Source organism: Amycolatopsis sp. NPDC049253, assembly GCF_040678995.1.
Lineage (GTDB): Bacteria > Actinomycetota > Actinomycetes > Mycobacteriales > Pseudonocardiaceae > Amycolatopsis.
Map to the genome: position 1 here is coordinate 1 of NZ_JBFAQX010000001.1, position 55,469 is coordinate 55,469.

General features: G+C 70.9%; 57 protein-coding genes, 2 tRNA genes and 1 pseudogene (1 of these 60 running past the window's edge). 39 read left to right on the plus strand and 21 right to left on the minus strand.

The window, feature by feature from the left end:
• Positions 1 to 316: 316 nt before the first annotated feature.
• The 4 genes from AB0K15_RS00005 to AB0K15_RS00020 all read left to right on the plus strand — a co-directional run bounded on the left by AB0K15_RS00005 (position 317) and on the right by AB0K15_RS00020 (position 3,209).
• Positions 317 to 1,264 carry a hypothetical protein gene (locus AB0K15_RS00005; protein WP_364043372.1) on the plus strand — a complete coding sequence of 316 codons (948 nt, stop codon included), beginning with the start codon at positions 317 to 319 and terminating at the stop codon, positions 1,262 to 1,264.
• A gap of 501 nt (positions 1,265 to 1,765) precedes the next feature.
• A complete protein-coding gene (locus AB0K15_RS00010; protein ID WP_220245417.1) occupies positions 1,766 to 1,939 on the plus strand; it encodes a DLW-39 family protein in 174 nt (57 codons plus the stop codon).
• A gap of 35 nt (positions 1,940 to 1,974) precedes the next feature.
• Positions 1,975 to 2,047: transfer RNA gene (locus tag AB0K15_RS00015), tRNA-Ala, on the plus strand.
• A 499-nt stretch (positions 2,048 to 2,546) separates the two neighbouring features.
• A complete protein-coding gene (locus AB0K15_RS00020) occupies positions 2,547 to 3,209 on the plus strand; it encodes a class I SAM-dependent methyltransferase (RefSeq protein WP_364043375.1) in 663 nt (220 codons plus the stop codon).
• A gap of 102 nt (positions 3,210 to 3,311) precedes the next feature.
• Here the strand turns inward: AB0K15_RS00020 and AB0K15_RS00025 are convergent, their stop codons facing one another.
• Positions 3,312 to 4,295: a methyltransferase gene (locus AB0K15_RS00025; protein ID WP_364043378.1), complete on the minus strand. Its 984-nt coding sequence runs from the start codon at positions 4,293 to 4,295 to the stop codon at positions 3,312 to 3,314.
• 44 nt (positions 4,296 to 4,339) lie between these two features.
• On the opposite strand from AB0K15_RS00025, the gene AB0K15_RS00030 reads away from it, so the two are divergent.
• Positions 4,340 to 4,582: a dihydrofolate reductase family protein gene (locus AB0K15_RS00030; RefSeq protein ID WP_364043381.1), complete on the plus strand. Its 243-nt coding sequence runs from the start codon at positions 4,340 to 4,342 to the stop codon at positions 4,580 to 4,582.
• Positions 4,583 to 4,584: 2 nt separating this feature from the next.
• Positions 4,585 to 5,001 (plus strand): dihydrofolate reductase family protein, encoded by a 417-nt coding sequence (locus tag AB0K15_RS00035; RefSeq protein ID WP_364043384.1) that lies wholly within the window; start codon positions 4,585 to 4,587, stop codon positions 4,999 to 5,001.
• Here the strand turns inward: AB0K15_RS00035 and AB0K15_RS00040 are convergent.
• Positions 4,980 to 6,389 (minus strand): FAD-dependent monooxygenase, encoded by a 1,410-nt coding sequence (locus tag AB0K15_RS00040; protein WP_364043387.1) that lies wholly within the window; start codon positions 6,387 to 6,389, stop codon positions 4,980 to 4,982. The two genes, AB0K15_RS00035 and AB0K15_RS00040, sit on opposite strands and share 22 nt — an antisense overlap.
• A gap of 73 nt (positions 6,390 to 6,462) precedes the next feature.
• Between AB0K15_RS00040 and AB0K15_RS00045 the strand changes: the two genes are divergently transcribed.
• On the plus strand, positions 6,463 to 7,095 hold the full coding sequence (locus tag AB0K15_RS00045) for a TetR family transcriptional regulator (protein WP_364043390.1): 633 nt from the start codon (positions 6,463 to 6,465) through the stop codon (positions 7,093 to 7,095).
• On the opposite strand, the pseudogene AB0K15_RS00050 reads toward AB0K15_RS00045, so the two are convergent.
• The 5 genes and pseudogenes from AB0K15_RS00050 to AB0K15_RS00070 all read right to left on the minus strand — a co-directional run bounded on the left by AB0K15_RS00050 (position 7,092) and on the right by AB0K15_RS00070 (position 11,378).
• A pseudogene (locus tag AB0K15_RS00050) lies at positions 7,092 to 7,928 on the minus strand (PHP domain-containing protein). The gene AB0K15_RS00045 and the pseudogene AB0K15_RS00050 sit on opposite strands and share 4 nt — an antisense overlap.
• 9 nt (positions 7,929 to 7,937) lie before the next feature.
• Positions 7,938 to 8,816 carry a hypothetical protein gene (locus tag AB0K15_RS00055; protein WP_364043393.1) on the minus strand — a complete coding sequence of 293 codons (879 nt, stop codon included), beginning with the start codon at positions 8,814 to 8,816 and terminating at the stop codon, positions 7,938 to 7,940.
• 673 nt (positions 8,817 to 9,489) lie between these two features.
• On the minus strand, positions 9,490 to 10,128 hold the full coding sequence (locus AB0K15_RS00060) for a pyridoxal 5'-phosphate synthase (RefSeq protein ID WP_364043396.1): 639 nt from the start codon (positions 10,126 to 10,128) through the stop codon (positions 9,490 to 9,492).
• A gap of 1 nt (position 10,129) precedes the next feature.
• Positions 10,130 to 10,888, minus strand: a complete 759-nt coding sequence (locus AB0K15_RS00065) for a hypothetical protein (protein WP_364043399.1) — start codon at positions 10,886 to 10,888, stop codon at positions 10,130 to 10,132.
• 67 nt (positions 10,889 to 10,955) lie between these two features.
• Positions 10,956 to 11,378 carry a DoxX family protein gene (locus AB0K15_RS00070; protein ID WP_364043402.1) on the minus strand — a complete coding sequence of 141 codons (423 nt, stop codon included), beginning with the start codon at positions 11,376 to 11,378 and terminating at the stop codon, positions 10,956 to 10,958.
• Positions 11,379 to 11,537: 159 nt separating this feature from the next.
• On the opposite strand from AB0K15_RS00070, the gene AB0K15_RS00075 reads away from it, so the two are divergent.
• Together AB0K15_RS00075 and AB0K15_RS00080 are read left to right on the plus strand one after the other, a co-directional pair.
• Positions 11,538 to 12,074, plus strand: a complete 537-nt coding sequence (locus tag AB0K15_RS00075; RefSeq protein WP_364043405.1) for a DUF2020 domain-containing protein — start codon at positions 11,538 to 11,540, stop codon at positions 12,072 to 12,074.
• Positions 12,075 to 12,213: 139 nt separating this feature from the next.
• A complete protein-coding gene (locus AB0K15_RS00080; protein WP_364043409.1) occupies positions 12,214 to 12,666 on the plus strand; it encodes a hypothetical protein in 453 nt (150 codons plus the stop codon).
• Between the two features lie 65 nt (positions 12,667 to 12,731).
• Here AB0K15_RS00080 and AB0K15_RS00085 read toward each other — a convergent pair whose 3' ends face one another.
• Positions 12,732 to 13,355, minus strand: coding sequence for a hypothetical protein (locus tag AB0K15_RS00085; protein WP_364043412.1), 624 nt, complete (start codon positions 13,353 to 13,355; stop codon positions 12,732 to 12,734).
• Between the two features lie 206 nt (positions 13,356 to 13,561).
• On the opposite strand from AB0K15_RS00085, the gene AB0K15_RS00090 reads away from it, so the two are divergent.
• Positions 13,562 to 14,086, plus strand: coding sequence for a peptidylprolyl isomerase (locus AB0K15_RS00090; protein WP_285971318.1), 525 nt, complete (start codon positions 13,562 to 13,564; stop codon positions 14,084 to 14,086).
• Between the two features lie 202 nt (positions 14,087 to 14,288).
• Positions 14,289 to 15,041: a rhomboid family intramembrane serine protease gene (locus AB0K15_RS00095; RefSeq protein ID WP_364043415.1), complete on the plus strand. Its 753-nt coding sequence runs from the start codon at positions 14,289 to 14,291 to the stop codon at positions 15,039 to 15,041.
• On the opposite strand, the gene AB0K15_RS00100 is transcribed toward AB0K15_RS00095, so the two are convergent.
• Positions 15,038 to 15,457, minus strand: a complete 420-nt coding sequence (locus tag AB0K15_RS00100) for a PH domain-containing protein (protein WP_364043418.1) — start codon at positions 15,455 to 15,457, stop codon at positions 15,038 to 15,040. The two genes, AB0K15_RS00095 and AB0K15_RS00100, sit on opposite strands and share 4 nt — an antisense overlap.
• A gap of 70 nt (positions 15,458 to 15,527) precedes the next feature.
• Entirely contained in the window at positions 15,528 to 15,794 is a 267-nt protein-coding gene (gene crgA, locus AB0K15_RS00105; protein ID WP_220245435.1) for a cell division protein CrgA, read from the minus strand.
• Between the two features lie 922 nt (positions 15,795 to 16,716).
• Here crgA and AB0K15_RS00110 point away from each other — a divergent pair.
• Genes AB0K15_RS00110 through AB0K15_RS00120 form a run of 3 tightly spaced genes read left to right on the plus strand, consistent with a single transcriptional unit; the run spans position 16,717 to position 18,883 of the window.
• The gene (locus AB0K15_RS00110; protein WP_364045305.1) at positions 16,717 to 17,700 is read left to right on the plus strand and encodes a class E sortase; all 984 of its coding nucleotides are present in this window, start codon (positions 16,717 to 16,719) and stop codon (positions 17,698 to 17,700) included.
• Entirely contained in the window at positions 17,700 to 17,858 is a 159-nt protein-coding gene (locus AB0K15_RS00115) for a hypothetical protein (protein WP_364043422.1), read from the plus strand. Before AB0K15_RS00110 ends, AB0K15_RS00115 begins: the two co-directional genes overlap by 1 nt.
• Complete coding sequence (locus tag AB0K15_RS00120; protein ID WP_364045307.1) at positions 17,855 to 18,883, plus strand: LLM class flavin-dependent oxidoreductase; 1,029 nt, start codon at positions 17,855 to 17,857, stop codon at positions 18,881 to 18,883. The genes AB0K15_RS00115 and AB0K15_RS00120 overlap by 4 nt, the downstream gene beginning before the upstream one ends.
• On the opposite strand, the gene AB0K15_RS00125 is transcribed toward AB0K15_RS00120, so the two are convergent.
• The 3 genes from AB0K15_RS00125 to AB0K15_RS00135 form a co-directional block, all read right to left on the minus strand.
• Positions 18,852 to 19,244, minus strand: a complete 393-nt coding sequence (locus tag AB0K15_RS00125) for an SCO5389 family protein (RefSeq protein WP_360598601.1) — start codon at positions 19,242 to 19,244, stop codon at positions 18,852 to 18,854. The genes AB0K15_RS00120 and AB0K15_RS00125 overlap by 32 nt on opposite strands.
• A gap of 93 nt (positions 19,245 to 19,337) precedes the next feature.
• Entirely contained in the window at positions 19,338 to 20,072 is a 735-nt protein-coding gene (locus AB0K15_RS00130; RefSeq protein ID WP_364045309.1) for an ABC transporter permease, read from the minus strand.
• 5 nt (positions 20,073 to 20,077) lie between these two features.
• Entirely contained in the window at positions 20,078 to 20,788 is a 711-nt protein-coding gene (locus tag AB0K15_RS00135; protein ID WP_364043425.1) for an ABC transporter ATP-binding protein, read from the minus strand.
• Positions 20,789 to 20,956: 168 nt separating this feature from the next.
• Between AB0K15_RS00135 and AB0K15_RS00140 the strand changes: the two genes are divergently transcribed.
• Together AB0K15_RS00140 and AB0K15_RS00145 are read left to right on the plus strand one after the other, a co-directional pair.
• Entirely contained in the window at positions 20,957 to 22,804 is a 1,848-nt protein-coding gene (locus AB0K15_RS00140) for a histidine kinase (RefSeq protein WP_364043428.1), read from the plus strand.
• Entirely contained in the window at positions 22,801 to 23,400 is a 600-nt protein-coding gene (locus AB0K15_RS00145; RefSeq protein WP_364045311.1) for a response regulator transcription factor, read from the plus strand. Before AB0K15_RS00140 ends, AB0K15_RS00145 begins: the two co-directional genes overlap by 4 nt.
• 12 nt (positions 23,401 to 23,412) lie before the next feature.
• Here the strand turns inward: AB0K15_RS00145 and AB0K15_RS00150 are convergent, their stop codons facing one another.
• Entirely contained in the window at positions 23,413 to 24,732 is a 1,320-nt protein-coding gene (locus AB0K15_RS00150) for an FAD-dependent oxidoreductase (protein ID WP_364045313.1), read from the minus strand.
• A 111-nt stretch (positions 24,733 to 24,843) separates the two neighbouring features.
• Between AB0K15_RS00150 and AB0K15_RS00155 the strand changes: the two genes are divergently transcribed.
• The 4 genes from AB0K15_RS00155 to AB0K15_RS00170 all read left to right on the plus strand — a co-directional run bounded on the left by AB0K15_RS00155 (position 24,844) and on the right by AB0K15_RS00170 (position 27,664).
• Complete coding sequence (locus AB0K15_RS00155; protein WP_364043431.1) at positions 24,844 to 25,488, plus strand: aminodeoxychorismate/anthranilate synthase component II; 645 nt, start codon at positions 24,844 to 24,846, stop codon at positions 25,486 to 25,488.
• Between the two features lie 8 nt (positions 25,489 to 25,496).
• Entirely contained in the window at positions 25,497 to 26,300 is an 804-nt protein-coding gene (locus AB0K15_RS00160; protein ID WP_364045315.1) for an ABC transporter ATP-binding protein, read from the plus strand.
• Positions 26,288 to 26,932: a hypothetical protein gene (locus tag AB0K15_RS00165; protein WP_364043434.1), complete on the plus strand. Its 645-nt coding sequence runs from the start codon at positions 26,288 to 26,290 to the stop codon at positions 26,930 to 26,932. The genes AB0K15_RS00160 and AB0K15_RS00165 overlap by 13 nt, the downstream gene beginning before the upstream one ends.
• Before the next feature lie 381 nt (positions 26,933 to 27,313).
• Positions 27,314 to 27,664 carry a hypothetical protein gene (locus AB0K15_RS00170; protein ID WP_364043437.1) on the plus strand — a complete coding sequence of 117 codons (351 nt, stop codon included), beginning with the start codon at positions 27,314 to 27,316 and terminating at the stop codon, positions 27,662 to 27,664.
• A 65-nt stretch (positions 27,665 to 27,729) separates the two neighbouring features.
• On the opposite strand, the gene pknB is transcribed toward AB0K15_RS00170, so the two are convergent.
• The 7 genes from pknB to AB0K15_RS00205 all read right to left on the minus strand — a co-directional run bounded on the left by pknB (position 27,730) and on the right by AB0K15_RS00205 (position 37,183).
• A complete protein-coding gene (gene pknB / locus AB0K15_RS00175) occupies positions 27,730 to 29,712 on the minus strand; it encodes a Stk1 family PASTA domain-containing Ser/Thr kinase (RefSeq protein ID WP_364043440.1) in 1,983 nt (660 codons plus the stop codon).
• Positions 29,709 to 31,019, minus strand: coding sequence for a serine/threonine-protein kinase (locus AB0K15_RS00180; RefSeq protein WP_364043443.1), 1,311 nt, complete (start codon positions 31,017 to 31,019; stop codon positions 29,709 to 29,711). Before AB0K15_RS00180 ends, pknB begins: the two co-directional genes overlap by 4 nt.
• 3 nt (positions 31,020 to 31,022) lie before the next feature.
• On the minus strand, positions 31,023 to 32,486 hold the full coding sequence (locus AB0K15_RS00185; protein WP_364043446.1) for a penicillin-binding transpeptidase domain-containing protein: 1,464 nt from the start codon (positions 32,484 to 32,486) through the stop codon (positions 31,023 to 31,025).
• Positions 32,483 to 33,976 carry an FtsW/RodA/SpoVE family cell cycle protein gene (locus tag AB0K15_RS00190; protein WP_364043449.1) on the minus strand — a complete coding sequence of 498 codons (1,494 nt, stop codon included), beginning with the start codon at positions 33,974 to 33,976 and terminating at the stop codon, positions 32,483 to 32,485. Before AB0K15_RS00190 ends, AB0K15_RS00185 begins: the two co-directional genes overlap by 4 nt.
• Positions 33,976 to 35,379: a PP2C family serine/threonine-protein phosphatase gene (locus AB0K15_RS00195; RefSeq protein WP_364043452.1), complete on the minus strand. Its 1,404-nt coding sequence runs from the start codon at positions 35,377 to 35,379 to the stop codon at positions 33,976 to 33,978. Before AB0K15_RS00195 ends, AB0K15_RS00190 begins: the two co-directional genes overlap by 1 nt.
• Positions 35,376 to 35,837, minus strand: a complete 462-nt coding sequence (locus AB0K15_RS00200) for an FHA domain-containing protein (RefSeq protein WP_037718919.1) — start codon at positions 35,835 to 35,837, stop codon at positions 35,376 to 35,378. The genes AB0K15_RS00195 and AB0K15_RS00200 overlap by 4 nt, the downstream gene beginning before the upstream one ends.
• A 101-nt stretch (positions 35,838 to 35,938) precedes the next feature.
• Complete coding sequence (locus AB0K15_RS00205) at positions 35,939 to 37,183, minus strand: DUF3662 and FHA domain-containing protein (RefSeq protein ID WP_364043455.1); 1,245 nt, start codon at positions 37,181 to 37,183, stop codon at positions 35,939 to 35,941.
• Between the two features lie 130 nt (positions 37,184 to 37,313).
• On the opposite strand from AB0K15_RS00205, the gene AB0K15_RS00210 reads away from it, so the two are divergent.
• From AB0K15_RS00210 to AB0K15_RS00300, 19 genes are all read left to right on the plus strand, one after another.
• Positions 37,314 to 37,396 (plus strand) — tRNA-Leu (locus AB0K15_RS00210).
• 267 nt (positions 37,397 to 37,663) lie between these two features.
• Positions 37,664 to 38,581: an ABC transporter ATP-binding protein gene (locus AB0K15_RS00215; protein ID WP_364043458.1), complete on the plus strand. Its 918-nt coding sequence runs from the start codon at positions 37,664 to 37,666 to the stop codon at positions 38,579 to 38,581.
• Positions 38,581 to 39,438 carry an ABC transporter permease gene (locus AB0K15_RS00220; protein WP_364043461.1) on the plus strand — a complete coding sequence of 286 codons (858 nt, stop codon included), beginning with the start codon at positions 38,581 to 38,583 and terminating at the stop codon, positions 39,436 to 39,438. Before AB0K15_RS00215 ends, AB0K15_RS00220 begins: the two co-directional genes overlap by 1 nt.
• Positions 39,439 to 39,450: 12 nt before the next feature.
• Entirely contained in the window at positions 39,451 to 40,572 is a 1,122-nt protein-coding gene (locus AB0K15_RS00225) for a histidine kinase (RefSeq protein ID WP_364043464.1), read from the plus strand.
• Positions 40,569 to 41,177: a response regulator transcription factor gene (locus tag AB0K15_RS00230; protein ID WP_364043467.1), complete on the plus strand. Its 609-nt coding sequence runs from the start codon at positions 40,569 to 40,571 to the stop codon at positions 41,175 to 41,177. Before AB0K15_RS00225 ends, AB0K15_RS00230 begins: the two co-directional genes overlap by 4 nt.
• Entirely contained in the window at positions 41,168 to 42,325 is a 1,158-nt protein-coding gene (locus tag AB0K15_RS00235; protein ID WP_364043470.1) for an amidohydrolase, read from the plus strand. The genes AB0K15_RS00230 and AB0K15_RS00235 overlap by 10 nt, the downstream gene beginning before the upstream one ends.
• 297 nt (positions 42,326 to 42,622) lie before the next feature.
• Complete coding sequence (locus tag AB0K15_RS00240; protein ID WP_364043473.1) at positions 42,623 to 42,763, plus strand: hypothetical protein; 141 nt, start codon at positions 42,623 to 42,625, stop codon at positions 42,761 to 42,763.
• Positions 42,764 to 42,802: 39 nt separating this feature from the next.
• Positions 42,803 to 42,946, plus strand: coding sequence for a thiocillin family RiPP (locus AB0K15_RS00245; protein ID WP_220245456.1), 144 nt, complete (start codon positions 42,803 to 42,805; stop codon positions 42,944 to 42,946).
• A gap of 41 nt (positions 42,947 to 42,987) precedes the next feature.
• The gene (locus AB0K15_RS00250) at positions 42,988 to 43,146 is read left to right on the plus strand and encodes a RiPP peptide (RefSeq protein ID WP_285971290.1); all 159 of its coding nucleotides are present in this window, start codon (positions 42,988 to 42,990) and stop codon (positions 43,144 to 43,146) included.
• A gap of 13 nt (positions 43,147 to 43,159) precedes the next feature.
• Positions 43,160 to 43,309 carry a thiocillin family RiPP gene (locus AB0K15_RS00255; RefSeq protein WP_364043477.1) on the plus strand — a complete coding sequence of 50 codons (150 nt, stop codon included), beginning with the start codon at positions 43,160 to 43,162 and terminating at the stop codon, positions 43,307 to 43,309.
• A 29-nt stretch (positions 43,310 to 43,338) separates the two neighbouring features.
• Positions 43,339 to 43,488, plus strand: a complete 150-nt coding sequence (locus AB0K15_RS00260; RefSeq protein WP_220245459.1) for a thiocillin family RiPP — start codon at positions 43,339 to 43,341, stop codon at positions 43,486 to 43,488.
• Between the two features lie 50 nt (positions 43,489 to 43,538).
• Entirely contained in the window at positions 43,539 to 43,682 is a 144-nt protein-coding gene (locus tag AB0K15_RS00265; RefSeq protein WP_364043481.1) for a hypothetical protein, read from the plus strand.
• A gap of 118 nt (positions 43,683 to 43,800) precedes the next feature.
• Positions 43,801 to 45,042 (plus strand): cytochrome P450, encoded by a 1,242-nt coding sequence (locus tag AB0K15_RS00270; protein WP_364043484.1) that lies wholly within the window; start codon positions 43,801 to 43,803, stop codon positions 45,040 to 45,042.
• Complete coding sequence (locus AB0K15_RS00275) at positions 45,039 to 47,162, plus strand: ATP-binding cassette domain-containing protein (protein ID WP_364043487.1); 2,124 nt, start codon at positions 45,039 to 45,041, stop codon at positions 47,160 to 47,162. The genes AB0K15_RS00270 and AB0K15_RS00275 overlap by 4 nt, the downstream gene beginning before the upstream one ends.
• Positions 47,159 to 49,078, plus strand: a complete 1,920-nt coding sequence (locus tag AB0K15_RS00280; RefSeq protein ID WP_364043490.1) for an ATP-binding cassette domain-containing protein — start codon at positions 47,159 to 47,161, stop codon at positions 49,076 to 49,078. The genes AB0K15_RS00275 and AB0K15_RS00280 overlap by 4 nt, the downstream gene beginning before the upstream one ends.
• A gap of 10 nt (positions 49,079 to 49,088) precedes the next feature.
• A complete protein-coding gene (locus AB0K15_RS00285; RefSeq protein ID WP_364043493.1) occupies positions 49,089 to 51,422 on the plus strand; it encodes a TOMM precursor leader peptide-binding protein in 2,334 nt (777 codons plus the stop codon).
• A complete protein-coding gene (locus tag AB0K15_RS00290) occupies positions 51,419 to 52,903 on the plus strand; it encodes a SagB family peptide dehydrogenase (RefSeq protein ID WP_364043496.1) in 1,485 nt (494 codons plus the stop codon). The genes AB0K15_RS00285 and AB0K15_RS00290 overlap by 4 nt, the downstream gene beginning before the upstream one ends.
• 4 nt (positions 52,904 to 52,907) lie before the next feature.
• A complete protein-coding gene (locus AB0K15_RS00295) occupies positions 52,908 to 55,142 on the plus strand; it encodes a hypothetical protein (RefSeq protein WP_364043499.1) in 2,235 nt (744 codons plus the stop codon).
• On the plus strand, positions 55,135 to 55,469 hold the 5' end (the start) of the coding sequence (locus tag AB0K15_RS00300) for a thiopeptide-type bacteriocin biosynthesis protein (RefSeq protein WP_364043502.1). Its footprint extends 469 nt past the window's final position; 335 of the gene's 804 nt are visible here — the first part of the coding sequence; the start codon lies at positions 55,135 to 55,137; its stop codon lies beyond the right edge, outside the window. The genes AB0K15_RS00295 and AB0K15_RS00300 overlap by 8 nt, the downstream gene beginning before the upstream one ends.

A 55,469-nucleotide genomic window follows, 5' to 3' on the forward strand; every position in this document is an offset into this window, starting at 1 on the left:
CGCGTGCCTGGCCAGCGCCAAGACGCCAAGGTCAAAAACACGGGGATTTGCCCTGATAACGAAGAGGTCCCAGGTTCAAGTCCTGGTGGGCCCACCCAGTTCGCCCAGTCCTGTCTGCGGAATGCGCAGACTGTGACTGGGCGGTGTTGTATCTGGGGTCGAGCCCCCAGGCCCCCTCCGTGCGATCGGTGGCGGATCCAGCGTGGGTGCGTTGGGAAGCCGCGACACAAAGTTGGGGCGCCCTCGCGCGGTGTCCGGTCCTTTGTGTCGCTACCAATACGGACCAAACTTCGCGGCTCTGCCCTAAGTTCGCGATGTGGACGTTGCCGAGCTCTTGAGCCAGATCGCCACCGATGGTGACTACAACCCGTTTTCCTTGCGCGACTTGGGACCGGCGGAGATTTCGGCGGTGCGTGAGGCATTGTCGTCGCTGTCGCTGAGGGAGGCGGCGCTGGCCGTGATTGCGACGTTGCGCGAACCGTTCGATTTCGCGTTGGTGCCGCAGGAGAAGCCGCTGCCGCTGAACGCGTGCGAGTTCTGGTACGCCTTGCCGACTGGTGACCAGGAGGCGGTGCTGGATGCGTTCGGGCTGTCGTCGCCGGTGCCGGTGACGATGCGCATGGGACGTCTGGCGTGGCGGTACGAAGGTCACCGCTGGTGGCTGGACCACGGCCGATGTTCCGTGATCTACGTCAGCCCGGTGCTGGACGGCTGGACCTTGGTGTTCGGCGAGCCGGCGGAGGATTTCCACACACGAGGCACTCTTGCCGACGGCGTCGAGGATCCCCATGGCGTCAAGCAGATGTGGGCCAATGAGGCCGCCAAGCGGACCGTGCGACGGGAAAGGTGCGTCGCTCTGAGCCGGCGGTTCGGCGCGGCGCACCTGTATCTCAAGAGCCACGGCGACTCGACGACGTCGTGGTTCATCGCGGAGAACGGGACAGTGGCCCGCTGGTACGACGTAATGGTGCCGGAGGAGCAGATCGGCCCGCCGCACCCGGGCGAGGCGGGCTTCTGGCTGCCGCACGAGGAGAACCCATGGCCAGCCGGCTCCTTCGACGACATCCTCCTGGCGCACGTGGGCAAGGAGGCAGCGCTCAGGTTCCGCGATCGGTACCGCCAGCTCCAAGCCGAGTACAACGTGCCCGACAAATGCGACGCCGACGACGTCGCGGCGCAGCTGTCCGTCCGGCCCGGCGACATCGGCCCCACCACCGTCGTTACGGGCCACGGCGTCCTCGCGCGCACCGGCTGCCCGGGATAGCGGGTGGCCAGGAACCGGGCGCTGACCGGTCGTCGCGTGTGCGACGACCGCGCGCGGAGCCTGGCGTGGGCGTGGCACCGGCTGGGCCGTGGTTCGAGGTGACCCACGGCGTCGCGACGGGGCGGCCGGACCTGGTGGAGTCGGGCCTCGCGGGCGTGCGCGCGACGCCCGCCAGACGCAAGTCAGCCCTGCCGGGAAGAGAAGGCCGGCAGGGCTGACATGTCTGCGGTCGGCACGCGCACGGTCGCCTCTCGGCGAAAGGCACGACGCGGCTCCAGCCGAACGGTATTCCGCGAAGGCAAAGGTGTGAGCCCGGGGGACACGTTGGGCGCACCGACCAGCATGTTCAACGGCGCACCCACCGGAGGTATTCCGTTCGGCCGGTGACGCGGGTCGCCGGTGGTTCCACGTGGAACCAGGCCCCGGAACCGCCGGATCCTGCGCTCAGCGCGTGCAGTAGCATCGTGGAGTACGGAAGCAAGCTGGAAAAGGGGGCTTCAGATGAAGAAGCTGTTGGCACTCGCAGTCGTCGCGGGCGGCGTCCTGTTCGTCGTCAAGCGCAACAAGGCTGCCAAGGCCGAGGCGGACCTCTGGCGCCAGGCGACCGCCCCCACGGGCCCGGTCTCCGCGAACGGCAGCACCCCGGCCAAGGCCGCGGACGCTTCCCGCAACTGACTCACCGCGCGGGTGACCCACGGGCACCCGCGCTCGGGGCTGTAGCTCAATTGGTAGAGCACCGCCTTTGCAAGGCGGGGGTCAGGGGTTCGATTCCCCTCAGCTCCACTCCACAGTAGACATGACAAAGGCCAGGTCAGAGGGCGTTTCCGCTGACCTGGCCTTCGTCGTATCAGGCGGCCGTACCTCTGGCCGTGCCCTCCGCGCCCCTGCCGACGGGCACGCTTGCCCTGCGGGCGCTTGCGCGCGGGCTCGATGTTGTGGCTCATCGAGTCGGCGATCGTGTGGTCGCGCTCGCGCCGTGCGTGCTGGTACCGCAGCGCGGCCCGAGTGGCCCACGCGGGACATCAGCTCACACGTTGTCGCGCCGCCTTCGGCGGCCAGTTCGTTGCCGCGGTGGCGGAGGGAAGTGCACGCCCTCCGGGATCTGCGCAGACTTCATCTTCACTCACAGCCGCCGGAAGCTGTGCTCCCTCGCCCGCATCGCCGAACCGGAGGGTTCCGGCGGGGTAAGAGCGCCCGGGCTTGTGCGCCCTTGAATCTCCGCGGCCTTCGGGCCGGCAAGCGTCTTTGCTCGCGTTCGTCATGCCTCGGTACGGTGCCGTCCGTGCAGCCATCCGATCTTCTGCGGGTCCGTGAGTCTTATGACCGGGTCGCCGACGTCTATGTGGAGCTTGGAGTGGGTCGGTTGGAGGAGGAGCCGTGGCTACGGGCCGCGCTTGCCGCCTTCGCGGAGTCCGTCCGCGGGCTCGGCCCGGTCCTGGACGTCGGCTGCGGCCCGGGCACCATCACTGCGCACCTCACCGAACTCGGGCTGGACGCTGCGGGTGTCGACCTGTCGCCGCGCATGGTCGAGCACGCCCGGCGGCTTTACCCCGACCTGCGGTTTTCTGTCGCTTCGGCGACCGAACTCGACCTCGCGCCGGCATCGCTCGGCGGCGTGCTCGGCTGGTGGTCGCTGTTCAACCTTCCGCGTGAGGCGCTTCCCGGTGTGCTGAAGACCTTCGCTGAGGCGCTCGTGCCCGGTGGTCAGGCCCTTGTCGGCACGCATGTCGGCGACGGTGACGTGCCGCGGACCAAGGGCTACGGCGGCCTGCCGGTGTCCTGGACGACTCACCTGTATCGCCCCGAAGAGCTGGCCGGAATGCTGGCCGACGCCGGTCTGGAGGTGATCGCCGAATTGCGGATACCTGCGCAGCCACCGCAACCGCGCCCCCAGGTGCTGCTCGCCGCGCGACGCCCGGCACTGCCGGAGGCTAGCGGCGAGTAGCGCGGACTCGCCGGGAACGGTGTCGCAAAACCGCAGGTATGCCAACCGGCTCGCTCCGTGGTGTTTTCGGGGCGCGACCCCCAGACCCGGAGCCGACCTCGGTCAATGACCCGCGAATCGGCGGAACTCGAGCAAGCACCGCTGCGACGTCAGGTCCGTGACGGTGTCCAGCGTCAAGCCGTGGGCCGAGGCGAGCGCCCGGAACTCGGCGAGGTGGCGTTCGCGGCCGCCGAAGATGGTGAGCATGGCGAGGGCGCTTTCGGTGTTCGCCTGGCGGCCGGTGACGGGTTCGACGACGAGGATGTGGCCCGTCGGGCCGGCGGCTTCGGTGCAGCGGGCCAGGATTCGGTGGGCGTGGGCGTCGTCCCAGTCGTGGAGGATGTCGACGAGCAGGTAGGCGTCGGCACCGGGCGGGAGTGGGTCGAAGAAGCTGCCGGCGGTGACCTGGACGTCCAGGGAATGGGCGGCGAAGGTGCGGCGGGCGTCGGCGGCGGTCGGGGCAAGGTCGAGCAGGTGCCCGCGCAACCCGGGGTTCGCGACGAGGATGGCGGCGAGGATGTCGCCCCGGCCACCGCCGACGTCGACGATCGTCGAGAACCGCGACCAGTCGTAGCCGGCGACGATCTGCGGGATTTGCTCGCGAATGCGGAAGGTCATCTGGCGGTCGAAGGATTTCCGCAGGTGCTCGTCGTCGGCGAGATCGGCCCAGAAGTCCTGGCCGTAGCGACGCGGGTAGGCGGCTTCGCCGGTGGTGATGCTGTGGGCGAGCTCGATGAACGCCAGCTCGGCGCGCCCTCCGGCGGTGTTCAGGTTGAGGAGCGTTTCGGTGAAGTCGTCGCGGAGGCTTTCGCCATACGCGGTGGTGCGGTGGCCGGCGGGGGTGTGTTCGAGGACGCCGAGCGTCGTGAGGTGGTCGAGCAGCAGGCCGAGCGCGACGGCGTCCACCTCCAGCTCGGCGGCGAGTTCGGCGGCCGGCGCGGGGATGCGCAGACGCGCGGGCAGACCGAGGGTCACGGCGACGCGCAGCGCCATCGGCGTCGCGAGTCCGGCGAGGCGGCGCAGGGAGTTCGTATCGTCGTGGGTCACGAAGATCTACTGTGCCGGGCCGGTCAACCGAAAAAGGAGCGCCGATGCGTCCCCACGTGCTGCTGAGCGTCGCGACGAGTGTCGACGGGGCGATCGACGACACGACCCCTGACCGGCTGCTGCTGTCCAACGCCGAAGACTTCGACCGCGTCGACCAGGTGCGCGCGGAGTCCGACGCCATCCTGATCGGCGCGGGCACGATCCGCGCCGACAACCCGCGGCTGCTGGTCAACAGCGAAAACGCCGGGCCGAACGCGTGCGGGCCGGCAAGCCCGCGTACCCGCTGAAGGTGACCGTGACGGCGTCGGGCGACGTCGACCCGGAGTGGAAGTTTTGGCACCACGGTGGGGAAAAGCTCGTGTACACCACCGAAACGGGCGCGCCGGCCGCGCGCGAACGGCTCGGCCGGCTCGCCGAAGTCGTCGCGCTCGGACCACAGGTCGACTTCGGCGCGCTGCTCGACGACCTCGGCCGTCGCGGCGTCCGGCGGCTCATGGTCGAAGGCGGCGGGCAGATCCACACCGCGTTCCTCTCCCAGAGCCTGGCCGACGAGATCCACCTCGCCATCGCGCCGCTCGTGGTCGGCGCCGCCGCCGCGCCGCGGTTCCTGCTGCCCGCCCTGTACCCGGGCGGGCGGATGAAACTGCTGGACACGCGGGCGATCGGCGACGTCGTGCTGATCCGCTACGCGCCCAAGGCCGGCTGAAAGGTCTCGCGCAGCGCGCCTTCGAGTGGGGTGTCGCCGCGCCAGGCGACGGCGCCGTCTGGGCGGAGCAGCACGGCCGGCAACGCCGTGTCTGCCTTGGCGCGCACCAGGTTCACGCGGTCGGCCCAGCCGGCGGGCAGCTCGACGTCGCCGGTGAAATCGAGCAGGACGGTGCGTCCTTCGCGCAGGAGCTCGGCCACGCGGGTCGGTCCGTCGGGGGTCAGGAGGTCCAGATCGGGCAGCCGCGCGGGATCGTCCAAACCGGACATCATCCCGGCGAGGTAGCGGTTGGTGTCGGGCAGGCGCATGAGGTCGGTGAAGATCTCGGTCAGCGCGAGCAGATCGGGGTCCGGGTTCGGCACGGCGAGAACGCGTTGGGCCGACGTGTGGTGCAGCACGCGGGCGGCCTTCGGGTGGCGTTCGGTCTGGTAGGTGTCGAGGAGGCCGCCCGCGGCTCCGTTCAGCGCCGCGGCGAGCTTCCAGCCGAGGTTGAACGCGTCCTGCACACCGAGGTTGAGGCCCTGCCCGCCGAGCGGCGGATGGATGTGGGCGGCGTCGCCGGCGAAGAAAACGCGGCCGTGGCGGTAGTTTTCGAGCTGGCGGGTGGCGTCGCTGAAGCGGGAGATCGTGAGGACCTCGCCCAGCGTGGTGGGTTCGCCGTAGATCGCGGTGAGGGCCTGCTGCACGGCTTCCGCGGTCATCGGAGGCTCGGCCTCATCCAGCTTGCCGTAGGTGAAGCGGTAGTGGCCACCGCCGGTCGGCACGAGCATGCCCCACTGGTCGGCGGTGGTCCTGGTCATCGCGCTCATGTGTCCGGCTCGTGAGGGCACCAGCTCGGAGACGGCCGACAGGCGCACGTCGGCGAGCACGGCTCGATACGTGCCGGGCCGGCCGGGGAACGGCAGGTCCAGCAGCTTGCGCACGGTGCTGTGCGCGCCGTCGCAGGCGACGACGTACCGGGCGCGCAGGTCCCGGTCGGTGGTCACGGTGACGCCGGCGTCGTCGGCCTGGATCGCGGCGACGGCCTGGCCACGCAGCACGCGCGCGCCGCGGGCGGTCGCCGCCGCCTCCAGTACCTCCTCGACCTTCCACTGTGGAATGCCGATCGAGTGGGGATGCCTGGTCTGCCAAGGCGTGCAGTCGAGCGGCACCGGCAGCCCGGCGAAGTGCCCGCCGACGGCGACGCGGTCGAACTGCCGCTCCAGGATCGCGTCGAGCAGGCCCCGCGCGTCGAGCAGCTCGGCGGTGCGCGGCTGGATCGTGCCGCCCTTCGTCTGCTCGATGCGCTCGGTCAGCTTTTCCACCACCACGACTTCGGCGCCGCCGAGGGCCAGCTCGTGCGCCAGCGTCAACCCGGTCGGGCCCGCTCCGATCACCACCACGTCCATGAAGTGCTCCTCAGTGCAGAAGTATACTGGGTGCAATATAGCCCTGAGTGCACCAACGCGGTAGCCTGTTTTCGTGGACGAGCAGACCGGCCTGCGTGAGCGAAAGAAGCAGCGCACGCGTGAGGCGATCTCGAACGCCGCTCTCAAGCTGTTCTTCGAGCACGGCTTCGACCAGGTGTCGATCTCGCAGGTCGCGGAGGCCGCGGAGGTGTCGCGGCGGACGTTGTTCGCCTACTTCCAGGGCAAGGACGACCTCGTCCTGCACCGCATCGCCGACCACGAGCACGAGAGCGCGCGCGTCGTCCGCGCGCACCGCGAAGCGCCGCTTCCCGCGCTGCGCGAGCATTTCCTCGACGGCCTGCGTCGCCACGACCCGATCACCGGGCTCTGCGACCTTCCTCAGGTGCTCGCCCTGTACCGCCTGATCATGGGCACGCCGACCCTGCTGTCGAGCATGTTGCGGTTCCGGGAAAGCGGGGAGCTGGCGCTCGCGGCCGAGCTCGGCGAGTCACCGGATCTGCCGGCGCAAACCGCGCGCCTGGCGGCCGCGCAGATCGCATCCGTGCAGTGGCGGCTGTCGAGGGAGAACCACCACCGCATGGCGAACGGCGTCTCCGCCACCGACGCGTATCCCGACGCGGTCGCGGCGGCTGAACTGGGCTTCGACCTGCTGATGAACGGCCTGGGGACGCTCGGTAAGAGCTAGCCCCGGCGGATCCACAGGTCGTGCGGAGTCCGGCCCGGCTGGAATCCGCACGAAGCCGCCAGCGCGGCGGCCTCGGCGAAAGCGTGGCCGACGAGTTCGGGTGCGTGGGCGTCGCTGCCGAAGGAGAGGATCCGGCCGCCCTCGGCGGCCCACCACAGCAGGACGTCGCGCGGCAGGGGGACTTTCGTGTTGAGCTCCAGGGCGCGCCCGCTGCCGGCCAGCGCCCGCAGGACCGTGCGGAACTCCTCCTCGAAGTCCGCGGCGACGAAGGGTTTCGACGAAGGCCAGGTGCGCAGCGCGTAGTCGATGTGGGCCAGGATCTCGAAATCGGCCGTCGACTCGACCAGGCCCAGCACCTCGCCCAGGTACGCGCGCAGCGTCGCGTCGGCCGGGCGGTCCGCGATCACGCTCAGCTCGTAGTGGTGAGTCCCCTCCGGCAGCGAGTGCACCGACCCCAGCACCCGCTCGAAGTGGTGCGGCGCCAGCAACGCGTCCGCCTCCGGCCGGTGCCAGTGCGGCTCGCTCAGCTCCACGCCCGACAGGATCCGCAGGTCCGGGAACCGTTCTCGGCACTCCTGCACGCACGCGAGGTAACCCTCGACGTCGAGGGCCGGCGGCTCCAGCACACCGTCGGTCCGCAGCCGTACGCGGAAGTGGTCAGGCAGGTGCGGCCGGATGGGCTCCGGGATGAGTCACGGCGTGAGGTCGGCGTGCTCCGTGAACGCCACCGACGGCAGGCCGAGCGCGAGCGCGCGCCGGCACGACTGGACCATCGACCCGGTGACGGTGTCCCACGACCACTCGGTGTGGACGTGGCTGTCCTGCGGCAGCACGCCCTCACACTACGAGTTGGCCCGCAGCACCGAAATCGCGCGAACGGTGGCGTAGCCGCGCCATTCGAGCGACGCCGCCGGTGAGAAGCTGGCGAAATCGACCGTCCAGCCGCCGTCTTCGAGCTGCTGGGACTCGAGGCGTTCGAGCTCGGCGGCGACCGCCGCGGGGTCGAGCACCTTGCGCGACGGGCCGGGGATCGGCGAGAAGTCCAGTGGCCGCAAGACCTCGTCCTCGCCGCCGCCGGCGACGTGGAGGATGCCGTCGGCCGGCAGGAACTTGCCGAGGTGGTCGAGGAGCTCGTCGGCCTCCGGGCGGCTGGCGTGCGCGGCGTCGAGGAACCGGATGGCGAACGACAGCTCGATCGCGTGCGGCTGCTCCTCCACCCGGGCGATGGCGTCCAGGCAGGTCGACACGGCCGCGGTGAGCCACGGGTGTTCCGCCACGGCCTTGTCGTGCGCCGCGACGCGCAACGCCGTCGACGCGACGAAAGCCGTGCTCTGCAGGGAGAACTTCGTCGGGTCGGCGTCCGTCCAAAATGGAGCGCTCCCGGCGCGGTCCGCGACGGGGAACGCGAACGGCAACCCGCCGCCCGGCAGCGACACGGACTCCAGCCAGTCACACAGCTCCAGCGCCAGCGGCGTGGTTTTCGGCGCGATGTCCTCGAACACCTCGAACGCGTGCAGCGCCCCGCCCGGCTGGCTCTCCGGCGCGCGCAGGTCGGGCTCAAGGCCCCAGCCGTACCCACCGTCGGCGTTGCGGTATCCCGCGACGGCCGAGAGCACGGCCTCCGCATCACCGTCCCCGAACAGCAACTCGAACCGGCGGCGGTCGAGCACCCGCCCGTGCGTGGCGAGGAAGGACGCGGCAGCAGCGAGGTTCACAGTCATACGACCACCGTCGCACGCTCCCGCGCGCGCGTCTTGAACAGTTCGGACACCGGGGGACCGCTCATGACCGAAGAGCTGGTCCGCGCCCTCCTGCGCGACCAGCACCCCGACCTCGTCGCGCTCCCGCTGCGCCACGCCGCCACCGCTGGGCAATCGGCTCTGGCGCATCGGCGACGACCTCGCCGTCCGGCTGCCGTCCGCGACGGAACGCGCGTCCGAACTGCTGGTGAAGGACCACCACTGGCTGCCTTCACTCGCCTCGCGCCTTCCGCTGCCGGTTCCGGACGCCCGTGCGCTGGGGTCTTCCTTCGGGGCGGTTCCCGAAGCACTGGACCGTCGTCAGCTGGGTGCCCAGCACCCCGGCCGACCGCGCCGGTCACCTGCGATTCTGCCGACGCCCGTGCGCTTGAGCGCCGCACCGTAGCGCCGGCGGGGCATCAACGGTCTGGCATCCGCGAGGGTCGTGTTTCTCGCACTGACGCTCACCGCCGCCCGGCCGTTTTCGGGACCGCGCCGGCATCTCGTGCCGACTGCTGCGACCGCGCTTGACACGCAGCCGCTGACGCTGCCGGGCTCAGCTTGTCTGCCCTCTTCCGCAGCCAGCGGACGCAGGCGGGAAGCCGACGCGGCCGGGCCGCGTTGGCGCGGCTGGAGGTCTGAAGGGCGCGGCCCGTCAGGGCCAGAGTCGCTCGCGGGTCCAGGTGTCGTCGGTGCGGAGGTAGCGGAGGCGGAGATGGCGGCGGTCGTGTGAGGCTTGCCAGAACTCGACCGTCGTGGGGGTGACGAGGTAGCGCGTCCAGGTTTTCGGGGCGGCGGTGGGGTTTTCGGCGACCCAGTGGGCGGCGGCGTCGGCGGCTTCGGTGAGTTTGGCGGGGTCCGGGAGGGGTTCGGACTGGTGGCCGATGAACGCCTCGACGCGGGACGCCGTTGGGCGGGCCAGGAAGTCTTCCGCCGAGACCTCCGGGGAGGCGGGGGCGACGGTGCCGCGGACGCGGACCTGGCGGCCGCGGCCGGGCCAGAAGAAGGTGAGGGCGGCGTGGGGAGTGCTGTCCAACTGGTGGCCCTTCGGGCTTTCCGAGCTGGTGGCGATGGCCCACGCGGACGGGGCGACGTCCTTGAGGATGACCACGCGGGCGTCGGGAAAGCCGTCGGCATCCACAGTGGACAGTGTCACCGCGTGGGGGGCGAGGACGTGTTCGCCGGCCTCCGTGAGCCATTCGAGGAACAGCTCTTCGGGGGTTTCCGGGGCCGTGTCCGGGTCGAAGGGCGGGAGTTCTTCGGGGAAGGATTGCCAGCCGCGTAGGGAAACCATGTCACTGACCGTACGGTGGGCGGCCCGGTGGTGGGTAGTGCGGTGGCTGGGGGCCGGGCGGGCCGGCGGCCGGGGGCGGCGGGATCTGCGGCTGCCAGCCGGATGGGATCTGCTGGCCGGGGAAGCCGCCGGGGCCGGGGCCGCCGGTGGTGGGACCGGTCGCGCCGGGAACCGCGCCCGGATCGTTCGGCGTGGGGCCAGGGGCGCCATACCCAGGCACGGCGTTGTACCCGGCCTGCTGGGCCTGCCATTGCGCTTGCCACTGCAGCTGCTGGTACGCCTCCGTCGGCTGCGGGAAGCAGAACAGCAGCTTCGCGTTCACCGAACCCTGCACTGCCGCGCCCCAGAGCTTGCCGCCGACCCAGGCGTACGTCATGCCCGCGTACGGGTCCACGGCGACCATGCGCGTCTCGCCGCCGAACTGGTTGGCGGTTTTCGCCGACGCGGCCGTGGCGGCGTCGGGGTGCACGCGGCCGACGAGGCCCGCGATCACGACGGAGCCGGCCGTCCAGCCGACGGTGCCCTGCACGTTGGCGCGCGCGTGCTGGGTGGCGAGGGCGGTGAACTGGAACAACGTCTGCGCGTCGATCTCCGGGTAGGCGGCCGCGACGACGCAGTAGTTCATGGTGGACAACATGATCGACTCGGTGAACAGCCCGACGGCCGCCGTCACGGGTCCGATCTGGACGGTGCTGAGCCGCCCGCCGCTGCGCTGGACGCGCTCGGCCACCACCTGCAGGTACTGATCCGGCGTGAACACTCGAACCCCCTGACCGCGACAACCGACCGCCCGGCGCCCATCGTCGCACGCCGGGCGGCCGGGGCCGTCAAGCGGCGGGGACGGTGCCGGTGGCCGGGACCCCGCGGGTCCGGCGGAACAAGTCGGTCAGCGCCCAGTGGCCGCCGCCGGTGAAGGCGAGCAGGAGGAACGCCCAGGCGAAGATGGCGGCCTGCTCGCCGCCGTTCTGGATGGGTAGCACGGCCTTGCCGACGTGCACGGTGAAGTACGCGAACGCCATGGAGCCGGAGCAGATCACGGCGGCGACGCGCGTGCCGATCCCGAGCGTCACGGCCGCGCCGCCGACGAGCTGGATCAGCGCGGCCCACCAGCCGGGCCACGAGCCGACGGCCGCGGCGTCCTGGCCCCAGAGCCCGAACACGGTCGAGGCACCGTGGCAGAAGAAGAGGAAACCGAGCACGATGCGGAAGAGCGCGAGGACGTGGTCACGGCCTCTGTCGAAGAGTTTCACGGCTGTCGTCTCCCTGGCAGTCGGAAAATACGTGACTGCCAGGCTAGGTAAGCCAACTCTCAACTATCACCACAGTGAGTGAAAGATCCCTTACTCGCTGGAACTTGAACCTTTCGCTCTTCACTCTCGTGTGACTGGACATGATTGACTGTGCGCGCTATGCGACGAATCCTCGCTCTCGCGCCCGCCCTGGCGTTGCTCGCCGGCTGCAGCGTGTCGACCCCCATCGCGGGCACCGCGCAGCCCGCGCCGCCGCCGACGACCACCAAACACGCGGCTGAGCCCGGCCTGCCGCCCGATCCGCAGCCGGCCCGGGAAGCGAAGTGCCCGTACCTCTCGGCCGAGACGGTGCAGGACGCGAACGGCCAGCACGTGACGACCGTACGCGTGTCCGACGACGAGCCGCACCCGTCGTGCTTCTTCTACCGCCCCGACGGCGGGCTTCAGGTCACCGTGCAGGTGTACGTGGGCACGAAGGACATCGCGACGAAACTGGTCAACCGCGCCGCGCCCGTGGACACCTCGAACCCCGCTTCCGACCCCGCCGGGTGGAAGGGCGGCTACCAGCCGGCTGGTGACGGAGTGGTGTACGCGGTCTCGAAGGGGGGAGCCGCAGTCATCGTGACGAGTAACCAACAGCAGAGCATCAAAGCACGCACAGTGGCCAAGAAGGCTATCGCGGCCCTGAAGCTCTGAGTAGTGGCCTCCACACGGGTGAGTGAAGTTGATCTTGTATTACCCTGTGCGGCACGCGCAGGCCCTGGAGCACTCGCGCGGGCGGGTGCCCGTCCGGCACCACTAGCACTTCGCCATCTCTACGACAAGGACAAGATTCGTGGCTGACACCCTCAAGGAAATCCTGCTCGACTCCAGCCGTCGCCCGTCGGTCGTGACCGACCTCGAGGGCCTCGTGGACGCCGAGGTCTCCGACAAGGGCGGGGTCTCCGGCGCCGTCGTCAAGACCGGCTTCGCCGCCGTCAAGAAGATCAAGCCGGGCATCATCCCCTCGGCGGTCGACAGCCTGCTGGACGACTTCGCCGGTGCCCTCGAGCCGTTCTACGGCGACTTCCGCGCCCAGGGCGGCAACGACTTCGGTGCCTACCTGACCAGCCGCTCCGACGCGGCCGCCGACGCCCTGCTGAGCGTCACCGACTCGCGCGCCGACCGCAGCAGCCGCGACAGCATCAAGAAGGTCTACTCGAAGCTGCGTCCGGGCGGCAAGAAGAACGTCGAGGAGGCCCTGCCCCGCCTCGGCCAGCTCATCGACAAGCACGCCGCGATGGCCTGATCTGCTTCAGTAGCAACGGAAGAGGGCCCCGGGATCGCCGTCCCGGGGCCCTCCTCGCGTGTGGTTCAGTTCTTCTTCTCGGCGGCCGGCGTGCTGGGTGCCTTGCCGTTGCTCGCCGGAGACGGCTTGGTCTCCGAAGCGGGCTTCGCCGGGGGAGCCGGCGGGGTGGCCTTCGGCGGCGCCGGGGCGACCGGCGGCTCCTGCTGGCGCGACTTCAGCACCACGGCCGTGCCCACGGCGACGGCGCCCAGGCCGAGCAGCCACGGCCAGCGGCGACGCTTGCGCGTGCCCTTGGCCGCCGACTTCGCCTCGACCAGCGCGGCGCGGAAGTCCTTCTTCGCTGCCTTGAAGTCCTTCTTGCCCCGGCGCTTCGACTCACCGGCGGACTTCGCGGCCTTGATCGCGGCCTTCTTCGCCTTGCGACCGGGCTTCTTCAGCTCGGCGATGCGGGCGAGGGCCTCCTTGCGAGCGGCGGCCGAGCTCTTCTTGAGCTCCTTGCGCGTCAGCTCGGTCTTCTTCGCGAGCTTCTTGCGTGCCCGGCGGCTCTGCTTGGCGAACTCTTCGGCGCCGGCTTCCGCGGCCTTCGCTGCCGAAGCCGCCCCCGCCTTGCCCGCTTCGGTGGCTCGCTTGCGCAGGCCGACCGCGCCGGACTTCACCGACTCGCCCACCGAATCTGCGGCCCGGGTCATGGCCTTCACCTCACCAATCGTTTTGATATCGCTCTGTTGCCCGTAACCTATCGTGCCCTTTTTCCCGGCGTAACGCTGTGTCTTCCCCCATCGGGAACCGGTGAAACCTCGGGAAATGCCCATCTTCCTGGGGTCTTGCCGCCAGGTTCCCCCGCGGCGAGCCCCCTGAACCCCCCAAATGTGGGAAGGGATGGCACGATGGCGGCGTGACTGAAAGCGCCCGCAAGGCCACCCTGCACACCAATCAGGGTGACATCCACGTGAACCTGCTCCCCGACCACGCGCCGAAGACGGTCGCGAACTTCGTGGGGCTGGCCGACGGCTCCAAGGAGTACACGCAGCCGAACGCGCAGGGCACGAACTCCGGCCCGTTCTACGACGGCTCGATCTTCCACCGGGTCATCGACGGCTTCATGATCCAGGGCGGCGACCCGACCGGCACCGGTCGCGGCGGCCCCGGCTACAAGTTCGGCGACGAGTTCCACCCCGAGCTGCAGTTCAACAAGCCCTACCTGCTGGCGATGGCGAACGCCGGGCCCGGCACCAACGGCTCGCAGTTCTTCATCACCGTCTCGCCGACGACCCACCTGAACTTCAAGCACACGATCTTCGGCGAGGTGGCGGACCAGGAGTCCCGCAACGTCGTCGACGCGATCGCGCGCGCGGCGACCGGCCCGGCGGACAAGCCGCTGTCCGACGTCGTCATCGAGAAGGTCACCATCGAGGCCTGAGGCCGTCTCGGGGGGATTTCGGTAGGTTGGAGTCATCGTGAACCAACCGCCGAATCCCCCCGCGTACCCTCCGCAGGCCGCGCTCCCCGGTTGCTGGTGGCACCCCAACCGCCCGACCGGCCTAAGCTGTGCGCGCTGCGGACGTCCGGCGTGCCCCGACTGCCTCCGGGAAGCCCCCGTCGGCTTCCAGTGCACCGACTGCGTGCACGCCGGCTCGCAGCAGACGAAGCAGCAGCACCGCCAGTACCAGAACTCCGGCATGGGCACGCGCACGATCGCGGGAGCCCGGCCGACGGACTCCGTCGTGATCACGATGACGCTGCTCGCCGTCAACGTGCTGATCTACCTGATCACGGCGTTGCAGACGAAGAGTCTTTTCGACAACGGCAATGCGCCTCTGGAGCAGTTCGGCTGGATGCAGCCCGCCACCACACTCGTCGGCGGCGAGTGGTGGCGGATCTTCACATCGGGCTTCGTGCACTTCGGGATCATCCACATCGCCGCGAACATGTTCTCGCTGTGGATGATCGGCCGCGCGCTGGAGCAGGTCTTCGGGAAAGCCCGGTACACGGCGCTCTACTTCGTGTCGATGTTCGGCGCGTCCGTCGCGGTGCTGCTTTTCGACAACCCGCTCCAGGTCTCCGGCGGCGCCTCAGGCGCACTGTTCGGGCTGCTGGGCTGCTACGCGGTGATCGTCGTCAAGTTGAAGCTCAACCCGGCCGGCCTGCTGGTCACACTGGCGATCAACGCGTACATCACGTTCTCGATCCCCGGCATTTCGATCCTCGCCCACGTCGGTGGGCTCATCACGGGTGCGCTCGTCGCCGTGGCCCTGCTCTACGCGCCGGAGCGCAACCGCGTGCGGTGGCAGGCGATCGGCGTGGCGATCATCGTGGTGGCGCTGCTGGGCCTGGTCGTCTACCGCGGCGTTGAGCTCTCGGCGCTGGCCGGCTAGAACGCGCCGCGCAGGGCGGTGATCGCGTCGAGGACGTCGCGCGGGTCTTCGCCGAGGTCGACGCGGCCGAAGATGTAGAGCTCGTCGTCGTGTTCCAGTTCCAGCGTGACGCCGTCGCGGCCCAGCCTGCGGGTGGTGCGCAGCTGGATGCCGGTGCGGTCCCACGGCAGGCGGTGCGTGCCGCCGAGCGTGCGGGCGACCAGGCCCTCGGCGTCGACCGACAGCCGCGGGCGCACCACGCTCCAGTGCACCGCGAACGCCCCGACGGCCACGGTGGCGAACCCCATCAGGACCGCGCCCTTGCCGTCGCCGAAGAGGGCGTCGAGCACCGCGCCGGCGAGCAGCAGGACCGTGACCAGCCAGGCCACTACCACAAGGGCCGACTGGGGTGCCCACGAGGTGGGGTAGTTATCCACAGAGGTTATCCACACTGGGGATGAGTCACACCGGTGTAATTCGGTGTCAAGCCGCCATCCGGAGTAATGATCAGCGCCAGCGCATAGTCATGAGCAGGCCGACGATCATCGCCGCGAAACCGATGCCGAAGTTCCAGTTCCCGAGAGAAGTCAGGAACGAAATCTTGTCGCCGGCGATGTAGTTCACGATGAGCCACAGCAGCCCGAGGAGCATGAGGCCGAACATGACGATCTTGTAGAACAGGTTCGACGGGCCCGCGGCCTTGACCTTCACCGGCGTCCGGCGATCAACGGGCGGGGTGTACGCGGTCTTCTTGCGGACCTTGGACTTCGGCATCGTGTTCCTCGCGTGCTGTTCTGGCTCTGCCTGGTGGCGGTGCCTGTTCGCGGGCGTCCCGCTCGTCGGGTTGCGCAACCAGCGCCACGTGAACACGTTAACGTAAACGACGGCTCCAGAGCACCGGGCGGGAGCGGTCGGATTTCCGGACTGTGACAATAGCGCCACCGGCAGTTCCACCGGCGGTGCGAGAGGAGCTTGCGTGACGACGCAGGATTGGCCGGGTGAAGACGACCGCCGCCGCCCCTCGGGAGGGCCCGACGGCCAGCGGCGACGCCAGCCACCGCCCGGTGCCGACGGCGCCGCCAGACCGCGCAGGCAGCCTCCGGAGGACCCCACCCGGAGAGTGCCGCCGGCTTCGCGCCGCGTCGCGGGTGACCCGGCGCGCAGGCAGGCCGACCAGCGCAGATCACCCGAACAGAGCAGGCCGCCGCGTCCCACTCAGCAGTACGGCATCGAGCCAGGGCGGACTGACCAGCGCCCCACGCCGGGCGCGGACGCCGGCGGCGCCCGACGGGGCGCCGGCGAACCGGCCTATGGCGCGCGAGGCGCCGAGGGCGGCTACGACGCAGGTGGGCAGACAGGCAGCGGGCCAGGAAGCGCCGGCCGCCGGGGCGTCGCGCCGGGCGCGGGGGGACCGATGGCCGCCGGACCCGACGCCGGTGGACCGCCGAGCGAGCCGGGCCGGCGCTCGCGGGCCGAGGGGCCGGGAACGCCGCCCCGCGGCACCGAGCGTGTTGGGAACCCCTCCACCGAGCGCATGGGCACCCCGCCCCGCGGCACCGAGCGTGCTGGGAACCCCTCCACCGAGCGCATGGGCACCCCGCCCCGCGGCACCGAGCGTGCTGGGAACCCGTCCACCGAGCGCATGGGTACGCCGCCCCGCGGCACTGAGCGGGCCGGCAACCTGTCCACTGAGCGCATGGGCACTCCGCCGCGCGGCACCGGCCGCCCGACCCAGCCGCCACGCGGCGGTGGGCCTGGGCCGGACCCGCGGCGCAGGCCGCGGCCCGTCGTGGCCGACCAGCCCACGGAGGTCTTCGACGCCGTCGAGGCCGGTGGCGCCACCGCGGTGAAGGAGAAGCCCAAGCCCGCGCCGCTGGGCAAGGGCGGCGTCGCGATCCGCACGGCCGGCGAAATCCTCATCACGCTCGGCCTGGTCGTGCTGCTGTTCATGGTCTACGAGGTCTACGTGACCGACCTGTTCTCGGCCGAGAAGCAGTCGGTGGCGAGCGACCAGCTCGAGGGCGACTGGGCCAAGGACCGCACGCTGCACCCCGGCCTCGTCGACGGCAAGGCGTTCGCGCGCATCCACATCCCGTCGTTCGGCGCCGACTTCAACTTCACGATCCAGGAGGGCACCGGCGAGGACTCGCTCGCCATCGGCCCCGGCCACTACAAGGGCACGGCGCTGCCCGGCGAGCCCGGCAACTTCGGCGTCGCCGGCCACCGCGTGGGCAAGGGCGCGCCGTTCAACGACCTGGACAACCTCAGCTCGTGTGACCAGATCGTGATCGAGACGCAGACCGACTTCTACATCTACAAGGTCCTGCCCTACGACGACGAAATCTCCGGCTGGAGCAGCGGCAAGGGCGCGCAGCCGGAGTGCAAGGGCGTGTCGACGCTGCGCAACCCGAGCATCCCGGGCGGCGGTCCGTACGACCAGACGTTCGGCCGCAAGGTCGTGCTCCCGAGCCAGGGCGACGCCGTGAACCCGGTGCCGTACAAGCCGGCCGACACGCTGCCGAAGGCGCAGGAGGCTTCGCTGCTCACGCTCACCACGTGCCACCCGCAGTTCTCCGCCAAGCAGCGGCTGATCATCACGTCCGTGCTGACGCAGCAGGTGCCGAAGTCCCAGGTGGCCGACTACGGGAAGCTGCTGACCGAGATCGGCGGTGCTGCCTGATGTACGCGTGGATCTGGCGGCACCTGCCGGGACCGTTCGCGGCGAAGCTGGCGATCGCCGTCGTGCTGGTGCTCGGCATCGTGGCCCTGCTGATGTTCGTGGTGTTCCCGTGGCTCGACCCGCTGCTGCCGTTCAACGAAGTGTCGGTGGACAACTGAGGCACACCCGCTTCGGCGTCTTCCTCGTTTCCGGGCGGTTCCCGGGGCAGGAGGACGCCGAAGTGCTGCTCAGGACCGTGCGCGCGGCCGAGGCCGCCGAGGCGGCGGGGTTCGACGACGTCTGGCTCGCCGAGCACCACTTCCTGCCCTACGGCGTGTGCCCGTCGGCGATCACGCTCGCCGCGCACGTCCTCGGGCGCACGTCGCGGATCGCGGTCGGCACGGCCGTGAGCGTGCTGTCGACGACGCACCCGGTGGCGCTCGCGGAGCAGTGGTCGATGCTCGACGCGGTGTCCGGCGGTCGGCTGCGCCTCGGCGTCGGGCGCGGCGGGCCGTGGCAGGACCTGGAGGTGTTCGGCACCGGGCTCGAGCGGTACGAGAGCGGCTTCGAGGAGTCGCTGGACGTGCTGCTGCGCGCGGCTTCGGGCGTCGCGTCCGCAGCCGGTGAACAGTTCGCCTTCCGTGACGTGCCGCTGGTGCCGGTGCCGCGGCGGCGGCCGGAAGTGGTCGTGGCGGCCGGCGGGCCGAAGTCCGACGCCGTGCGCCTCGCCGCCGAACGCGGGTTGCCGATGCTGCTCGGGCTGCACGCCGGTGACGACGAGAAGGCGGCGACCGTCGCGGCGTACGGCGGGCTCAACGACCACGTGTCCACGGTCCTGTGCCAGGTCGGCGACAGCCGTGCCGCGGCGGTCGATGTGGTGCGGAAGTCGTTGCCAGGCTGGCTTTCCGACGGGCTCGGCGCGCACGTCACGGTGGACGGCCGGCCCGGTCCGTCGCGTGATCCGCACGAGTACACCGAGCACCTGTGCGCGATCCACCCCGTCGGGGATCCCGAGTACTGCGTGGCGACCCTGGACACGAGCCTCCGGCGCACCGGGGCCGCCCACGTGATCATGTTCGTGGAAGCGTCCGGTACGCCGGAGGGCACGGAGGAGAACATCGCGCGGATCGGCGCCGAAGTGCTGCCCGCGCTCAGGGCTTCAAAAGCAGGGCTTAACAGTCACGCAGCTCCGGGCTCTGGTTGAGCAGCTGCCCGCGCACCGACACGAACGCGCGGTAGCGGTCACCGTCCACTTCGGACGTCCGGAACACGGCGACCCGGTGGCAGTTCTGGAAAGCGAGCTTCACGCCGAAGTGGCGCTCGAGCCCGCCGCGGATGGCGTCGGAGGCCAGTGCGCGCAGCAGCTGCCCGCGAGCGGCCTCGCTCGGCGGCGGCGTCTCGTTGTCGGCGAAGCCGTCCGGTGCGCCGTCGGCCTCGGCGATCACGCCCGTGATCACTTCCCACGCGTACGGCAGCGACTCCCGCACGCAGGCGACGAACTCGGCGTCGGAGACCTCCCCGCGCTCGGCCTTCTCCAGCAGCGCGGGCGATACGTCCAGAGACAAGACAACCTCCATGGTGAGTGGTTCCCCTCTCTGGCTACTCGCCCGGCCGAGGACCCCACAAGAGAAAACGGTATTCATCACCACTTCGGTGGATCACTCCCACCGGAACAGCCGCACGGCCAGTGCCGTCCCGCCCAGTGCGAACGCGGCCAGAGCGACGAACTGCAGCGGCTGAACGCCCGCACCCACCCACGCGTCCTGCAACGGCTGCGTGCCCGGTGGCACGTACGCGCCGATCCGCTGGATCACCTCGGGCAGCAGCGGCCGCGGCAGGTACACGCCGCCGAGGAACATGATCGGGAAGAACGCGATCATCGCCAGTGCCGACGCGCCCTTGGCCGTGCGCGCGACCGACGCCGCGACCAGGCCCAGCGCGAACACCGAGACCAGGCCGAGCACCAGCGTCAACGCGTACGTGAGCGGATGCAGGGGCAGTGGGACCTCGAACGCGACGCGCGCGGTCACGAGCATCAGCACCACGCCGGCGAGCGCCACCACGGCGTGGATCACGAGCTGCGCGAGCAGCAGGTGCGCCGGCGGCACCGGTGTCGTCGCGAGGCGGCGCAGCACGCCCTGCTCGCGGTAAGTGGCCACCGCCGCGGGGATCGCTTGCAGGCCGAGCGTCGCGAGCGAAACCACGACGAGCGAGGGGACCCACAGGTCGATGAAGCGGTAACCACCGGTCACGTCGCTCGGCCGCGACATGCCGGGGATCGAGCCGATGCCGAGCAGCAGCGCGGCGGGCAGCGCGACGCCGAACACCGCCCACAGCGGCGTGCGCAGGAAGAGCTTCGCTTCGGTGGCGACGAGCTTGGTGAAGGTGTGCACGGTGCTCACTCCCGTCCGGTGAGGGTGACGAACGCGTCGTCCAAAGTGGATTTCCCCGTGGTGGCACGGAGTTCGGCCGGAGTGCCGGTGGCGATGATCCGGCCGGCGTCGAACACGGCGACGCGGTCGCAGAGGCGCTCGGCCTCGTCCATGAAGTGGGTGACGAGCACGACGGTCACCCCGGCGTCGCGTACGGCGGTCACGACCTTCCACGTCTCGCGGCGCGAATGCGGGTCGAGGCCGGTGGTGAGCTCGTCGAGGATCGCGAGCTGCGGGTCGCCCACCAGCGCGAGCGCGATCGACAGCCGCTGCCGCAAGCCGCCGGAGAGCTTGCCGAACGCCGCGTTCCGGTGGTCTTCGAGGCCGAGGCGCCGCAGGAGCCCGCCGAGGTCGGCCGGCTTCGGGTAGAAAGCGGCGAACAGCTCCAGCGCCTCGGCCACCCGCAGCTTCTCGGGCAGCCGCGCGTCCTGCAGCTGCACGCCGACGAGCCGGCGCAGCCGCACCGCGTCCTTCGCCGGATCCAGGCCCAGCACGGAGATCGCGCCGGAATCGGGCCGGCGCAGGCCCTGCAGACACTCGACCGTGGTGGTCTTCCCGGCGCCGTTGGTGCCGAGGACGCCGAAGATCTCGCCGCGCTCGACGGCGAACGAAACGCCGTCGACCGCGACCCGCTTGCCGTAGGTCTTGCGGAGCTCGGTGACTTCGATGAGTGGCATGCGAAAAACGCTAAAAGCGCGCGGCGTCCGGCAGAATGGCGCTGAAACCCCAGCTCAGGTGGGGTTTCGCTGACGTGGGGGTGGGGCTGGGCCCACCCCGTGCGGGAGCTTCGGCCAGTGCGTTCCGGGGTCCGGCTCGGTCAGACTGCGGAAAAGGGGGTGCGGCGAATGGAATCCGTGCGGCGAGCGTTCGTCCTCGCCGGCCTCGCGCTGCTGAGCTGGGCCGACGCGCTGATGGAGCTGCTCGCCTTCCTGCTGCTCTGCGTCGGGCTCGTGTTCTTCTTCACCCCTGCGATCGACTGGGCACGTGGGCGCTCGGCGCGCACCCGGGAGCTCGTCGGCCGCTGGTGCGAGATCGAGGTCGCGACGCCGTACCGGCCGGCGCCGCCGGAGCCTGAACGCGAGCGCGACGGCTGGTACCGCGACGGCAACCAGCTCTACAAACGCCCGTGGTGGATCCGCTGGAACCGACGTTTCACGTGGATCATGGAGGATCCGGCCACCGGCCGCGAGCTCCGCTGGCAACTGCTCAACCCGCCGTTCGCGCTGGTCACGGCGCTGCTTTCGCTCGTCACCGGTGCCCGGGCGCTGCGCTGGTACGGCCGGTGGACCCGCTTCTGGCTCGGCCCGCGCCCGCCCGCCGGGCCCGTGCGCAAGCGGTGGCTGCACCGGCACCTCGAGTCGTTCGGCCACCAGCTCGGGCTCCTCGCGCTGTCGCTGGTGCACCTGGGGTTCTCGGTGTGGCAGTTCGTGGTGATCATCGGCGCGGCCCCGGTCGCGGCGCCGCTCGTGGTCTCGTGCCGGACGATCGCCGACACCCTGCGCCGCGAAGCCGGCAACTGGACGGGGGTGCGCATCGCGCGGCCGTACCTGCCGCCGCCCCGGCTGCCGGTGCCGCGGCCGGACGGGCTCTACCAGGTCGGCAAGCAGCTGTACGACGAACCATGGTGGCCGGTCCAGCGCGCCCGCACGCAGTGGATCCTGCGCGACCGCGCCACTTGGCGCGACCTCGCCGGCGGCGCGCTGATCCCGGTGGTCTCGCTCCTGCTGACCGTGCCGACGGTTGCCTTGCTCGGCTGGGGCCTTACCGGGCTGGTCATCCTCTGGGGCTGGCGGCCGTTCGTATCCTCACCGGTCCAGTGGTTCCCGCTGTCCGAGGTCGCGACGCACCTCGGCGCGCTCGCTCAGACGCCGGTGGCGCTCGCGCTGATCGTCGCGGGCCTTGCGCCCACGACCTGGCTAGCTCGCGAGCAGGCGCGGTTCGCCCGGCTGTGGCTCGGGCCGACGGAAGCGATGCGGCTCGCGCAACGCGTGGCGCGACTGGACGAGTCGCGCGCCCACGTCACGATCGCCCAGGCCGCCGAGCTGCGCCGCATCGAACGCGACCTGCACGACGGCATCCAGTCCCGGCTCGTGGCCATGGGCCTGAAACTCGGCGCGATCGAGGCACTCATCGACAGCGACCCCGAATCGGCCAAACGCCTCGCAGCCGAGCTGCGCACGGCGTCCTCGGACGCGCTGACGGAGCTGCGGCTGCTCGTGCGCGGCATCCACCCGCCGGTGCTGTCCGAACGCGGGCTCGTCGACGCCGTGCGCGCGGTCGCGCTCGACAGCCCGCTCAAGGTCGACGTGACGGCCGACGTGCGTGGCCGCGTCGAGCAACCGGTGGAGGCGTGCGTCTACTTCGCCGTGTGCGAGCTTTTGGGCAACGCGGCGAAACACGGCGGCGCGCACCGGGTTTCGGTCTCGCTGGCGCACGCCGACGGCACGTTGCGCGTGGTCGTGACCGACGACGGCAGCGGCGGCGCCGAAGCCGCGCGCGGCTCGGGACTTCGCGGAATCGAGCGCAGGCTGGATGCTTTCGACGGTACGTTGAGCCTCACCAGCCCACCGGGCGGACCGACCGAGGCGATCCTGGAGGTGCCGTGCCAGACACTCCCGGAACCAGCGGCCCCGGCACCGGCCGGCCCCGAACCGTCATCGCCGAAGACCAGTACCTCCTCCGAGACGGCCTGACCCACCTGCTCACCGCGCACGGCTTCGACGTCGTCGCCGCGGTCGGCTCCGGCCCGGAACTCGCCGCGGCACTGCGGGAACACCGGCCGGACGTGTCCGTTGTGGACGTTCGCATGCCGCCGACGAACACCGACGAAGGCCTGCAGGTGGCGCTCGCGGCGCGCCGGGAAATGCCCGGCCTGCCGATCCTCGTGCTGTCACAGCACGTCGAACAGCTCTACGCCCGCGAGCTGCTGGCCGACGGCACCGGCGCCGTCGGCTACCTGCTCAAGGACCGCGTGTTCAACGCCGAGCAGTTCGTGGACGCCGTGCGCCGCGTCGCCGCCGGCGGCACGGCCATGGACCCCGAGGTGATCGCGAAACTGGTGGCGGGCAACGCGAACGACCCGCTCGCGGCCCTGACCCCACGCGAACGCGAGGTGCTGGAGCTCATGGCCGAGGGCTGCTCCAACGCCGCGATCGCCGCCCGCCTGCACTTCAGCGAGGGCGCCGTCGGCAAGCACACGGCCAACCTCTTCGCGAAGCTCGGCATCGCCGCCTCCGACGACACGAATCGCCGTGTTTTGGCCGTGCTCGCCTACCTCGGCGCTGGTTGATCCCTTGAAACGCTAGTCCCGCGAAACCCGCACCATCTCGTCGCGCTCCACGACCTTGATCCGCTCCCGGCCGTGCGGCTCGCCCAGCGACTTCTCGTGCGCGTCGAGCTTGCCCCAGCCTTCCCACGTGGTGAACGGAATCCCGCGCCCGGTCAGGAATTCGAGGATCGCGTCGGGGGAGTCGTGCTTCGGGGGCACGAGGGTCTCGGCGTCGGCCAGCAGGCTCGCGACGGTCTCCGCCGCGTCGCCCTTCGTGTGGCCGATGAGGCCGATCGGGCCGCGCTTGATCCAGCCGGTGACGTAGACGCCGGGCAGCTGGTTCTCGTCGAGGTCCAGCACGCGTCCGGCCTGGTTCGGCACGACGCCCGCGACGTGGTCGAACGGGATCTCCGGCAGGTGCGACGACAGGTAGCCGACCGCGCGGTACACGGCCTGCACGTCCCAGTCGTGGAACTCGCCCGTGCCGCGGACGCCGCCTTCGCCGTCGTACTCGGTGCGTTCGGTGCGCAGGCCGGTCACGCGGCCGTCGTCGCCGACGATCTCGGCCGGCGAATGGAAGAAGTGCAGGTGCAGCCGCTTGGGACGGGTGCCCTCGTCGCGGATCGCCCACTGCTGCAAGGTCTTCACGACCATGTCGATCTGCTTCGACGCCCGCAGCGCGGTGATGCTGGCCTCGTCGAACTCCATGTCCTCGGGGTGCACGATCACCTCGACGTTCGGCGAGTGGTCGAGCTCGCGCAGCTCCAGCGGCGTGAACTTCGCCTGCGCCGGGCCGCGGCGGCCGAACACGTGCACGTCGGTGACGGGGCTGGCCTTCAGGCCTTCGTAGACGTTGGCCGGGATGTCGGTGGTGAGCAGCTCGTCGGCCGTCTTCGCGAGGATGCGGGCGACGTCGAGCGCCACGTTGCCGACGCCGAGCACGGCGACGGAGGTCGCGGTCAGCGGCCAGGTCCGCGGCACGTCGGGGTGGCCGTCGTACCAGCTCACGAAGTCGGCGGCGCCGTGGCTGCCGTCGAGGTCGGCACCCGGGATGTCCAGCGGCCTGTCGGCCATCGCGCCGGTGGAGAAGATCACGGCGTCGTAGAACTCGCGCAGCTCGTCGAGCTTCAGGTCGGTGCCGTAGTCGACGTTGCCGAGCAGGCGGATGTTCGGGCGGTCGAGCACCTTGTGCAGCGCGGTGACGATGCCCTTGATCCGCGGGTGGTCGGGCGCGACGCCGTAGCGGATCAACCCGAACGGCGCGGGCATGCGCTCGAACAGGTCGATCTGCACGTCGGCGTCGGACTTGTCCAGGATGTCGGCGGCGTAGATACCGGCGGGGCCGGCGCCCACGACCGCTACGCGAAGGGATCGGCTCACCATACCCACGGTAGGTTAGGGCTACCTAACTTTCACTGTGATCTGGCGTACGGTCCAGCAAATGGGACGCAGTAAGGTGGCCGCATGCGCGTACTCGTCGTCGACAACTACGACAGCTTCGTCTACAACCTGGTGCAGTACCTGGCGCAGCTCGGCGCCGACTGCACGGTGTGGCGCAACGACGTGGTCGACCTCGAACGCGTCCCCGAGTTCGACGCCGTGCTCGTGTCGCCCGGCCCCGGCACCCCCGAGCGCGCCGGCCAGAGCATCGACGTCATCGCGAAGTGCGCCGAGACGCGCACGCCGATGCTGGGCGTCTGCCTCGGCCACCAGGCCCTCGGCGTGCACTTCGGCGCCACCGTGGACCGCGCCCCCGAGCTGCTGCACGGCAAGACCAGCCAGGTTCGTCACGAGGGCAAGGGTGTGCTCGCCGGCCTGCCCGACGGTTTCACCGCCACCCGCTACCACTCGCTGACCGTGCTGCCCGAGACGATCCGCGACGAGATCTTCGAGGTCACCGGCCGCACCGAATCCGGTGTGGTCATGGGCATGCGCCACCGCGAGCTGCCGCTGGAGGGCGTGCAGTTCCACCCCGAGTCCGTGCTCACCGAGGGCGGGCACCGGATGCTGGCCACCTGGCTGGCCTCGACCGGCCACCCTGTCGACCCGAAGGTGGTCGACGAGCTGGAACGCGCCACGAAGGCGCTGCAGAAGGCCGCCGCTGCGTGACCACCCCGCTGATCCGGCTCGCTGGGGTCGGTAAGCGGTACGGCGGCGGCGAGCTGGTGCTCGACGGCGTCGACCTGACCGTGCCCGCCGCGTGCGTGGTCGGGATCCTCGGGGCCAACGGCTCCGGGAAGTCCACGCTGCTGCGGATCCTGGCGGGCGTTTCACGGGTGAGCCTCGGCTCGGTCGAGGGCACGCCGTCGATCGGCTACCTGCCCGACCGGTTCCCGGGCGGGCAACGGCTGAGCGCACGGTCGTACCTGCGGCACATGGCGCGCATGCGCGGACTTGCCGACCTGTCGACGATCGACCCGCTGCTGGAGCGGCTCGCGCTGGTCGGCGGGCCCGATGCCCAGCTGCGCACGCTCTCTAAGGGCAACGCGCAGAAGGTCGGCCTCGCGCAGGCCGTGCTGCCGCGGCCCGACCTGCTGATCCTCGACGAGCCGTGGTCGGGTCTCGACGTCGGCACGCACGCGGTGCTCGGCGAGCTGGTGGCCGAGACGCGGGCGCGCGGCGCGAGCGTGGTGTTCACCGACCACCGGCCGGCCGTCGTGCGCGAGCACGCCGACGCCGTCTACGGCATCGAAGGCGGTCGGCTCACGGCCGTGGGCGTCCCCGCGGAAACCGAGCCCGCCACCCGCATCGTCCTGGCGGGTACCGGCACCGACTGGACGGCCGAACCCGGCGTGCGGCACGCGATCGCGGAGGGTCCGCACGTGGTCCTGACCGTGGACGCGACGAGCGCCGACGCGGTGCTCCTGCGCGCGCTGTCGGGCGGCTGGTCCGTGCGGGAGGTGGCGCCGTGCTCGCGGTAAGCCGCTACTACCTGGCTCTGCTGGGCCATTCCCAGCGCTACCTGCCGGCGGTGCTGGCCTACCTCGCGCTGTCGGTGATCCTCTACTCCGACCCGCACTCGCCGGTGCTGCCGCTCTACGGCGTGAGCAGCGGCGCGCTGGTCGTCCTCGGCTGCTGGCTCACGATCGCGGTGCTCGACATCGAGGATCCGGTGCAGCGGCTGGTCACGCTCAGCCACGCGCGCAGCCGCCTGCGCACCATCGGCGGCGCGGTGCTGGCTGTGTTCGGCTGCCTGGTGGTGCTCATCGTGATCACGATCGTGTGGTCGGCGATCAGGACGTGGCAGCTGAACTGGAACGCGTTCGGCGTCGGCCTGGTGGCGCTGACGGCGAGCGGGCTGCTCGGGATCGCGATCGGCCTGCCGTGCTCGCGCCTGCTGGTCGGGCGCATCGGCTGGACGGTGCTCGCGGCCGTGCTCGTGCTCGGCCTGGTCCTGCTGGGCAAGTGGGTGCCGCTGGTCCACCCGCTGATCACGGCGCTGACCAACGGCGCGCCCTACGGCAGCTCGCTTGTCCTCGCCGCGGCCGCCTCGGTGGTCGCGCTGGGCGTGAGCGCCGGTGTCGTCGGCTGGCTGGCGGGCCGGCGGGCCTGACCTCGGAGCGGTTGGCGCATGCTCCGAGGTGGATCTGCAAATTGCACATGGCAATTTCCTGTTCGGATCTTCCGGAGATCACCCCGGGCACGCTAATGTCTTGCCTTCACCCATGCGGGTGGCGCCGGCCAGCAGCAAATACTGCTGCGGAGAGAGCCCGCGGCGTCGGGAAACGCTCCGGCGCCGCGGGTGGGTCTACCGGTCCACCGGCATTCGTCGGCTGCACGACGCGCCCGTGCCGACGGCGGATGCCGGTGCCCGGCCGGAGCGATCGCACTGAGTCAGCTGCAAATTGCAGTCAGCAATGCAGGATGGCGGTCTTCCTCAGCTGCAGCGCGTCGGTTACCCTCGCGCCGTCTGTTCACCCGTGAGGGGAGAGTCGTGACGGCTGGGATCGCCGCGATTACCGTGGCCGGCTCGGGTGACGAGCTGCACCAGCTCGCCTCGTGGCTGCGTTCCGAGGACGAGCTCCGCGACCGCGTCCGGCTGGCCGAGAGACCCGTGTCGGACGACGCGGCGGGTGACGCCGTGGTCGTGATGGTGAGCAGCCGGTCCGTGGGCACGCTGTGCCGCTCGCTGTTCGGCTGGCTGCGCAAGGGCCGCGGCGACGAACGCGTGCGGCTCAAGCTGAAGCGGTCCGGCGCCGTGGAGGAGCTGGACGTCGACTGCGGTTCGGGCAGCGATGTCGACGCGGTGCTCGCGAGCGTCCGCGGATTCCTGGACCAGGACTGAGAAACTTCCGGAGAAAGCACAGGGCCCGCACGGAAACCGTGCGGGCCCTGTCGCGTTTCAGCGGTTCATGGTCGATGCGGGATGCCCGGGAGTCCGGGGCTGCCCGAACTCGTCGGAGTGCCGCCGTCGTCCTGCTCCAGGATCGTCAACGTGACGTTCTGCGTCGGCGAGATCGTCTGGCCGGCGTCCGGGTTGGTCCGGATGACCGTGCCCGGCTGGCCCGCGCCAAAGTGCACCGACTGGACGGTGATGTTGCCCGACCAGCCCAGCTTCTGCAGTGACTGTGTGGCCTGGTCTTCGGTCTGACCGGTCAGGTCCGGCATCGAGAAGCTCTGCGGCCCCTTGGAAACCGACAGCGTGATCGCCGAACCCGGAGCGACGGACCCGCCGTTGGGCTGCTGGTTGACGACCGTGTCCTTCGGCTCGTTCGAGTCGACGTCGGTGCGGTTGACCGTGAAGCCGAGAGCGGTGAGCTGCTTCTTGGCGTCGGCGAAGGTCTTGCCCGTCGTGTCCGGCACCTGCTTGAGCTGCAGGTCGCCGCCGATGGTGATGTTCACCTTCGTGCCTTCGGGCGCCGTCTGGTTCGGGGTCGGATCCTGTGAGATGACCTTGCCGACGTCGTCCTGGCTGTCGACCGGCTTCGACGTGACGTTGCCCAGCTGCATCTTGGCGTCCTGGAGCGCCTGCGATGCTTGGTCCTGGGTCTTGCCGGTCAAGTCCGGCACCGTGCCCTGACCGGGCCGGACACCGACGGTCAGCACGATCTGCGTGCTCGTCGCGACGTTCTGGCCGGCACTCGGGTTGATCGCGAGGACCTTGTCGATCTGGTCGTCGCCGCAGGTCTGGCCATTGGGGTTGGTGCTCGGGTCCGCGGCTCCGCACACCACGGGCACGTTCGCCCCGAACGACGAGAAGCCCGCCGCCTGCAGCTCCGACTTCGCCGTGATCGTCGGGTGGCCCACCACGTTCGGGATGGTCGCGGTGGTGGTCTGGGCACGGAACGCACCACTGAGCCAGAAGATCAGCAGCACCACGCCGGCCACCAGCAGAACCGCGACGATCGCCAGGATCGTGCGGTTGCGGCGCTTGACGCGCGGGTCCTCGTCCGGCTCCTCGGCGTACTCCTCGTAACGCTGGGGCTGACGGCGGTCCTGGTTCATCACCTGGGTGCGCTCGTCCTCCGACATCACCATCGGAGCGGACGGACGCTGGCCCGAGAGCGTGCGCACGAGGTCCGAGCGCATCTCGGCGGCCGACTGGTACCGGTTCGCCGGACCCTTCGCCAGCGCCTTGAGCACCACGGCGTCGAGCTCCGGCGTCACCGCCGGGTTCACCGACGACGGCGGGTTCGGGTCCTCCCGCACGTGCTGGTACGCCACGGCCACCGGCGAGTCACCTGTGAACGGCGGCTCACCGGTGATGAGCTCGTAGAGCACGCAGCCGGCCGCGTACACGTCGGAACGGGCGTCGACGGCTTCACCGCGCGCCTGCTCCGGCGAGAGGTACTGCGCGGTGCCGATCACGGCGGCCGTCTGCGTCATCGCCGACTGGCCGTCGTGCATCGCGCGGGCGATGCCGAAGTCCATGACCTTGACGGCGCCGTTCTTCGTGATCATCACGTTGGCGGGCTTCACGTCGCGGTGCACGATGCCGTGGCGGTGGGAGAAGTCCAGCGCCGCGCAGACGTCGGCCATGACCTCCATGGCCCGCTTCTGCGACATCGGGCCCTCGGTCTTCACGATGTCGCGAAGCGTCCGGCCCTCGACGTACTCCATGACGATGTAGGGCAGGTTCCCGAAGTCGGTGTTGGCCTCGCCGGTGTCGTAGACCGCCACGATCGCGGGGTGGTTGAGGGCGGCCGCGTTCTGCGCCTCGCGGCGGAAGCGTTCCTGGAACTGGGGGTCGCGGGCGAGGTCCGCGCGCAGGACCTTGATCGCGACTTCCCGGCCCAGACGCACGTCGTGTCCGTGATGGACCTCGGACATACCTCCGTAGCCGAGCGTCTCGCCCAGCTCGTACCGATTGGAGAGCAGTCTGGGTGTGCTCATCTCTGTGTGCCGTTCCATTCCGTCCAAGGTGTGGTCATGATGCCTTGCAGGCCCTGCTTCTCGCTCGCACCCGGTTCGGCGGGTCCGCCTGCAGTCGGTCCTCCGGCGCGGCCGGTCGGCTCGACCGGCGCCGGTCTGCCTGTGTCCACGCTTCTCGGTGTCTGCCCGTTGCCGGTGCCCACCACTTTGGCGATGACGAACGCCGCTGCCACGATCACGGCGACCACGATCACCGCGAGCAGCACCCACCAGCCCCACTGGCTCTTCCGCCGCGGCACGGGCGGGTGCACGGGGTGCACTGAACCCGGCGTCAGCGGCGGGAACCCGGGGTTGGAACGAGGACCGATGGGCACGTGGGGGAGCTCGCCGGCCTGCGGCATCCCGGGGGGCGGCGACGGCGGGACCTGGCCGGCCGCGTAGGCGGCGTTGACCAGGCCGAGCGGCGTCGGCAGGGGGTGCCCGGCGCGGACGGCCGCGACGGCGGCGGCGAACTCGCCACCGCTCGCGTAGCGCTGCCGGGGGTCCTTGACCAGCGTGGCCTCGATGACCGCGCGCGCACCCGGCGGCACGTCGGGCGGCAGCGGGGGCGGGATGTCGCGGATGTGCATCATGGCGACGCTCACCGCGTTCTCCGACAGGAACGGCCGGTGGCCGGCGAGGCACTCGTAGCCGCACACGGCGAGCGAGTAGACGTCGCTGGCCGGCTCGGCGTCGTGGCCCAGTGCCTGCTCGGGCGCGATGTAGTGCGCCGTGCCCATGACCATGCCCGATCGCGTGACCGGGGCGGCGTGCGCGGCCTTGGCCACGCCGAAGTCGGTGATCTTCACCTGGCCGGCCGGCGTGACGAGGATGTTGCCCGGCTTCACGTCGCGGTGCACCAGGCCCTGCTCGTGCGCGGCCTGCAGCGCGGTGCCGGCCTGCTCCAGCAGGTCGAGTGTGTAGTCGGCCGAGAGGCGCCCGTGCTTGGCGAGGATGCCCGCGAGCGGGTCGCCCTCCACGAACTCCATGACCAGGTACGCGATGGGCAGTGCGTCTTCCTCTTTGCCGCCCTCGGTTCCGGCGAACGTCTCGCCGTAGTCGTGCACCGCCGCGATCCCGGCGTGGTTGAGCGACGCCGTCATCCGGGCCTCGGTCCGGAACCGGTGCAGGAACTCGGCGTCGCCGGAGAGCTCGGCCTTCAGCACCTTCACCGCGACGACCCGGTCGAGCCGGGTGTCGCTCGCCTGCCAGACCTCGCCCATCCCGCCGACGGCGATCCGGTTCGTCAGCTTGTAGCGCTCGGCCAGCAGCTGACCCGAGGACAGCATGGGTCACCCACCCCCGAGGCGCGCGGCGATGGCGGCCCGGCCGATCTCGGCGGCGACGGAGCCACCGGTGGCGGCGAGCCCGCGGTTGCCGCCGTTCTCGACGATGACCGACACGGCGATCTGCGGGTTGTCCGAAGGCGCGAACGCGGTGTACCACGCGTGCGGCGGCGTGTTCTTCGAGTCGGTGCCGTGCTCGGCGGTGCCGGTCTTCGACGCGATCTTCAGCGCGGGGTTCTTGCCCTTGCCCGCGGTGAAACCCTCCGACGCGATCATCATCTGCGTGAGGATCTGGTCGTTCTCCGGCGACAGCGCCGGCGTGCCGGTGAGCTGCTCCGGGTCGGTGTCCTCGATCGTCGAGAGGTCGGGCGCCAGGATCGACTGCACGAGCTGCGGCTTCATCGCCATGCCGCCGTTGGCGACGGTCGCGGCGAGCAGGCAGTCCTGCAGCGGCGTGAGCCGCACGTCGCGCTGGCCGATGCCGCTCTGGTAGAGCGCGCCCTGCGAGTCGAGCGCACCGACGGTGGACGGCGCCACCTTCATCGGCACGGTGAGGTCGGTCTGGCCGATGCCGAAGTTCGCGGCCGTGGCCTTCATCTTGTCGGCGCCGAGCTGGCCCGCGAACGTCGCGAACGGCACGTTGCACGAGTGCGCCAGCGCGTCCTTGAACGTGTTGCCGGGGCAGGTCTCGCCGGCGTAGTTCTCGAGCGTGGTGTTGGTGCCCGGCAGCTTCACGTTCGGCGCGGTGTTGATCACGGTGTCGGGGCCGATGCCGGCCTCGAGCGCGGCCGACGCGGTGACCAGCTTGAACGTGGACCCCGGCGGGTAGGTCTCCGAGATCGCCCGGTTCAGCATCGGGTTCTTCGGGTCCTTGGAGTAGTTGGCCCAGGCGGTGTTCTGGTCCTTGCCGTGCGACGCCAGCGCGTTCGGGTCGTACGACGGCGTGGACACCATCGCGAGGATGCGGCCCGTCTTCGGCTCCATCGCCACCACGGCGCCGGTGTAGCCGTGCTGGGTCATCAGGTCGTACGCGGCCTTCTGCACCTTCGGGTCGATCGTGAGCTTCACGTTGCCGCCGCGCGGGTCGCGCCCGGTGACCATGTCCGACAGGCGGCGCACGAACAGCCGCGGGTCGGAGCCGTTGAGCACGTCGTCCTCGGCGCGCTCGAGGCCGCCGGCGCCGTAGTTGATCGAGTAGAACCCGGTGACGGGCGCGTACATGGGGCCGTCGGTGTAGGTGCGCGTGAACTTGAACTTGTCGCTGGAGGCCTTCACCCCGGCCAGCACCACGCCGTCGGGCGTGACGATCTGGCCGCGCTGGCGCGAGTACTCGTCGTAGAGCACGCGCTGGTTGCGCGAGTCGGTGCGGTAGTCGTCGGCCTTCACGACCTGGATGTAGGTGTCGTTCGCGAGCAGCAGGACGATCATCACGAGCATCGCCATGCCGACCTTGCGCAGGGGAGTGTTCACGCGGTCCTCCCGTCACCGTTGGGGCTGCCGCCGGCCGGCGGACGCTGCACCAGCACGGTGTGCGCCTCGGCGATCGGGGCCTGGGGCTGCTGCGGCTTCGCGCGCTTGGCCGGCTTGCGCGCTGCGTCGGAGATGCGCAGCAGCAGCGCGACGAGGATGTAGTTCGCGAGCAGCGACGAACCACCCTGGGAAAGGAACGGCGCCGTGATCCCGGTTTCCGGGATCAGCGCCGTGACGCCGCCGACGACCACGAAGATCTGCATCACCATCGTGAACGCGAGCCCGCCGCCGAGCAGCTTGCCGAACGTGTCGCGCACGGCCAGCGCGCTGCGCATGCCGCGCATCGCGATCAGCAGGTACAGCATCAGCACGGCGGCCAGGCCGATGAAGCCCAGCTCCTCGCCGATCGACGCGGTGATGAAGTCGGTGCTCGCCGCGGGCACGATGTCCGGCCGGCCCGCGCCGAGACCGGTTCCGCCGACCCCGCCCGTGCCGAGCCCGAACAGGCCCTGCGCGAGCTGGTAGGAACCGCCGAGCTCGTCGTAGCGCGGGCCCAGCGGGTTGAGCCAGTTCTCCACGCGCTGCTGGACGTGTGTGAAGAGGTTGTAGGCGATGATGCAGCCGCCGATGAAGAACGTGAGCCCGACGACGACCCAGATCACGCGCTCGGTCGCGACGTAGAGCATCACCAGGATGATGCTGAAGTAGAGCAGCGACGTGCCGAGGTCCTTCTCGAACACGAGGATGCCGATGCTCGCCGCGGCGGCGATGAGGATCGGGCCCAGGTCACGGGCGCGCGGCAGCTCCACGCCGAGGACCTTCTTGCCCGCCACCATGAACAAGTCGCGTTTGGACACCAGGAACGACGCGAAGAAGATCATCAGCAGGATCTTCGCGAACTCACCGGGCTGGATCGAGAAGAACGGCAGCTTGAGCCAGACCTTCGCGCCGTTGACCTCGGACAGGCTCGACGGCAGCACCGCGGGCAGCGCCAGCGCGGCGATGCCGATGAGGCCGAAGGTGTAGCCGTAACGCGTGAGGGTGCGGTGGTCGTTGACCACGACCAGCACGACCACGAACAGCGCCAGCGAGATGACCGTGAACAGCACCTGCTTGGTCACTTCGGGGCTGTACTCGCTGCCCTTCTGCGCGGCCTGCTCGGCTTCGGCCAGGTCGAGGCGGTGGATCATCACCAGCCCGATGCCGTTGAGCAGCGCCACACACGGCAGCAGCACCGGGTCGGCGTACGGCGCCCACCGGCGCACGGCGAGGTGCGCGGCCGTGAGGACACCGAGGTAGGCGAGGCCCAGCCACAGGATCGAGAGCGTGAGCTCCTGCTCCTGGTTGGCCTCCACGAGCACGAGCGCGAGGGTGACGATGAACGCGGCGAACGCCAGCAGCAACAGCTCGGTGCCCCGGCGCTTGGGCAGCTCCCGGGGCGGATTGGTCGCAAACTGGGCCGACAACGGGTCGGCCAGGGGCTGACCCATCAGTTACCGCCTCCTGTCGGCGCCGTACTCGACGTCGAGCAGTCCCTCCCCGCAGGCTGGTTCGCCGACGAAGACGCGCCGCTCGAAGGCGGCGGAACAGCGCTGCTCGACGACGCCGGCGGACCGCCGGGAGCCGTCGGCACGCCGGAAGTGGTGCCGGGGGTGGCCGGCGGGCAGTCGGACAGCTGCTTGCGCAGGCGCAGGAAGTCGTCGATGTACGTGCGGGCGTCGTCGAGGCTGTCGCGCTTCACGCCGTTCTGCACGGCGATGCGGGCGTCCTCCTGCAGAGCCGGCACGCGCAGCTTGTCGGTGCACAGCGTCCCCGGCGGGCACGAGCCCTGCTCGAAGGAGTGCAGCTGGATGCCGAGGATGCTGCCCGGCACCCCGCGGTAGATCACGACCTCCTGGTCGGGACCCTCGCCCACGTAGTACTGGCTGAGCACGAAGTAGCGGGTCGCGATCGCGGCCGCGGCCAGCACGATCAGCACCACGACGGCGCCGACGAGCCAGCGGAACCGCTTGCGGCGCTTGGCCTTCGGGTCCTCCTCGAACGCCTGCGGCTCGGGCCGCGGCTGAGGAGGCGGCTGCGTGAGCGCCCGGGCCCGCGCGGCCGGCGAGTCGCCCTGGTGCTGCTCGTCGCTGCCGTCGCCGGCTGCGCCGCCCACGATCGGGGCGTCGTCACCGAAGTCGACGTCGACCACGTCGGCGATGATCACGGTGACGTTGTCCGTACCACCGCCCTTGAGGGCGAGCTCGATCATCCGGTCCGCGCAGTCCTGCGGGTCCGGGATGCGGATGGCCTCGGACATCGTCTCGTCGGAGACCATGCCGGACAGACCGTCGGAACAGATGAGGTACCGGTCACCGGGACGCGCTTCGCGCACGGTGAGGCTCGGCTCGACCTCGTGCCCGGTGAGCGCCTTGAGCAGCAGCGAACGCTGCGGGTGCACCGCGGCCTCCTCGGCCGTGATGCGGCCCTGCTCCAGCAGCTCGTTGACGAAGCTGTCGTCGCGGGTGATCTGCGCGAACTGGCCGCCGCGCAACAGGTACGCGCGGGAGTCGCCGACGTGCACGAGCCCCAGGCGGTTGCCCGCGAAGAGCACAGCGGTGAGCGTGGTGCCCATGCCGTCGAGATCGGGATCCTGGGAGACGAGCTCGGCGATGGCCGCGTTGCCGTTGGTCACGGCCTCGCGGAGCTGACCGAGCAGGTCGTCGCCCGGCTCGTCGTCGTCGAGCGGGGCGAGTGAGGCGATGACGACCTTGCTGGCCACCTCACCGGCCGCGTGGCCGCCCATACCGTCGGCGAGCGCGAGGAGGCGAGGGCCGGCGTACACGGAGTCCTGGTTGTTCGAACGAACCAGGCCCCGGTCGCTGCGGGCCGCGTAGCGGAGGACGAGAGTCATGGGCGAAGCTCGATCACCGTCTTGCCGATCCGGATGGGGACTCCGAGCGGGACCCGGAGGGGTGCAGTGACCTTAGCCCGGTCGAGGTAGGTCCCGTTCGTCGAGCCCAGATCTTCCACGTACCAGTCCTCCCCGCGCAGGGCGATGCGGGCGTGGCGCGTCGACGCGTAGTCGTCGTCGAGCACCAGCGTCGAGTCGTCGGCGCGGCCGATCAGGATCGGCCGGCCATCGAGCGCGATGCGGGTGCCCGCCAGCGCCCCGTGGGTCACCAGGAGCTGCTGCGGGGCCTTGCTGCCCCGCGGCTTCTTCTCCTTGTTCCGCCGGAACGAGGGCACCTGCACCCGCAGGCCGGACGCGGCGTAGAGATCCGAACGGACGACCCGCAGGGCGGCGAACACGAAGAGCCAGAGCAGCACGAGAAAGCCCACTCTGGTGAGTTGAACGACCAGCTCTGGCACTTGTTGTGTCCGCTCCCGACTCTGCCTGCAAGCCGCGGCGCGCGCGCACCGCGGATCCCCCCGCACGACAATTCTGCGGGAACCCCGTCACCGGCCTCTGCTCAGCCCTGGGTTCGGAACACCAACGAAGAGTGACCCACCCGGATGACGTCCCCGTCGGCCAGCTGCCACGTCTGCACCGGAGTCCCGTTCACGGTCGTGCCGTTGGTGGACCCGATGTCGGCGAGCGTGGCGCTCTGGCCGTCCCAGGTGATCTCCAGGTGCCGGCGCGACACCCCGGTGTCGGGCAGGCGGAAGTCGGCGTCCTGGCCACGACCCACGACGTTGCCGCCCTGCTTCAGGGAGTATGTCCGGTTCGAGCCGTCGTCCAGCTGCAGGCTCGCCGCGAGCGCGCGACCGGCCGCGGGAGCGGGCTGGCCGTAACCGGGCTGCTGCTGGGCGTACGGGTCGGCCGGGGCCTGGCCGTAACCGGGCTGCTGGCCGTACGGGTCCGCCGCCGGCTGGCCGTAGCCGCCGCCCTGCTGGGGCTGGCCGTACTGGTCGTAGCCGCCTTGCTGGGGCTGGCCGTAGCCCTGGTCGTAACCGCCCTGCTGGCCGTAGCCGCCGCCCTGCTGGGGCTGGCCGTACTGGTCGTAGCCGCCTTGCTGGGGCTGGCCGTAGCCCTGGTCGTAACCACCCTGCTGGTAGCCCTGGTCGTAGCCGGGCTGAGCGGCTCCGCCCTGCTGGGGCTGGCCGTACTGGTCGTAGCCGGGCTGCTGGCCGTAACCCTGCTGCTCGTAACCGCCCTGCTGGCCATAGCCCTGGTCGTACCCGGGCTGCTGGCCACCCTGCTGTCCGTAGCCGTACTGGCCCTGCTGGCCGTACGGGTCACCCTGGTCGTATTGGCCGTATCCGGGGGGCTGGCTCATTGCTGGGTCTCCTGCGTTGCTGGGTCGTGCCGACCGTGACGAGCCACCGGGTCCACTCGCGTGGGCGTCGGGATCGACGGACGAACGGGTCTTGAACTGTCCAGTATGCAGCGCCTCGTTGCGCTCGAGTGATACGACGACGTCACCATAGGTCTCCCAGCCGTGCTCGGCGAGGTGTTCGCCCACAGCTTGTGCGAGAACCGCAGTGACCCGCTGCTCGTCACCGGCCATCCGATCGTGGTCAGCCTGCCCCAAGGACACGATGTAGTGATTCGGGGCGAGCTGTCGACCTCCGGCCAGCTCACGAACGTTTTCCTCGCCTTCCCGCTCGAGCGCCACCGCCACTTCCTGCGTGACGACGTTGCCACCGAACATGCGCGCGAAGGTGTTCCCCACGAGGTTCTCGAGACGCCTGTCGAAGCGCTCTACCCGACCCACCTGGGGTGACCTCCTCGCACGTGTGCTTCCGCACCGATCCTATCCGGGAGAGGAAGCCTCGACACGACCCCCGCTGAAACCCGTGAAAACCCCCTGCTACGCTTTGCTGGCTGTCAGAGAGAAGCAACTCGGGCGAGTGGCGGAATGGCAGACGCGCACGGTTCAGGTCCGTGTGTCCGAAAGGACGTGAGGGTTCAACTCCCTCCTCGCCCACCTTGGTCGGAGCCCCAGTCGCTAGCGCGACTGGGGCTCCTCCCGTTTGTCGGTCGTTATTGCTCCCGGGGGGCCGAGCCCCCCGGACCCCCACGGTGCCTCCGGTGCTGACCCAGCGTGGTCCAGACCCGTAGCCGTCGCCGCAGCCGTAGCCGTCGCGTTGAGCTGGGGTTATGAGGTTTGTCATGCGGTGGGCGTGGGGGATTCATGGGCGGGTGGTGAGGGCTGTGTCTACGCCGGCGGCCGGCTGACACCCAGGGTGGGGGCATGGGTAGGGAAGCGGTTGTCGAGGTGGATGGGCTGAGGGTCGAGTACGGGTCCTTTGTCGCGGTCCACGGGTTGAGCTTCACGGTGCGGGCCGGTGAGGTCTTCGGGTTGCTGGGGACGAACGGTGCGGGCAAGACGTCGACGATGGATGTGCTGGAGGGGTACCGGCGACCGTCGGCCGGGAGTGTGCGGGTGTTCGGGGTGGATCCGGCCAACGAGCGCGAGAGGGTTGCTCCTCGTGTCGGGATCATGTTGCAGGAGGCCGGGTTCTTCGATGACCTGACGGTGGTCGAGTCCATTCGCGCGTGGCGGAGGTTCACGGCCGATGCGATGACGGTGGACGAGGCCGTCGAGCTGGTGGATCTGGGGAAGGTGCGCCAGACCAGGGTCGGGAAGCTGTCGGGTGGGGAGAGGCGGCGGCTGGACCTGGCGCTGGCGGTGCTGGGGCGGCCGGAGCTGCTGTTCCTGGACGAGCCGACGACCGGGCTGGACCCGCAGGCGCGGCGGCGGACGTGGCACGTGCTGGAGAACATGGTCGCGGGCGGCATGGCGATCCTGCTGACCACGCACTACATGGAAGAGGCGCAGTACCTCGCGAACCGCGTGGCGATCATGGACCGCGGGCGGATCATGCGCCACGGGTCCGTGGCCGAGGTGATCGGGGCCGACCACGGGTCGACGGTCACGTTCGTCAGCGAGGTGGCGGTGCCGGTCGAGCTGGCCGGGGTCTCCGACGACGGGCGCCACTACGAGCTGAGCAGCACGGATCCGCAGGCCGACCTGCACCGGCTGTTCGACTGGGCCGCTCGCGCCGGAGCGCGGATCTCGGACCTCGAGGTCCGGCGCAACTCGCTCGAAGACGTTTTCCTCAAGGTGGCCGACGAGGCCGCCCTCGCCACCACCGCGAAGGAGCGCTGATGACCGCCATCGCCCCCGCGTACGCCGGACCTCGTCGTTCACTCGGCTTCTGGCGCTACACCTGGTCGCAATTCCTGTTGTCGCAGAAGGTGCACTGGCGCGATCTCGGATTCGCGCTCACCGGTGTGCTCATTCCGCTCGGGCTCGGCATCGGATTGCCGGCCAGCCAGCACGGCAAGGGCGCCATCGCCGGCGTCGACGGCGGGGTCTACCTGCTGCCCGGGATGATGGGATTCGTCCTCGTCTGGATCGTCTACAACGTGGTGAACTCCGCGACCAGCCGGCGCGGAAAACTGATTTACAAACGCCTTCGCGGCACGCCTTTGCCGGACACCGCCATCATGACCGGCGAAGCGATGAGCGGATCGGTCACGAGCATCGCGCAGGTCGTGGTGCTGCTCGTTTTCGGGCTGACGTACCTGGGTGCGCCGGCGCCGGCCAACCCGCTGTTGCTGCTGGTCGGCGTGGTGCTGGGGGCGTTCACGTTCGCGGTGCTCGCGATCGGCGTGTCGGGTCTGCTGCCGACCAGCGAGGTGTCGACGTGGATCGTGACGCCATTCCTGTTCCTCATGATGTTCGCTTCCGGGATCGTTTTCCCGCTGTCCGAAATGCCGCACTTCCTGCAGGTGCCGGTGCAGTACCTGCCGTCGAGCTCGGTCGTGGAAATCCTGCGTACCGCTTATCTCGGCCGCGACTTCGCGTCGAATCCGGCAACGGCACAGCTGCCGCACCAGGTCGGATTCCTGGAGTCGTTCAGGGCGTGCGTTATGCCCCTGGGACTACTGTGTGCCTGGATCGGCGTTTCCCTCGGCCTGGGCAAGCGCTTCTTCAAGTGGGACCCGAAGCGGTCGAGCTGAGCAGGAGGAGACGTGGACCGGTGGAACCCCGGGACACTGGGCCGCGTCGTCGCGCTGCTGATCCTCGGGACCACCGCCGCGTTCACCGTCGAGGCGTTCTTCCTGTGGCTGAGCACCCACCCCTCGGTGCTCGACGTGCTCTTCGCGGTGCTGGCCGGCGCGGGTGTGCTGGCCGGCACCGGACGCATCGTCTGGGCGGTCGTGCGCCGTTCCGCCGCTCGTGGCGAGCACCTGGTGGACGTGGCGATCGCCACGAGCCTGGCGTTCGCGCTGCTGCTGGCGTTCGGGCCCGCGTGGCTGGCGCTGCCGTCGCTGGTCGCCGGTGTCTCCGCGATCAGCCTCACGGGACTGAAGCGCTGGATCTTCCCGTTGGTCGTGCTCGTCGTCACGGCCGCTCTCGCCCTCTTGATGCAGGTGCCGGCGTACGCGGTGGCCGAGGTGCTGCTGCGCTCGCTGGTGACGATCGTCGTGCTGGCGGGGATGGGGCTGCTCGTCACCTACGCGGCCGAAGTCCACGCCAACCGCGACGAGCTGGCCCGCATGGCCGTGGTCGAGGAGCGGCTGCGCTTCGCCCGTGACCTGCACGACGTGCTCGGCCGTGGCCTGTCGGTGGTGCGGCTGAAGGCCGAGCTGGGCGTGCGGCTGATGGACACCGACCACGAAGCCGCCCGCGCGCAGCTGGTGCAGATCGCCGAGCTGGCCGGCGGGTCCGTGACCGAGCTGCGCAAGGTGATCGCCGGCTACCGCCAGCCGAGCCTCGCCGAGGAGCTGCGCGGCACGTCGTCGATCCTCAGCCTCGCCGGTGTCCGCGTGGTCGCCGATCCGGTGCCCGAGGGACTGCCCGCGCCCGTCGCGGAGGCGATCGGCTCCGCCATCCGCGAGGGCGGCACCAACATCCTGCGGCACAGCGCCGCCGAGAACTGCCGCGTCGAGTTCGTGCGGGACCCCTCGTGCGTCCTCGTGCGGATCCGCAACGACCGTCCGCACGCCGGCGGCACCCGCGCCGGGCACGGCCTCACCGGCCTGGCCGAGCGGCTCGCCGCCGTGCGCGGCACGCTGGAGCACGGCGAGGCCGACGGCGATTTCGTGCTCACCGCTCGCGTGCCCCTTGACCTGCCGAGGAAGAGCTCATGACCTTGCGGATCGTGCTGGCCGAGGACCACGCCCTGCTGCGCGAATCGCTGCGCACGGTGTTCAGCCTCGCCGACGACATCGACGTGGTGGCAGCCGTGGACAACGGCGCCGATGCGCTGGAGGCCATCCGGCGCGAGCGCCCCGACGGCGCCATGGTGGACATCGACATGCCGCGGATGTCCGGGCTCGAGGTGGCCGAGGCCGTGCGCGGGGAGGGGCTGGACTGCAGGCTGCTCGTGGTCACCAGCTACGGCAAACCCGGCTACCTGCACCGCGCGATGCGGGCCGGGGTGCGCGGGTTCGTCACCAAGAACATCTCGCCCGACGACCTGATCACGGCCGTGCGCAAGGTCTGCACCGGCGGCCGGCACGTGGACCCGGAGATCGCCGCCGACGCGCTGGCCGTCGGGGAGACGCCGCTGACCGAGCGGGAGCTGGACGTGCTGCGCCTGTCCGGGGCGGGGCTTCGGCCCGCCGAAATCGGCGCTCGGCTGTCGCTGGCAGAGGGCACGGTGCGTAACTACCTGTCGAGCGCGCTGACCAAGCTCCAGGTCGACAACCGCGTGGCCGCGTACCGCGTCGCCGAAGAGGCAGGATGGCTGTGATCGACCTGCTGGAGCTGTACCAGGACCTCCACACGCACCCCGAGCTGGCCGGAGCGGAGAAGCGGACGGCGGACGTGCTCGCTCGTGAGCTGACCAAGCTGGGTTTCACCGTGCGTAGCGGAATCGGCGGCCACGGCGTGGTCGCGGCATTCGAAAACGGCGCCGGGCCGACGGTGGCCTTGCGGACCGAGCTGGACGCGTTGCCGTTGACCGAGCGCACCGGTCTGCCGTACGCGGCCGACGGTCCCGTCATGCACGCCTGCGGCCACGACCTGCACCTGACCGCCGTGGTCGGCGCCGTTCGCGAGCTCGTGGCGACGCGCGCGGAGTGGCGCGGCCGGGTCGTGGTGCTCGGGCAGCCGGCCGAGGAGACGCTCGAAGGCGCGCTGGCGATGGTGGCCGACGGGGTGCACGACGTGTTCGGTGCGCCCGACGCGGTGCTGGCCCAGCACGCCGTGCCCGGGCCGGTCGGCAGGGTGGGCCATTCGCCGGGGCAGATCACCGCGCCGTGCGCCGAGCTGGCGATCACCGTGCACGGCCGGGGCGGGCACGCGGCCGTGCCGCACCTCTCGGTGGACCCCGTCGTGCTGGCCGCGCACCTCGTGGTGCGGCTGCAGTCGGTGGTGGCGCGGGAGACGAATCCGGCCGATCCGGTTGTGGTCACGGTCGGCTCGGTGCACGCGGGCGACGCGGCGAACGTGATCCCGGACCGCGTGGAACTCGGGGTGAGCGTGCGCGCGGCGAGCGACGGCGCGCTGGCCCGGGCGCTGGCCGCGATCGAGCGCGTGTGCCGGGCCGAGGCCGCCGCGTCGGGCGCGCCGGTGGAACCCGAGATCGTGACGGTGCGCGCGGCCCCGGCGACCACGAACGACCGGCAGCTCGTGCTGGCCGTGCGTGCGGCGCACCTGGCGGGGCTGGGCGCGGACCGCGTCGGCTGGACGCCGCCCGTGGCCGCGGCCGAGGACTTCGGCCACCTGGCCGCTCTGCCGGACGGCGGGACCGTGCCGCTGTGCTACTGGACGCTTGGTGTCGGCACGCGCGGCACCAACCACTCACCCGACTTCGCTCCGGAACCGGCAGCGCTCACGGACGGGTGGCGGGCTCTCGTCCTCGCCGCGCGGGCCGTACTCGCTGTAGCCGAGGAGTAGTCACTCCGGCACCCATAGTTGATCTACCTTAAGGGAACCCTAGGAGAAACCTAAGATAGCTGTCAGCTAACTACTCCAGACGGGTGACATGTGTGATTTACCCTCCACTTGCATACCGGGTTGGGTTTAGCGTTCCCCTTGTGCGAATCGCTCAGCGCGAATAGCACGAAACTGGGGAATCAAAAGCCTGGGGGGGCTTGCGTGATGAGAACTGTTTTGGTTGCCGCGTTAGTCGTTGTGTCCGTTTTATTCGGTATGACCGTTGCTGAGGCCAGTGTCCCGGCGCCTCCGAGATGCGTGCCCAGCACGCAGTTCGCGTACGTCGGCTTCGAGCTGGCGAAATGGGACTACGTCGGTGTCAACGACGGGGAATACCTGTACCGGTGCAGCTTCAACGGCTGGAATCAGGGCACTGTCACCTGCAAACCCAAGGCGTGAATTCCATTCGCTTTCAACCTTCGAAGGGAGGTGAAGGGAATGCAGGAAAACACGACCGCCGTGGACGCGGTGGAGGAGCTGCAGGTCGAGGAGCTGGTGGAAACCACCGCGGCCGGCACCGCCTTCTGCATCGGCAGCGCGGGCTGCCCGTCCAGTGCCGGCACGGCGTCCAGCTTCGGCTGAGCAGTCCCACACCACTGATCCACGAACCTGAGGAGATCGAGATGAACGAGTTCGACAACCAGGTCGAGCAGGCGTTCGCCGAGGACATCACGGTGGAGGAGCTCGGCGAGGTCGCCGGCGCCGGTACCACCAACACCGGCGGCACCATCAGCTCCACCACCTGCCCGGCGTGCATCGGCACCGCCTTCAGCTGGTCCTGAGAGGAAAACGGTCATGGACATGCAGGAAACGCAGGACTTCACCGAGGAACTGACCGTCGAAGAGCTGTCCGACGCCACCGGCGCCGGCTGGTGCGTCGGGTCGGCCGGCACGTTCGGCTGCCCCTCCAGCGCCGGCAGCTACGGCACCGTCAGCTCGCACTGACGCACTGATCTGAGCAGGGAGGAAAAGCAATGAACGAGGAAATCTTCGAGCCGGCCACGACCGAGCTCACCATCGAGCAGCTTTCCGACGCGCAGGCCGGCAGCTTCTGCCTCGGCAGCGTGGGCACCGCGGGGTGCCCGAGCTCGGCGGGCACGGTCGGCACCGCGAGCTCGAGCTGACAATCCCCCAGGACATCCGCGGCGAAACGAACCTCTGAAGGGAGGTTGTCATGGAGAACGTTACCACGCAGGCTCCGCAGGTCGAGGAGCTCGTGATCGAGGAGCTCGCCGAGGCCGGTGCCAGCAACTGCTTCGGAACGGCGGGCAGCATCGGCTGCCCGGTGTGCTTCGGCACGTACGGCTGCGCCACCTGATCCAGGCGAGCGAGGTCAGCTATTCCACCCACATCGCGTGGTCGCCGTCGAAAAATGATTCATGAATGGCGGCGACCACGCGGTGCGGGAAAACACGTGCTTGCGAAAGGACTGGGGGATGTCGGAAATCGTCCAGCGGTTGTGGCGGCACTTCGCACGCCAGGAGCCGTTCGGAATGCAGGCTCCGGATTTCTTCGCGGAGCTGGTGGAACAGGCGCCGGTGGTGCGCTTCGACGGAATGTGGGTCATTTCCGGTTACGAGCTGGTGACCCGCCTGTGCACCCACCCCGGCTTCCCCATGGCGGCGCCCGTCTTCACCGACGCGGTCCACCGAGATAACCCACAGTTTGTTCACTTCTTCGGCAGCACCATGTCGGTGCGGGCCGCCGAGGAGCACACGCGGCTACGCAGTGTGCTCACGGGGGCGTTTTCCGGCCGTCGGCTGGCCGGTCTGCGCGACCGCATCGACGACTTGGTGGCCGATCTGCTGGCGGAACCCCTGCGTCGCGGCGAGGCCGAGTTCGTCTCCGAGCTGGCGACACCGCTGCCGGCTGCCGTCACCGCCGTGCTGCTGGGCGTGCCACCCGCCGACCGCGACTTCGTCACGGCGCGAGCCACCGGGATGATGAGCCAGCTCGCGGCCGGTTTCCTCACCGAGTCGCACCCCGAGGCGGGGACCCCGATCACCGCCGCCGAGTTCGCCGAGCTGCGCGACTACGTCGCCGGGTTGCTGGCTCGGCGCCGCGCCGAGCCGGCCGAAGACCTGATCGGGCACCTGGCCCAGGCGCAGGAGGCGGGCAAACTCACCGCCGACGAAGCCGTGGACATGGTGCTGCTGCTGTTCATGACCGGCCTCGACACCGTCACGGCCGCGCTGGCCAACACGCTCGTCGTGCTGTCCGAGAAGCCCGACGTCGCCGCGGCGCTGGCCGCCGACCCGGCGTGCGGCGACCGCGTGTTCGCCGAGGCCATCCGCCTGCGCACACCGGTCGCGTTCGGCTCGCGCCAGGTCGCAAACGACCTGTCCGTCGGCAAGCTGGACTTCAAGGCCGGCGACACCGTGATCCTCGCCTTCGCCGCGGCCAACCTCGACCCGCGCAAGTTCGACGCGCCGCTCGAGTTCCGCTGGGACCGGCCGATGACCGGCAACGTCGCGTTCGGCCACGGCAGTTACTACTGCCTCGGCAGCGCGCTGGCCGCGATGACCGCGCAGTCGCTGCTGACCGCGGTGCACGACCGCCTGCCGACCCCGCGCCGTCCGCCGGCCGAGCTGCCCTGGCGTGCGTCGCTGGCCTTCCCGACGCCGCGCGTGCTGCCGGTTACCTTCGCGCCCGCGCTGGCGGAAAGCGGTGCCCGGTGAGCACGCGCTACCGGTCTCGCGCCGGAGCCGAGTTCCGCCAGGTCGAGGAGTCCGACTGCGGTGCGGCCTGTCTCGGCATCCTGCTCGCCGGGTTCGGCAAGTACCTGTCGTGGCCGATCCTCTCGCAGGCCTGCGGTGGTGGCCGCGACGGCATCAGCGCCGCGACGCTCGCGCGGCGCGGCCAGCAGTTCGGCCTGACGGTGAGCGCCAAGCGCGTGCGCCTTTCCGGCGCCGAGGCCGACGTCGCGACGCTGCGCGGGCTGGCCGCGCCCGGCGTGGTCTTCGTGGACAACCGGCACTTCGCGGTGCTGGAACGCGTCGGTCGCGGCGGCAAGGTGCGCCTGCACGACCCCGCAGCCGGGCGGCACGCGCTGTCGATCGACGAGTTCCGCGAGCGGTTTTCCGGGCTGTACCTGGGTTTCCGGCCGGGTGCCGGGTTCGAGCCGAGTGGTGCGCCGCAGCGGGTGCTGCCGCGCGCGTTGCGATGGCTGGGGGCCGGCCTGCCGGTGGTCCTCGGCGCGGTGGTGGCCGGGGTGGTCACGGCCGGGCTGACCGTGGTGGCCGCGCTGCTGGCCCGATCGCTGGTCACGGCGACGGCCGGGCCCGGGGCGACGTGGTGGCTGGCCGCGGTGGCCGTCGGTGTCGCCTTGGCGGGGTGGGCGCAGCAGCGGCTGGTTTCGGCCGCGTTGCTGCGCACCTCGCTGCGGCGCTCCACGGACCTCGTCGGGCACCTGCTGCGGTTGCCCGGCAGCTACTTCCACCGCCGCTTCACCGGCGGCGTCGCGGCGCGGGTGCAGATCGCCGACACGATCGCGCAGCAGCTGACCACGGTGGTGCTGCCGGTCGCGGTGAGCCTGGCCGCCGTCGTCGCGCTGCTCGCGGTGCTGGCCGTGCTCGCTCCGCCGGCCGCGGCGCTGCTGGCCGGGAGCACGGTGCTGACCGCGCTGGTCGTGCGGTTCGGCCGGCGGTCGGGGACCGAGCGGCAGTCGGCGCTGATGGTCGAACAGTCGGCGCGCGACGGACTCTCGCTCAACGTGCTGTCGGCCATCGACACGGTGAAGGCCGAGGGCAGCGGGCGCCAGGCGTTCGGCCGCTGGTCTTCGGCGCAGCGCAAGGTGCTGGCCGCGCAACGGCGGGCGGCGCTGGGCGAGCACGGGATCGGGCTGGCCGTCACGGCGCTGCACGCACTGGGGTACGCCGCCTGTCTCGCGCTGACCGCGCTGGTCGCGCCCGGCGAGGTGATCACCGTCGCCGTGCTGGCCGGGGTGTGGCAACTGCACGCGGGCGGGCTCGTCACGGGTCTGCACCGGATCGGCGGCCTGCGCAGCAGCTTCGCCGCGTACGACGACGTGGCCGGCGCGGAGACCGATCCGTCCGATGTGGACGAACCGGTCGCGGTCGGGCCGGGCCGGGTCACGGTGCGCGGACTGCGTTACGGCTACGACACCAACACCGACCCGCTGCTGGTTTCGCTCGACCTCGACGTGCCGCCCGGCAGCCGGATGACGCTGGTCGGCCCGAGCGGCTGCGGCAAGTCGACGCTGGCGAAGCTGCTGGCCGGGCTCGTGCGGCCGTGGTCGGGCGTGGCCCTGGTCGACGGGCGGCGCAGCGCGGACCTGCCGCCGTCGGTGCGGCCGTTCCTGGTCGGCTACGTGCCGCAGCGGCCGGCGTTCTTCGAAGGCACCGTGCGCGAGAACCTGGAGCTCGGCACCACGCTCCCGGACGACGCCATCGCCGCCGCGCTCGACGACGCCCAGCTCGCCGAGATGATCGAGCTGCGCGGCGGGATCGACGCGGCGCAGGTCAGCCAGCAGGCCCGCAACTTCTCCGGCGGCGAACGCCAGCGCTTGGCCCTGGCCCGCGCGCTCGCCCGCAACCCGCGCGTCCTCGTGCTCGACGAGGCGACCAGCGCGGTCGAAACCGCGCTGGCCGCCCGCATCGACGCCGCCCTGCGCACCCGCGGCACCACCACGGTCGTCGTGGCCCACCGCCTTTCCGAAGTTCGCGGCGACGACACGGTCGTGTTGCTGGATCAGGGCGCCGTGCGTGTCTACGGCACCCACGACGACCTGCTCGCCCACTCCCGCGGCTACCGCGACATCGCGGAGGCGGCCGGATGACCACCACCTTGCCCACCGGGAAAACCCGTTCGTGGTTCGAGGAAACCGGCGCGACGGCGGCGTCGCTGAGGCAGGCCGTCGCCGGCCGGACCAAGCCCGAAGCGGCCGGACCGCAGCCGATCGACGACGGTGCCGTCGATGCTGCTGCTCCCGCGCCTGCCGCCGTCGGCAAGCCGGAGCCCGTCTTGCCTCGCAAGGCCACCGCCGTCCTGCCCCACGACGGCAGCACCGGTCGCCACCTGCTGTCCTTCGCCGTGCGCGGCCAGCGGGCCCGGCTCGTGGTGAGCGCCGTGGTCGGGTTGCTGGCGACGGTGTTCGGGTTCGTCGTGCCACTGGCCGGGATGGTGCTCGCGATCGCGATCGCCGCGGACAACCGCGATGCCCTGCCGTACCTGGCCGGCGCGTTGGTCGGGCTGCTCGCGTTGCAGCTGCTGACCACCGCCGTCGTCGAACGGGGGCTGCTGACCTTGACCGACGGGGCGCAGGACCGCCTCGAGTCGGCGATCTGGCAGCGCCTGCTGAGCTTGCCCGCGACGTTCTTCCGCGACTACTCGCTGCGCCGCCTCATGGGTTTCTCCGGTGGGGTCGGCCAGCTGCGCGGGCTGCTCGGCAGTGGCGGCCTCACGGCGGCGCTGCACGCGGTGTTCGCGCTGGTGGCGATCGCATTGCTGGCGCTGCTGGACCCGTGGCTGGCCGTCGCGGCGGTCGGGATCTTCGGGCTCGTGCTCGGGGCGATGCTGTGGCTTTCCGTGCGCCAGCAGCGGCACGACACCGAGGTGCTGTCCGCCGTGGACGACGTGCAGGCGGCGGTCTACCCGGCGATGCTCGGCATCGACGACGTGCGGGCGTTCGGCGCGCAGTCCTATGTGGTCGGTCGCTGGAGCAAGGCGTTCCGCTCGCAGAAGCGGTCCGACGACGCCGGCCTGCGCTACGCGGAGATCGCCGGCGCATTGGCTGTCGCCTGTTACCCGGCGCTGCTCGCGGTGCTGCTGCCGATGGCGTCGGGCCTGGGGTTCACCGGGCAGTGGACCGTGGTGATGGTCGCAATGACGCTCAACCTCACCGCCACCCGGCTGCAGAGCGCGCTCGTCGGCCTGTTCGCCATCGGCCCGGTGCACGCCCGCCTCACGCCGGTGCTGACCACCCGGCCCGAGACGCCCGCTCGCCCGACTCCGCTGCCGGCCGCGCGGGGTGCGGTGGAGCTGTGCGACGTGAGCTTCCGCTACCCGGGCCAGACCCGTGACCTGCTCACGGACATCTCCCTGCGCATCGAGCCGGGCGAGTTCGTGGCGCTGATCGGCGCGTCGGGGGCGGGCAAGTCGACGCTGCTGCGCCTGATGCTCGGCCTCGACCGGACCGAGCGCGGCAGCGTGCTGGTCGACGGCGTCGACGTGAACACCTGCGACGTCGACGAGCTGCGCACGCGGATCGGTTACGTCGCCCAGGACGCGACGCTCATGCGCGGCACGCTCGCCGAGGTCATCTGCGGTGCGGCGGACGAGGTGGACCTCGACCTCGCGCGGCGGGCGGCCGAGCAAGCGCAGCTGGGCGACGTCGTCGCGGCCTTGCCGATGGGCCTGCACACGCAGGTCACCGACGGGGAGAGCGGCCTGTCCGGCGGCCAGGTGCAACGCCTGCTGCTGGCCCGTGCCCTGGCCAAACGGCCCGCCGTGCTGCTGCTCGACGAGGCCACGAGCGCACTCGACGCCGCCGCGCAGGAGCTGGTGCGGCGCGCGGTCGACGACCTGCGGCTGACCCGGGTGGTGGTGGCCCACCGGCTCTCCACCATCCGCTCGGCCGACCGGATCGCCGTGCTGGAGCACGGACGCATCGCCGACCTCGGCACCTTCGCCGAGCTGTCCGGCCATTCGACGGCTTTCGCCCGGCTGGTGGGCAGCGCCCGCCGGCTCGACTGAGGGGACAACCATGACGAAGAGCATCAATCGGATCACGAGGTTCAACCGGTCGCTGCGGGTGCTGACCGTGCCCGGCGACGCGGTGTACCTCACGAGTGAGCGCACCACGCAGACCCGGCTGGCCGGCGCGCTCGTCGAGCAACTGGCCCCGCTGCTGGTCGACGGGCAGCACAGCCGCGAAAGCATCAAGCAGGCGCTGGCGGAGGCCGACCCGGCGCGCATCGACGTGGCGCTGGACCGACTGCGCCGCAGCGGCTACGTCGTGGAGGTGGACCCCGAGGTCGACCCGCGCGTCGGCGGTTACTGGGAAGCGTCCGGTGTGGACGGTGACGACGCGGTGCGCCGCCTGGCCGGAGCGGACGTGCGGGTGCTGGCCGCGGGCGACGTCGACGCGGCCGGGTTCACCGAGGCGCTGGCGGCGCTCGGCACCGGCGTCACGACGGATCCCGACGCGCCGGCCGGGTTCACCGTCGTCCTCACCGACGACTACCTGCGGCCCGAGCTCGCCGAGTGGGGCACGAAGTTCCACGCGGCCGGCACGCCGTGGCTGCCGGTGAAGCCGGTCGGCAGCATGATCTGGGTCGGCCCGGTCTTCGAACCCGGGGTGACGGGTTGCTACGAATGCCTGCGCGTGCGGCTGTCCAACAAGAACGTGCTGGCCAGCTACCTGCGCCAGCGCGGCGTGCTCGACAGCCCGGCGCTGGTCAACTCCGTGACCGGCACCGGCGTCACGCAGGACCTGGCCCACCGCCTCGCCGCGCTGCACGTGGGCAAGTGGCTCACCGGCGCGTTCGCCGCGGGCCGGGCCGCGATGCCGGCACCCCCGGGCGGGGTCGCCGCGCAGTACGGCACGCCGTGGCAGTCCGAGGTCATCACGCTCGACACGGTCAGCCTTACGCAGGAGCACCACCCGTTCCAGCGCCGGCCGCAGTGCCCGCTGTGCGGGGAGCCGGACCTGCAGGCCGACCGCATGGCGGCGCCGGTGCGGCTCGCGCCGCGCCCGCGCATGGCGAACAGCGACGGTGGTTACCGGTCGAGCCCGCCGGAGCAGTTCGTGGCGCGCTACGAGCACCTGATCAGCCCGGTCACGGGCCCGATCAGCAACCTCGTGAAGGTGCCGCTGGAGGTCGAGGGCCTGCACACCTACACCGCGGGCCAGAACTTCGCGATTCCCATGGCCAACGCCAACGACCTGCGCGCCGGCCTGCGCAGCTGCAGTGCGGGCAAGGGCATGAGCGACGCGCAGGCCAAGGCGTCGGCCGTCGGCGAGGCGATCGAGCGCTACTCCGGGCTGTTCCACGGTGACGAAGCCCGCCGCACCGCGCGGCTCGTCGACCTCGACCCGGCCGAGGTGATCCACCCCAACGAGCTGCACCTCTACAGCGAAGCGCAGTTCCGTGACCGCAAGGAGTGGAACTCGCGCCCGTCGCACTTCCACTGGGTCGCCGACGAGCTCGACCCGCAGGCCGAGATCGAGTGGTCGCCGGTGTGGTCGCTGACCGGGCAGCGCACCAAGCTGTTCCCGACCTCAGGCTTGTATTTCGCTTACCACAACCCGAAAACCCCGTTTCAGGCCGGCGCGAACTCCAACGGCTGCGCGGCGGGCACGAGCCTCGAGGACGCGATCCTGCAGGGCTTCATGGAGCTGGTGGAGCGCGACACCGTGGCGATGTGGTGGTACCACCGCCTGCGCCGCCCCGCGATCGACCTGTCGACGTTCGACGTGCCGTACTTCGCGCAGTGGCAGCAGCGCTACGACGAACTGGAGCGCGACACCTGGGTGCTGGACCTGACCAACGACCTGGGCATTCCGTCCGTGGCCGCGGTTTCCGTGCGCCGCGACAAGCCCGCGCAGGACATCCTGTTCGCCCTCGGCGCGCACTTCGACGTGGAGGTGGCGATCGGGCGGGCGCTGTCGGAGATGAACCAGTTCCTGCCGGCCGTGATCGGCATGAAGGCCGACGGTTCGGGTTCCTACGCCTACAACGACCCGGACCAGCTGCACTGGTGGCGCAACGCGACCGTGGAGAACCAGCCGTACGTGCTCCCGGCCGAAGGCGCCTTGCGCACCCGCGCCGACTTCGAGCGCTACGAAAGCGCCGACGTGCGGGAAGACGTGCTGCGCGCCGAGCGGGCCGTCGCCGAGCGCGGGATGGAAATGCTGGTGCTGGACCAGACCCGGGTGGACATCGGCCTGCCCGTGGTGCGCGTGCTGGTGCCGGGGATGCGGCACTTCTGGCCCCGTTTCGCGCCCGGCCGGCTCTTCGACGTGCCGCGCGAACTGGGCTGGATCGATGAAACGCCGTCCGAAGCCGACCTCAACCCGATTGCGATGTTCCTATGACCACGCTCGAACGCACCGCCGAGTACACCGTCACCTTCCGCCGCGACGTCGCCGTGCTGACCAAGGACGACCAGGTCCTGCTCGGGCTGGCCGACCGCGCGGGTTACCGCCTGCGCGGCGTCGGCGCCCCGATGCTGGCGGCCCTGGAACAGGTCCGTGCCGGCCTGCACACCGAGGACGAGCTGGCCGCCGAGCACCCGGCCTCGCCGGTCGCGACCGTGCTGACGAAGGTGGAACCCTTCCTGGCCACGGGTTTCCGGCTGCGGGGTGAGCGCGTGGCCGTGCTGGAGCGCACCGGCGTGACCGGGCTGCGGCCCGAGCCGCCGGAGCTGGCCGGCGCGTGGCTGCGGCTGGGCAAGTTCAGCCTGCTGCGCCGGCGCGGCGGCGAGCTGGTGGTGGAGTCGCCGCTGAGCAAGTACCGCGCGGTGCTGCTCGACGCGACGCTGGCCGGCGCCGTGGCGGCGCTCGCCGTGGCGCGGCCAACGTCGGAAGTGGACACCGAGTGGTGGCCGGTGCTGGCCGCGCTGGCGGGCGCGGGCTTCCTCGACGTCGGCGCCGACGGCGAGTTCCCCGTCGACTCCGACGACGTGCTGCGCCAGTGGGACGTGCACGACCTGTACTTCCACAGCCGCAGCCGGATCGGCCGCACCGACGAGGCGTTCGGCGGCCGGTTCCCGTACGTCGGCGAGATCGAGCCGCTGCCCGCGGTGCGCCCGGCGCCGGAAGGCCCCCGCACGGAGCTGTTCCGCCCGTCCTTCGACGCCGTGCGCGCCGCTGACCAGGGGCTGCAGGAGACGATCGAGGCCCGCCAGTCCATCCGCACCTACGGCGAGGAGCCCATCACCGTCGAGCAGCTGGGCGAGTTCCTCTACCGCACGGCCCGCGTGCGCGGCACGTACGGCCCGCGGCCCGAGGCGCGGATGCCGTACGAGGGTTCGAGCCGCCCGTACCCCTGCGGTGGCGCGGGGTACGAGCTCGAGCTGTACGTCACCGTCCGCCGGTGCCAGGGCCTGGAGCCCGGCATCTACCACTACGACGCCGGCGACCACGTGCTGCGGCTGATCAACACCGAAGCCGAAGCACGCGACGGGCTGCTTCGCGTGGCGACGCTGTCGACGGGCGGCCAGGCCGTGCCGGACGTGCTGGTCACCATGACGTCGCGGTTCCAGCGCCTCGCGTGGAAGTACCAGTCGATCGCCTACGCGGTCACGCTCAAGCACGCCGGCGCGCTGTACCAGACCATGTACCTGGTGGCCACGGCGATGGGCCTGGCCGGCTGCGGTCTCGGCAGCGGTGACGCGGACGCGGCGGCCCGCGCGTTCGGGCTGGACTACCTGAAGGAGTCGTCGGTCGGCGAGTTCATCCTGGGCAGCGCCCCGGCCGAGCTGCCCGCCCCGGTGAGCGGTGACGGCGCGCTCGACTGGCAGGCCGGCAATGACCCGGGCTGGCAGGCCGAGGCACTCGCCGCACGGAGGCGGTGAGGTCGTGTCCGAGCTGCTCGTCTCCCGGATCTGCGGCCTGCCCGCCGGCGTGCTCGACGGTCTGCGTGCCCCGGAGACCGTCGCCCTGCTGGAGGAGGCCGAGTCCGCCGCCGCGCGCAAAACCGCGCTGGCGGAACCGGTTTGCGATGCGTTGCACGCCGTGATCGGCCGCGACGAGCTGTCGCGCGAGCAGCGGCGCGGGCTGATCCGGCTTCGTCGGAGCGTGTTCAACGACCGCTTCGACGAAGCCGGCGTCAGGCTCGCGCGGGAGGTGCTGGCCGCGGACGACGCGGACCGGCTCGGTGAGTGGCACCAGCTGCTGGTGCGCGAGCGGGAGCTGCTGGAGAAGGCGACGCGGGCGCTCGGCGCGGAGCTGGCTTCGGCGCAGCACGCCGTGGCTTCGGCCCTGCGCACCCGGCACGTGCTGGCCGGGCTGGCGCTGGCGAGCCCGGAGTTCGTCACGGCGTTCACCGACCGCGCCGAGCTCGGCAAACCCGGTGGCCGGCTGAGCCGCAGCGCGGTGTCGTACCTGGTGCGGACCACGTTGAAGCCGAGTCCGTTCGGCGCGTTGACGACCGTCGGCGTCGGGGACTTCGGTGGCGCGGTCGACCCGGGCGCGGGGTGCCGGCTGGTGAGCTCCTCGCGCGTCGCGGCGCGGCTCGCGTACACGGCGCTGGAAGACGACCCGCTGGTGGTGCCCAATGTGGACACTCGCCTGGTCGGCGCGGAGTGGCTGGCCGCGCTGCCCGTGCACCTGATGCGCCACGGCGTGTACTTCCGCGAGGACGAGGTCACCGCGCTGGCCGGGCCGGTGCCGCTCGACCCGCGACCGCGGCGGCTGCGTGAGCTGGCCGCGGAGCTGGGCTGCGCCGTCGACGACGTGCGCCGGCTCGTGGACCAGGGGTTGCTGCTGGTGAGCCCGCCGTGGCGGCTCGACGAACCTCGGCACTTCACCTCGTGGGGCCGTCCTTCGCTGGCCGAGGCCGAGAAGGTCGTGGCCGGTAGCGCGGACGGGCGTCGCCGGGCTGACGCCGTGCTCGCGTTGCGCGGCCGGCTACGAACCGTGCTGGTGGAACGCGATCCGGCGCGCGCCGGCTGGCTCGACGGGCTGGGGCTGGTGCACGAAACCGTCGCGCACGGCCCGGAGCCGGAGACCGCTCCGCCGGCCTGGGTGGCGGGGGAGCTCGACCGGCTCGACGGCCTGCTGGGCGCCACCGCGCGGCCGCGCGCCGGGTACTATGACCTCGTCCGGTTTTTCCTGCACCACTTCGAGCTTGGCGGCGTCGCCGACCTGGCCGAGTTCGCGTTCCGCGCGGTGCGGGACCTGGACCCGATGGTGTGGCTTTCGCGCTGCGCCGTGCCCGAACCCGACGTACGCGACATCGTCGGCCCGAGTATCGGCCGTCCGGCGCACTCGGTGTTCTGGCAGGTCGCGGGTGATGCGCTGGTGGTCAACCAGGTGCACCCGGGTTACCTCGGCGCCGTCTCGCGCTGGGCCGGCGTGCCTGGCCTGGCCGCGCGGGTCGAGGCGGCGGTGACTTCGTTGCACGAGAAGCGTTTCCCGGGGTGCGCGGTGTACCAGGTGACCGCGCACGCCGACTGGACGGACACGCAGCGGCCGGCCGTGCGTTCGGCGCCGTGGCTGGCGTGGGGTGCCGAACGGCCGTGGGCCGGGCCGGGTGGCGTGTCGATCGACGGGTTCCGCGTGCGCCACGACCTGGCCACGGGGACGTTGGAGGTGCTCGACCCGGCCGGGCGGCCGGCCGCGTTGAGCTACCTCGGCGCCGTGCCCGCGCACCTGCTGCGCGGGGTGGCGCGCGTGTTGCAGCTGCTGTCGGATCCGTGGCTGTCGCTGGGCCCGTGGACTCCGGTGCCGGGTGCGGGGTTCCGTGAGCGCGTGACCGACGGACGGCTGGTCCTGCGCCGCGCCCGCTGGACGCTGCCGGCGTCGGCGCTGCCCGCCGTCGCCGGCGGACCCGATGTGGACTTCCTCCGCGCCGGCCGGATGTTCCTGGCCGAGCACGGTTTGCCCGAGCAGGTGTTCGTCCGCGGTCTGGCCGCGAGCGGGGTGCCGCAGGGGAAACCACAGTGGCTCAGCTTCGCCCACCCGCTTGCGGCGTGGACGGCGTTGAAAGGCCTGGCCGGCGCGGAGGAGCTCGAACTCACGGAGGCGCTGCCCGCGGCCGGCGCGGGCGTCGGGCGCGTGACCGAGTTCCTGACGGTGGTGACCCATGCTTGAGACCTTGCTGCGCCCCGACTGGCGTTACTGGCGCGTGTACGTCCCGGACCTGCCGTCCGTGACGCGGCTGCTGACCGAGGTGGTGCGGCCGGTGGTCACTCAACATCCGTTGCGCCGTTGGTTTTTCCTGCAGTACATGGACATGTCGGGCCTCCAGCTGCGCGTTCGGGTTCAGGCGCAGCCGGATGCCGGCGCCGTGGTCGAAGCCGACTTGGACCGCCGCTTCGCCGAACGCGGCAGCGAGGTCGTGAAGCGCTGGTACGAGCCCGAGCTGGCGAAGTTCCGCGGCCCCGACGGCGTGGAGTTCGCCGAGCGCGTGGCCCACCT

Bases quoted from the DNA above. Each gene is read 5' to 3' on its own strand.
- AB0K15_RS00010 (WP_220245417.1), top strand. From the start codon at position 1,766: ATGAAGAAGCTGTTGGCACTCGCAGTCGTCGCGGGCGGCGTCCTGTTC.
- AB0K15_RS00030 (WP_364043381.1), top strand. From the start codon at position 4,340: ATGCGTCCCCACGTGCTGCTGAGCGTCGCGACGAGTGTCGACGGGGCG.
- AB0K15_RS00040 (WP_364043387.1), bottom strand. From the start codon at position 6,389: ATGGACGTGGTGGTGATCGGAGCGGGCCCGACCGGGTTGACGCTGGCG.
- AB0K15_RS00055 (WP_364043393.1), bottom strand. From the start codon at position 8,816: ATGACTGTGAACCTCGCTGCTGCCGCGTCCTTCCTCGCCACGCACGGG.
- AB0K15_RS00060 (WP_364043396.1), bottom strand. From the start codon at position 10,128: ATGGTTTCCCTACGCGGCTGGCAATCCTTCCCCGAAGAACTCCCGCCC.
- AB0K15_RS00075 (WP_364043405.1), top strand. From the start codon at position 11,538: ATGCGACGAATCCTCGCTCTCGCGCCCGCCCTGGCGTTGCTCGCCGGC.
- AB0K15_RS00085 (WP_364043412.1), bottom strand. From the start codon at position 13,355: ATGACCCGGGCCGCAGATTCGGTGGGCGAGTCGGTGAAGTCCGGCGCG.
- crgA (WP_220245435.1), bottom strand. From the start codon at position 15,794: ATGCCGAAGTCCAAGGTCCGCAAGAAGACCGCGTACACCCCGCCCGTT.
- AB0K15_RS00110 (WP_364045305.1), top strand. From the start codon at position 16,717: ATGGGCACTCCGCCGCGCGGCACCGGCCGCCCGACCCAGCCGCCACGC.
- AB0K15_RS00115 (WP_364043422.1), top strand. From the start codon at position 17,700: ATGTACGCGTGGATCTGGCGGCACCTGCCGGGACCGTTCGCGGCGAAG.
- AB0K15_RS00135 (WP_364043425.1), bottom strand. From the start codon at position 20,788: ATGCCACTCATCGAAGTCACCGAGCTCCGCAAGACCTACGGCAAGCGG.
- AB0K15_RS00140 (WP_364043428.1), top strand. From the start codon at position 20,957: ATGGAATCCGTGCGGCGAGCGTTCGTCCTCGCCGGCCTCGCGCTGCTG.
- AB0K15_RS00155 (WP_364043431.1), top strand. From the start codon at position 24,844: ATGCGCGTACTCGTCGTCGACAACTACGACAGCTTCGTCTACAACCTG.
- pknB (WP_364043440.1), bottom strand. From the start codon at position 29,712: ATGAGCACACCCAGACTGCTCTCCAATCGGTACGAGCTGGGCGAGACG.
- AB0K15_RS00180 (WP_364043443.1), bottom strand. From the start codon at position 31,019: ATGCTGTCCTCGGGTCAGCTGCTGGCCGAGCGCTACAAGCTGACGAAC.
- AB0K15_RS00190 (WP_364043449.1), bottom strand. From the start codon at position 33,976: ATGGGTCAGCCCCTGGCCGACCCGTTGTCGGCCCAGTTTGCGACCAAT.
- AB0K15_RS00195 (WP_364043452.1), bottom strand. From the start codon at position 35,379: ATGACTCTCGTCCTCCGCTACGCGGCCCGCAGCGACCGGGGCCTGGTT.
- AB0K15_RS00215 (WP_364043458.1), top strand. From the start codon at position 37,664: ATGGGTAGGGAAGCGGTTGTCGAGGTGGATGGGCTGAGGGTCGAGTAC.
- AB0K15_RS00220 (WP_364043461.1), top strand. From the start codon at position 38,581: ATGACCGCCATCGCCCCCGCGTACGCCGGACCTCGTCGTTCACTCGGC.
- AB0K15_RS00230 (WP_364043467.1), top strand. From the start codon at position 40,569: ATGACCTTGCGGATCGTGCTGGCCGAGGACCACGCCCTGCTGCGCGAA.
- AB0K15_RS00235 (WP_364043470.1), top strand. From the start codon at position 41,168: ATGGCTGTGATCGACCTGCTGGAGCTGTACCAGGACCTCCACACGCAC.
- AB0K15_RS00245 (WP_220245456.1), top strand. From the start codon at position 42,803: ATGCAGGAAAACACGACCGCCGTGGACGCGGTGGAGGAGCTGCAGGTC.
- AB0K15_RS00250 (WP_285971290.1), top strand. From the start codon at position 42,988: ATGAACGAGTTCGACAACCAGGTCGAGCAGGCGTTCGCCGAGGACATC.
- AB0K15_RS00255 (WP_364043477.1), top strand. From the start codon at position 43,160: ATGGACATGCAGGAAACGCAGGACTTCACCGAGGAACTGACCGTCGAA.
- AB0K15_RS00260 (WP_220245459.1), top strand. From the start codon at position 43,339: ATGAACGAGGAAATCTTCGAGCCGGCCACGACCGAGCTCACCATCGAG.
- AB0K15_RS00265 (WP_364043481.1), top strand. From the start codon at position 43,539: ATGGAGAACGTTACCACGCAGGCTCCGCAGGTCGAGGAGCTCGTGATC.
- AB0K15_RS00270 (WP_364043484.1), top strand. From the start codon at position 43,801: ATGTCGGAAATCGTCCAGCGGTTGTGGCGGCACTTCGCACGCCAGGAG.
- AB0K15_RS00280 (WP_364043490.1), top strand. From the start codon at position 47,159: ATGACCACCACCTTGCCCACCGGGAAAACCCGTTCGTGGTTCGAGGAA.
- AB0K15_RS00285 (WP_364043493.1), top strand. From the start codon at position 49,089: ATGACGAAGAGCATCAATCGGATCACGAGGTTCAACCGGTCGCTGCGG.
- AB0K15_RS00290 (WP_364043496.1), top strand. From the start codon at position 51,419: ATGACCACGCTCGAACGCACCGCCGAGTACACCGTCACCTTCCGCCGC.